At 48.1% G+C, this 57,671-nt stretch carries 54 protein-coding genes and 2 pseudogenes (1 of these 56 running past the window's edge); 33 read left to right on the top strand and 23 right to left on the bottom strand.

Features of this window, described 5'->3' with window-relative positions; genetic code table 11:
• The 5 genes and pseudogenes from JIG40_RS01270 to JIG40_RS01290 form a co-directional block, all read right to left on the bottom strand.
• Nucleotides 1-573: pseudogene (locus JIG40_RS01270) on the bottom strand (phage tail protein); the annotation flags it as partial.
• Entirely contained in the window at nucleotides 570-1,760 is a 1,191-nt protein-coding gene (locus tag JIG40_RS01275; protein WP_199464642.1) for a DNA circularization N-terminal domain-containing protein, read from the bottom strand. The gene JIG40_RS01275 and the pseudogene JIG40_RS01270, both read right to left, overlap by 4 nt.
• A 339-nt stretch (nucleotides 1,761-2,099) precedes the next feature.
• Nucleotides 2,100-2,849, bottom strand: a complete 750-nt coding sequence (locus tag JIG40_RS01280) for a hypothetical protein (protein WP_158151134.1) — start codon at nucleotides 2,847-2,849, stop codon at nucleotides 2,100-2,102.
• A gap of 154 nt (nucleotides 2,850-3,003) precedes the next feature.
• A complete protein-coding gene (locus JIG40_RS01285; protein ID WP_158130340.1) occupies nucleotides 3,004-3,240 on the bottom strand; it encodes an ogr/Delta-like zinc finger family protein in 237 nt (78 codons plus the stop codon).
• A 9-nt stretch (nucleotides 3,241-3,249) separates the two neighbouring features.
• Nucleotides 3,250-3,741: pseudogene (locus JIG40_RS01290) on the bottom strand (replication endonuclease); the annotation flags it as partial.
• Nucleotides 3,742-3,831: 90 nt separating this feature from the next.
• On the opposite strand from JIG40_RS01290, the gene JIG40_RS01295 reads away from it, so the two are divergent.
• The 11 genes from JIG40_RS01295 to JIG40_RS01350 all read left to right on the top strand — a co-directional run bounded on the left by JIG40_RS01295 (nucleotide 3,832) and on the right by JIG40_RS01350 (nucleotide 14,030).
• A protein-coding gene (locus JIG40_RS01295) for an IS3 family transposase (protein ID WP_199464643.1) occupies nucleotides 3,832-4,985 on the top strand; the annotation gives its coding sequence in 2 pieces (ribosomal slippage) (nucleotides 3,832-4,081 and nucleotides 4,081-4,985; 1,155 coding nt in all).
• 36 nt (nucleotides 4,986-5,021) lie between these two features.
• Entirely contained in the window at nucleotides 5,022-5,300 is a 279-nt protein-coding gene (locus JIG40_RS01300; protein WP_199464644.1) for a hypothetical protein, read from the top strand.
• Between the two features lie 91 nt (nucleotides 5,301-5,391).
• Nucleotides 5,392-5,751: a VOC family protein gene (locus JIG40_RS01305; RefSeq protein WP_158142939.1), complete on the top strand. Its 360-nt coding sequence runs from the start codon at nucleotides 5,392-5,394 to the stop codon at nucleotides 5,749-5,751.
• A complete protein-coding gene (locus JIG40_RS01310; protein WP_244662616.1) occupies nucleotides 5,748-6,107 on the top strand; it encodes a cupin domain-containing protein in 360 nt (119 codons plus the stop codon). The genes JIG40_RS01305 and JIG40_RS01310 overlap by 4 nt, the downstream gene beginning before the upstream one ends.
• 1,085 nt (nucleotides 6,108-7,192) lie before the next feature.
• On the top strand, nucleotides 7,193-7,405 hold the full coding sequence (locus JIG40_RS01315) for a cold-shock protein (protein WP_020327470.1): 213 nt from the start codon (nucleotides 7,193-7,195) through the stop codon (nucleotides 7,403-7,405).
• Between the two features lie 290 nt (nucleotides 7,406-7,695).
• A complete protein-coding gene (locus JIG40_RS01320; protein ID WP_020432512.1) occupies nucleotides 7,696-7,902 on the top strand; it encodes a hypothetical protein in 207 nt (68 codons plus the stop codon).
• 1,259 nt (nucleotides 7,903-9,161) lie between these two features.
• On the top strand, nucleotides 9,162-10,478 hold the full coding sequence (locus JIG40_RS01330; RefSeq protein WP_047462671.1) for a methyl-accepting chemotaxis protein: 1,317 nt from the start codon (nucleotides 9,162-9,164) through the stop codon (nucleotides 10,476-10,478).
• 154 nt (nucleotides 10,479-10,632) lie between these two features.
• Nucleotides 10,633-11,049, top strand: coding sequence for an SRPBCC domain-containing protein (locus JIG40_RS01335; RefSeq protein WP_020327466.1), 417 nt, complete (start codon nucleotides 10,633-10,635; stop codon nucleotides 11,047-11,049).
• 127 nt (nucleotides 11,050-11,176) lie between these two features.
• Complete coding sequence (locus JIG40_RS01340; protein WP_020327465.1) at nucleotides 11,177-11,536, top strand: EF-hand domain-containing protein; 360 nt, start codon at nucleotides 11,177-11,179, stop codon at nucleotides 11,534-11,536.
• 631 nt (nucleotides 11,537-12,167) lie between these two features.
• Complete coding sequence (locus JIG40_RS01345) at nucleotides 12,168-13,139, top strand: calcium/sodium antiporter (RefSeq protein ID WP_020327464.1); 972 nt, start codon at nucleotides 12,168-12,170, stop codon at nucleotides 13,137-13,139.
• A gap of 54 nt (nucleotides 13,140-13,193) precedes the next feature.
• The gene (locus JIG40_RS01350) at nucleotides 13,194-14,030 is read left to right on the top strand and encodes a mechanosensitive ion channel family protein (protein ID WP_199464646.1); all 837 of its coding nucleotides are present in this window, start codon (nucleotides 13,194-13,196) and stop codon (nucleotides 14,028-14,030) included.
• Nucleotides 14,031-14,093: 63 nt separating this feature from the next.
• On the opposite strand, the gene JIG40_RS01355 is transcribed toward JIG40_RS01350, so the two are convergent.
• Nucleotides 14,094-14,417 carry a DUF1840 domain-containing protein gene (locus tag JIG40_RS01355; RefSeq protein WP_024373896.1) on the bottom strand — a complete coding sequence of 108 codons (324 nt, stop codon included), beginning with the start codon at nucleotides 14,415-14,417 and terminating at the stop codon, nucleotides 14,094-14,096.
• A 411-nt stretch (nucleotides 14,418-14,828) separates the two neighbouring features.
• Here JIG40_RS01355 and JIG40_RS01360 point away from each other — a divergent pair, with 411 nt between their 5' ends.
• The 6 genes from JIG40_RS01360 (at nucleotide 14,829) to JIG40_RS01385 (ending at nucleotide 22,926) form a co-directional block, all read left to right on the top strand.
• Nucleotides 14,829-16,028: a type III PLP-dependent enzyme gene (locus JIG40_RS01360; RefSeq protein WP_020327461.1), complete on the top strand. Its 1,200-nt coding sequence runs from the start codon at nucleotides 14,829-14,831 to the stop codon at nucleotides 16,026-16,028.
• Between the two features lie 145 nt (nucleotides 16,029-16,173).
• On the top strand, nucleotides 16,174-16,851 hold the full coding sequence (locus tag JIG40_RS01365) for a response regulator transcription factor (RefSeq protein WP_020327460.1): 678 nt from the start codon (nucleotides 16,174-16,176) through the stop codon (nucleotides 16,849-16,851).
• A gap of 14 nt (nucleotides 16,852-16,865) precedes the next feature.
• On the top strand, nucleotides 16,866-18,338 hold the full coding sequence (locus JIG40_RS01370; protein ID WP_199464647.1) for a HAMP domain-containing sensor histidine kinase: 1,473 nt from the start codon (nucleotides 16,866-16,868) through the stop codon (nucleotides 18,336-18,338).
• Nucleotides 18,339-19,122: 784 nt separating this feature from the next.
• Nucleotides 19,123-21,297, top strand: coding sequence for a catalase/peroxidase HPI (gene katG / locus JIG40_RS01375; protein WP_020327458.1), 2,175 nt, complete (start codon nucleotides 19,123-19,125; stop codon nucleotides 21,295-21,297).
• A 145-nt stretch (nucleotides 21,298-21,442) separates the two neighbouring features.
• Nucleotides 21,443-21,940 carry a GNAT family N-acetyltransferase gene (locus JIG40_RS01380; RefSeq protein WP_199464648.1) on the top strand — a complete coding sequence of 166 codons (498 nt, stop codon included), beginning with the start codon at nucleotides 21,443-21,445 and terminating at the stop codon, nucleotides 21,938-21,940.
• Entirely contained in the window at nucleotides 21,937-22,926 is a 990-nt protein-coding gene (locus tag JIG40_RS01385) for a phosphotransferase (protein WP_199464649.1), read from the top strand. Before JIG40_RS01380 ends, JIG40_RS01385 begins: the two co-directional genes overlap by 4 nt.
• Nucleotides 22,927-22,957: 31 nt before the next feature.
• Here JIG40_RS01385 and JIG40_RS22805 read toward each other — a convergent pair whose 3' ends face one another.
• The 7 genes from JIG40_RS22805 to JIG40_RS01420 all read right to left on the bottom strand — a co-directional run bounded on the left by JIG40_RS22805 (nucleotide 22,958) and on the right by JIG40_RS01420 (nucleotide 28,212).
• A complete protein-coding gene (locus JIG40_RS22805) occupies nucleotides 22,958-23,413 on the bottom strand; it encodes a hypothetical protein (protein WP_238781147.1) in 456 nt (151 codons plus the stop codon).
• 3 nt (nucleotides 23,414-23,416) lie between these two features.
• Entirely contained in the window at nucleotides 23,417-23,860 is a 444-nt protein-coding gene (locus JIG40_RS01395; protein ID WP_206769319.1) for a cytochrome c, read from the bottom strand.
• The gene (locus tag JIG40_RS01400; protein ID WP_020327453.1) at nucleotides 23,853-24,392 is read right to left on the bottom strand and encodes a methylamine dehydrogenase light chain; all 540 of its coding nucleotides are present in this window, start codon (nucleotides 24,390-24,392) and stop codon (nucleotides 23,853-23,855) included. The genes JIG40_RS01395 and JIG40_RS01400 overlap by 8 nt, the downstream gene beginning before the upstream one ends.
• Nucleotides 24,393-24,408: 16 nt before the next feature.
• Nucleotides 24,409-25,014 carry a redoxin domain-containing protein gene (locus JIG40_RS01405; RefSeq protein WP_044363536.1) on the bottom strand — a complete coding sequence of 202 codons (606 nt, stop codon included), beginning with the start codon at nucleotides 25,012-25,014 and terminating at the stop codon, nucleotides 24,409-24,411.
• Entirely contained in the window at nucleotides 25,014-25,568 is a 555-nt protein-coding gene (locus JIG40_RS01410; protein WP_238856624.1) for a MauE/DoxX family redox-associated membrane protein, read from the bottom strand. The genes JIG40_RS01405 and JIG40_RS01410 overlap by 1 nt, the downstream gene beginning before the upstream one ends.
• Before the next feature lies 1 nt (nucleotide 25,569).
• A complete protein-coding gene (locus JIG40_RS01415; protein WP_020327449.1) occupies nucleotides 25,570-26,712 on the bottom strand; it encodes an amine dehydrogenase large subunit in 1,143 nt (380 codons plus the stop codon).
• Between the two features lie 306 nt (nucleotides 26,713-27,018).
• Nucleotides 27,019-28,212 (bottom strand): class I SAM-dependent methyltransferase, encoded by a 1,194-nt coding sequence (locus JIG40_RS01420; RefSeq protein ID WP_020327448.1) that lies wholly within the window; start codon nucleotides 28,210-28,212, stop codon nucleotides 27,019-27,021.
• A gap of 229 nt (nucleotides 28,213-28,441) precedes the next feature.
• Here JIG40_RS01420 and yccX point away from each other — a divergent pair, with 229 nt between their 5' ends.
• Nucleotides 28,442-28,717 carry an acylphosphatase gene (gene yccX / locus JIG40_RS01425; RefSeq protein ID WP_024373907.1) on the top strand — a complete coding sequence of 92 codons (276 nt, stop codon included), beginning with the start codon at nucleotides 28,442-28,444 and terminating at the stop codon, nucleotides 28,715-28,717.
• A gap of 35 nt (nucleotides 28,718-28,752) precedes the next feature.
• Here yccX and JIG40_RS01430 read toward each other — a convergent pair whose 3' ends face one another.
• The 6 genes from JIG40_RS01430 to JIG40_RS01455 all read right to left on the bottom strand — a co-directional run bounded on the left by JIG40_RS01430 (nucleotide 28,753) and on the right by JIG40_RS01455 (nucleotide 34,403).
• A complete protein-coding gene (locus JIG40_RS01430; RefSeq protein WP_020432936.1) occupies nucleotides 28,753-29,082 on the bottom strand; it encodes a TusE/DsrC/DsvC family sulfur relay protein in 330 nt (109 codons plus the stop codon).
• Between the two features lie 140 nt (nucleotides 29,083-29,222).
• On the bottom strand, nucleotides 29,223-29,885 hold the full coding sequence (locus tag JIG40_RS01435) for a Bax inhibitor-1/YccA family protein (protein WP_020327445.1): 663 nt from the start codon (nucleotides 29,883-29,885) through the stop codon (nucleotides 29,223-29,225).
• 336 nt (nucleotides 29,886-30,221) lie between these two features.
• Nucleotides 30,222-30,977 carry an amino acid ABC transporter ATP-binding protein gene (locus JIG40_RS01440; protein ID WP_020327444.1) on the bottom strand — a complete coding sequence of 252 codons (756 nt, stop codon included), beginning with the start codon at nucleotides 30,975-30,977 and terminating at the stop codon, nucleotides 30,222-30,224.
• A 22-nt stretch (nucleotides 30,978-30,999) separates the two neighbouring features.
• On the bottom strand, nucleotides 31,000-32,097 hold the full coding sequence (locus JIG40_RS01445; RefSeq protein ID WP_020327443.1) for an amino acid ABC transporter permease: 1,098 nt from the start codon (nucleotides 32,095-32,097) through the stop codon (nucleotides 31,000-31,002).
• Between the two features lies 1 nt (nucleotide 32,098).
• Nucleotides 32,099-33,307: an amino acid ABC transporter permease gene (locus tag JIG40_RS01450; protein ID WP_024373908.1), complete on the bottom strand. Its 1,209-nt coding sequence runs from the start codon at nucleotides 33,305-33,307 to the stop codon at nucleotides 32,099-32,101.
• Between the two features lie 67 nt (nucleotides 33,308-33,374).
• Nucleotides 33,375-34,403, bottom strand: coding sequence for an amino acid ABC transporter substrate-binding protein (locus JIG40_RS01455; RefSeq protein ID WP_020432941.1), 1,029 nt, complete (start codon nucleotides 34,401-34,403; stop codon nucleotides 33,375-33,377).
• Nucleotides 34,404-34,864: 461 nt separating this feature from the next.
• On the opposite strand from JIG40_RS01455, the gene JIG40_RS01460 reads away from it, so the two are divergent.
• Nucleotides 34,865-35,803: an NAD(P)-dependent oxidoreductase gene (locus JIG40_RS01460; RefSeq protein WP_032081536.1), complete on the top strand. Its 939-nt coding sequence runs from the start codon at nucleotides 34,865-34,867 to the stop codon at nucleotides 35,801-35,803.
• Between the two features lie 55 nt (nucleotides 35,804-35,858).
• Here the strand turns inward: JIG40_RS01460 and yidA are convergent, their stop codons facing one another.
• Nucleotides 35,859-36,683, bottom strand: coding sequence for a sugar-phosphatase (gene yidA, locus JIG40_RS01465; protein WP_075988609.1), 825 nt, complete (start codon nucleotides 36,681-36,683; stop codon nucleotides 35,859-35,861).
• A 257-nt stretch (nucleotides 36,684-36,940) separates the two neighbouring features.
• On the opposite strand from yidA, the gene queE reads away from it, so the two are divergent.
• From queE to JIG40_RS01530, 13 genes are all read left to right on the top strand, one after another.
• Nucleotides 36,941-37,609, top strand: coding sequence for a 7-carboxy-7-deazaguanine synthase QueE (gene queE / locus JIG40_RS01470; protein ID WP_199464650.1), 669 nt, complete (start codon nucleotides 36,941-36,943; stop codon nucleotides 37,607-37,609).
• Nucleotides 37,610-37,621: 12 nt separating this feature from the next.
• Entirely contained in the window at nucleotides 37,622-38,311 is a 690-nt protein-coding gene (queC, locus tag JIG40_RS01475; protein WP_020327436.1) for a 7-cyano-7-deazaguanine synthase QueC, read from the top strand.
• Nucleotides 38,312-38,654: 343 nt separating this feature from the next.
• On the top strand, nucleotides 38,655-39,746 hold the full coding sequence (locus JIG40_RS01480) for a NapC/NirT family cytochrome c (protein WP_061056560.1): 1,092 nt from the start codon (nucleotides 38,655-38,657) through the stop codon (nucleotides 39,744-39,746).
• 19 nt (nucleotides 39,747-39,765) lie between these two features.
• Entirely contained in the window at nucleotides 39,766-42,213 is a 2,448-nt protein-coding gene (locus JIG40_RS01485) for a molybdopterin guanine dinucleotide-containing S/N-oxide reductase (RefSeq protein WP_020327433.1), read from the top strand.
• A gap of 129 nt (nucleotides 42,214-42,342) precedes the next feature.
• Nucleotides 42,343-42,951: an HAD family phosphatase gene (locus JIG40_RS01490; RefSeq protein WP_061056559.1), complete on the top strand. Its 609-nt coding sequence runs from the start codon at nucleotides 42,343-42,345 to the stop codon at nucleotides 42,949-42,951.
• Nucleotides 42,952-43,094: 143 nt separating this feature from the next.
• The gene (locus JIG40_RS01495) at nucleotides 43,095-45,032 is read left to right on the top strand and encodes a sensor domain-containing diguanylate cyclase (RefSeq protein WP_199464651.1); all 1,938 of its coding nucleotides are present in this window, start codon (nucleotides 43,095-43,097) and stop codon (nucleotides 45,030-45,032) included.
• A 129-nt stretch (nucleotides 45,033-45,161) separates the two neighbouring features.
• A complete protein-coding gene (locus JIG40_RS01500; RefSeq protein ID WP_061056557.1) occupies nucleotides 45,162-46,559 on the top strand; it encodes an esterase-like activity of phytase family protein in 1,398 nt (465 codons plus the stop codon).
• 164 nt (nucleotides 46,560-46,723) lie between these two features.
• A complete protein-coding gene (locus tag JIG40_RS01505; RefSeq protein WP_199464652.1) occupies nucleotides 46,724-47,665 on the top strand; it encodes an alpha/beta hydrolase in 942 nt (313 codons plus the stop codon).
• 11 nt (nucleotides 47,666-47,676) lie between these two features.
• Entirely contained in the window at nucleotides 47,677-48,438 is a 762-nt protein-coding gene (locus tag JIG40_RS01510; protein WP_061056555.1) for a GNAT family N-acetyltransferase, read from the top strand.
• 91 nt (nucleotides 48,439-48,529) lie between these two features.
• Entirely contained in the window at nucleotides 48,530-49,180 is a 651-nt protein-coding gene (gene grxB / locus JIG40_RS01515; protein WP_061056554.1) for a glutaredoxin 2, read from the top strand.
• Nucleotides 49,181-49,350: 170 nt separating this feature from the next.
• Nucleotides 49,351-49,575 (top strand): hypothetical protein, encoded by a 225-nt coding sequence (locus tag JIG40_RS01520; RefSeq protein ID WP_020327425.1) that lies wholly within the window; start codon nucleotides 49,351-49,353, stop codon nucleotides 49,573-49,575.
• 186 nt (nucleotides 49,576-49,761) lie between these two features.
• On the top strand, nucleotides 49,762-50,781 hold the full coding sequence (locus JIG40_RS01525) for an ABC transporter substrate-binding protein (RefSeq protein ID WP_024373600.1): 1,020 nt from the start codon (nucleotides 49,762-49,764) through the stop codon (nucleotides 50,779-50,781).
• Nucleotides 50,778-52,115, top strand: a complete 1,338-nt coding sequence (locus JIG40_RS01530) for a diguanylate cyclase (protein ID WP_020327423.1) — start codon at nucleotides 50,778-50,780, stop codon at nucleotides 52,113-52,115. Before JIG40_RS01525 ends, JIG40_RS01530 begins: the two co-directional genes overlap by 4 nt.
• Here the strand turns inward: JIG40_RS01530 and JIG40_RS01535 are convergent, their stop codons facing one another.
• Entirely contained in the window at nucleotides 52,116-52,664 is a 549-nt protein-coding gene (locus JIG40_RS01535) for a hypothetical protein (RefSeq protein WP_199464653.1), read from the bottom strand. It lies immediately after the preceding gene.
• Between the two features lie 577 nt (nucleotides 52,665-53,241).
• Between JIG40_RS01535 and JIG40_RS01540 the strand changes: the two genes are divergently transcribed.
• Nucleotides 53,242-54,219, top strand: a complete 978-nt coding sequence (locus tag JIG40_RS01540; RefSeq protein ID WP_233275366.1) for a GGDEF domain-containing protein — start codon at nucleotides 53,242-53,244, stop codon at nucleotides 54,217-54,219.
• Between the two features lie 71 nt (nucleotides 54,220-54,290).
• Here the strand turns inward: JIG40_RS01540 and JIG40_RS01545 are convergent, their stop codons facing one another.
• A complete protein-coding gene (locus JIG40_RS01545; RefSeq protein WP_199464654.1) occupies nucleotides 54,291-57,113 on the bottom strand; it encodes an Hsp70 family protein in 2,823 nt (940 codons plus the stop codon).
• Nucleotides 57,114-57,168: 55 nt separating this feature from the next.
• Nucleotides 57,169-57,671: the end of an Hsp70 family protein gene (locus tag JIG40_RS01550; protein WP_199464655.1), read on the bottom strand. 1,414 nt of this gene lie beyond the right edge of the window; the window shows 503 of its 1,917 coding nt (coding positions 1,415-1,917); the start codon falls outside the window, past its right edge — the gene reads right to left on this strand; the stop codon is at nucleotides 57,169-57,171.

Consider the following 57,671-nt stretch of genomic DNA (forward strand, 5'->3'; position numbering starts at 1 on the left):
AAAACGGGTATGGAACTGACGGGCAATCTCAAGGCGTTCGATGTTGTTGCCGACTTCAAGCCCGATACCCTGAATGATGCTGTGCGCGGTGTTCTCAATCGTCAGTACGCCATTGCGTTCAATCAGCGCCAAGCCTTGCTCCCGAATCAGCTGCGCGATGTTTTCCACCGGCGACTCTGCGTTGATCTGAAACTCCGGTACGGCCTTCAATGCGGAGACCAGACTCTCTACCCGCAGACCAAACGGCGCGGCCAGGCGGCGCAGTAATTTGTCCGTCGGCTGGTCGTAAAGCGCATCCATGGTGATGCGCGAGTCAATCATGTTGGCACTGACGGAGCGGCCAGTGATGGTGACTGAGCGGCTGCCTGAATCGGTGGCGGACTCAACCTGGTCAATTTGTCCTTTCAGGATAAGCTGACCGCCGAGGTAGAAGCTCACCGGCAGAGGCTGGTCAATGGCCATCACCGGTACTTTGCAGCGAAAGGTGTGCGCGAGCTGCTCGAGAGAGTAGCTGAGTTCGGCTGAGTAAAACGCAGTCTGCGCACTATTGATGTGCATCGTAAGCTGGCTCATTGCGGATTCCTCACGGCAATGTCACCACGCAGAAACAGAGGGTGTTGCAGTGCATTCATCGCGGTAACAATAGGCTCTGCCGTGTATTGGTCGTGCGCGATGGTCAGGGCGGGTTTGCTGCGCGGCTGCTCAATCACACGGTGCGCCGCGGTGCCTTTGATGACTTTGTCATGCTGCGTCTGAATGCCGCCTTCCAGCGCCACCAATGCATCGAAGATGTCTAAGCTCTCAACCGTTGAGACGCTTGTCGTTTCACGCACGCGCGCATCAATGCCGTCAAGCAGTGCTGCGAGGTCGCTTTGAATAATGGCTGGCTGTTTGCTCACGGCGGTGATATCAAACTGGTCCTGCTTCTCCAGACGGGTGACATCTTTGCTGACCTTCACGGCTCCGGTCACCATCTGGATGTTGTGATGAGGGGTGGCAGCGTCCTCTTTGACCTGACTCAACATCAGTTGCTGCGCGGTGCGGGCGTTGTCGACGGCCTCACTGTCGGAGTCAGGCTCAAGCTGAACGCCCTCGGCGACGCGATCAACGGCGGTGCTCAGCAGCGTGGCGAACTTATCCGGCGCACTGCTGATGCTACTGATGGCACCAAACGCTTCGTTGATGGCTGAGTTGATGTTTTGCAGCTTGTCATCGGCGAGGCTCAGACGATGGGTGATGTCCACCAAGACGTTGAGTGACTGAGTGAAATCGTTCTGTGTCTGGTTGATGTCGGCCACGCTGAGGTTTTTCACATCACGGGCGAACGACTGCGCTGAGACACTTTCTACCGTGCTGGCCTGTTGCTTCACCCGGACGGTCGCTGATGTGTTGATGGTCGGCTGCGTGCCGGCTCGCACAAAGCTCAGGCTGAGTGTAACCACACCGCGCTTGGTGCTGATGCTTTGCGAAAAGGTTTCGAATACCAGCGTCAGCTCGCCCAGCCACGGGTGCTCCAGCTCTCCTGCCGGGGATGATTCAAGGTTAGCAATGAATGCGTTGGCATCGGCCAGCGAGTCGGCGCCGACAAAGACGACATCGAGTTTGATGATGCGGGATTTACTGCCCATCACACGGATGTTGGGCAGCTCGGCGTAGGGAATTTCACTAACATGCAGGCGCTGGCCACCATCAATGGCGGTCGCCAGGATGTTGAGCTGATGCCCGTTCCATCGCCCGCGCTCGTACTGTCGTTCCCACATGAAAGCTCTCACTTCATCTCAAATAAATCAAAGAAGGCAGCAGACTGGAAAAATGATGGCGGGGACAGGCGCTCAGACCTGATTCGGACTCACCCCTCCCTCCGCACCAAAATTCAGCACTGCAACTTTGCGCAATCAAAGACGCAAAATAATTAGGTAGGGTTATTGCACCACAGCCCTGATGGGAACTGAACTCAGGGCTGTTTTAGATTGGGGATTTAGAGAAGTGCCGAGATCGCAAACGTGCGTTTTTGATCGTTTTTGGATCCTTTAATAGCTCTACCAATTAAAATAGAGTGTCATAAATAGGCAGTTTCTAAGGAAAGTTGTTTTTACGGTTTAGCCTCTATCGCATGCGTACCAATTGTCGGGCCAGTCCCAAATAGTGTTAGAGCCAACTACAACTTTAATTTTCTTATCAGTCGAGTCTTCTGTGTAAGCGACAATTTTGTTGTCTAAAGATACGCTACAAATTCTCGTACCCTTAGTTAAAACTTGCGATCTGGTATCTAAACTTTTTTGTTTTAACTCTGCGATTTCTTTCTGTTGTCTTGACAATTCGTACTCTTTCTCTTGACGCTGTTGTTCTTTCTTCTCAGCCAGTTTAGCTTCTCTGGTCGTAAATTTAGGGAAGTGATTTTGGGGAAGAGTTGATGAGTTCTTGAGTTCATAGTATCTGAGCACCCATCCTTTGAACGACTCTTTTTGGATCGGTTCGTACAGGGTGCCGTACCCAAAAATCTGATGGTCTCTATCTACTTTCGATTCGCATGCCGCAAATCTTTGGTTAGGGTCTATACCCTCGTATATGTACACATCACCACCTGAAGAAGAGCATCTTTCTTGCATTATCCTGTCTATGTAACCTGTTTTTTCTTTGACCAAACGAACTCTATAAATATTGGAGTCTTCGCGTGTTTCAAAGGAATCAATGTAATCTCCAGACATCAACAAAATTCCAGAGCTACCCAAATCAACGTTATACGTCGCTATATCTCTAAAAAATTCATCTAGTTCTTCATTTGAAATCATCTGCGTTGATTGGCATCCACTGAGAATTAATACTGTCATTATTAATAAACGATTCATGATTCCTCTTTGATTATCTTTGGTGATAATAATTATACTTTCACTCGAGATACTATCATTTATAACAGTAATCGATATTAAATTCATATGGTTATATGACCAGAGTCAACTAATAGAAAATGACGTTTGTTGCCAATTCGATTTCAATTGTTTCTTAGCACCCAAACATCTCCATCTGATCCACATCTCCCTTGCACAGCTCCGGTTGCAGTTCTGGGTCTGGCTTGGCGCCAGTCGGTTCAATAATGCGGTTGACCGTGGTCAGCGTGGTAAACGCACGGCCGCAGTTTAGGTTCAGGCATTGGCAATAGGCTTCGCGCGTTTCGTTACTCATCGCTTTGGACGTTGCAATACGTGCTTTGCTTCCGCAAATAGGGCAGGTGATTAACATGGGATCTCCTCACGCTAACGGCCAGTCGTCTTCCAGTTCTGGGAAGAACGACAGGTCCGGTTGTTGATACTCTTCGGTTTCTGGTTGGGCTAACACTTCATCCCAACCTTCAAAATTCATCCACGACAAATCATCGGCAGGCGCTCGGCTGACTTCGACCAGCTGGGCCGGGCGTTTTTCGCCGTACTCGTCTACCTCCGCAGGGCGGAATTGGATACTTCGTTCATTATCGATGCGAATTGAGCTGCCTTTTTTGAGTGCGGCCAGTGCCGCTTCATCAATATTTGGCGGTTTATTCGCCTTTCTTCGCTCTGGTGCTAACAACTTGGTGAGCTGATCGCTGACCTGATCCTCGCGGGGCTCCGTACAGTTATTGACAGAACTCCGAGAGGCGGCGGTGCCGCCAATGACGGTCGCTGCGCTCCCTTGGGCGATCGCTTCCGCATCATCGCTAACCTTGGATTTCTGCTTAATCGTCCAGACTCTGAGGCGTGTTTTGATGAACACGCCTGATGCGTCAAACTGGTAAGGCCTGAGACTCATAGACACTTTTTATGGTAAAAATGTAATCAAACTATAAAGGGTAAAACTATGGCAAAGGGAAGTCGCTACACCGACGAATTTAAGCAAGAAGCCGTCAATCAAGTTATTCAACATGGTTACTCAGTGAACGATGTTGCGGCTCGTTTAGGCATCTCAGGCAAAACGTTATACAACTGGGTATCGAAGTTTTCCAAACCACCTACTGCTCGCAAGCAAGACAATGATCTTCAGGCCGAAATTGCTCGTTTAAAGAAGCAACTTAAACGAGCCGAGCAAGAAAGAGACATATTAAAGGAAGCCGCAAGGTTCTTTGCCAACGAGTCAAAGAACGATACGCATTCATAAAATCTCGCATTGATCGTTACCCCGTTAGAGTCCTCTGTCGCAGTCTGGAGCTTCATCCAAGTGGCTATTACGCTTGGCTCAAGGTTCCGCATAGCCATCGGCAGATTGAAGACCAACAATTACTTACCAAGATAAAGCAACTTTGGTTGGAAAGCGGCGGCTTACACGGTTACCGCAACCTTCATCTTGATTTGCAAGAAGAGCAGATTGAATGTGGTCGAGATCGCGTGTTGAGATTGATGCAAAGTGCGAAGATCCAGGCTTTACGGGGGTATAAGCGCCCTAAAGTGGATTATTCAGGACACGAACTCATTTCGACACCTAATGTGCTTAACCGTCAATTTGAGGTGTCGGCACCCAATCAATGGTGGGTCAGCGACATTACGTATATCCACCCCCATGAAGGCTTCTTGTTTTTGGCCGTTGTGATGGATTTGTATGCACGTAACATTGTGGGCTGGTCAATGTCGGAAAGAATGACAGAAGACCTTGTTCTCTCGGCGATTACCATGGCTTATTGGAAAAGAAAGCCAGAATCTATCGTTCATCTGCACTCCGATCAGGGTAGCCAATATTCGAGTCGAAAATGCAGAAAGTTACTGGAGTCATTTAATATCCAGCAAAGCATGAGTCGACGCGGAAACTGTCACGATAACGCCGTAGCAGAGAGCTTTTTTAGTAATCTGAAGAAGGAGAAAGTGCGTGGCAGGCAATATAAAACAAGGGCGGAAGCTCGGCTGGATATTTTTAACTATATCGAGATGTTTTATAACCCCAAAAGGCGTCATACTAGCAACGGGCGATTATCGCCAACAGACTATGAAAACCATTATTTTAGTAGCCTGAAAGGTGTCTAGAAATTTCAGGCCTTACCAAAAGGTAGGCTCAAACCTATGAAAGGACCGGAAGCAAAAATAGAGTTTACGGAAGTAACTATAAATAAGTCCTTTACAACAATTAGTCGCTTGCCACTTTGCCAAATTAGTTTTGAACATGAACTGCGGGGAAAAGGTAAGCAAACGGAAGTGATTCACGCTGTGAAATTTTCGGGCTTCCTGGCTTCACTGTTCGGCAGGTTAATAGGTAAACAGATGAAAAGAGCCTTACCTGCGACGATGAAAGGGCTTAAACAAGCAGTAGAAAATGGAGGCATACAAAGCATTCAAGAGTGATTCGTAACGTTTGGCAGTTTAGGTGGAAGTGTAGATCGCGACTTAATTAACGTTGCGTCGTGCGCCAATGAAAAAAAGACAGGAGTTAACAATGAATCAGCATGAAAAGATCAATTATGTAGAGTTTGCAGCTAAAGACTTGGAGTCAACGAAAGCGTTTTTTTCAAAGGTTTTTGGCTGGAGCTTTGTTGACTATGGATCTGACTATACCGCATTTTCAAATGAAGGCTTAGACGGTGGCTTTTTTAAGGCTGAGCTTTCTAGTCGGACTGAAAATGGTGGTGCACTTTTAATATTCTACAGTGCGGACATTGAATCTACTTTGGATAAAGTCGCGAACAATGGCGGCCATATTATCCGTCCCATCTTTGAATTTCCCGGTGGTTGTCGTTTCCATTTTGTAGAGCCAAGTGGCAATGAGTTTGCAGTTTGGTCGGAAGCACGTGCATGACAAACGCCTCACGTGGCGTTATTCCCTTAAAAAGGATGATAATTTTGGAAATTATAAGAAGCAGGGAGTTTAAAGCATCGCGAGCTTGGGGAGCTAAAGACATAGCGAACATGAATGGCATCACTACGCGCTTACATTGGACAGATCAACCCTATAAATGGCATATCAACGATGGTGAAGAAGTTTTTGTTGTACTAGATGGTGTTGTTGAAATGCTATATCGCATTGATGGACAAGAAAAAACGACAACCTTGCAGGCAGGCGATATTTTCTATGCGTCAATGGGTACTGAGCATGTAGCTCATCCACAAGGTGAAGCAAGAGTTTTAGTCGTTGAAACTGCAGGCAGCGTATAACAGCGTGGCACATTCCCAACGCTCACACCAGTTTTCGTCACAATGAAGCGCTATAGCTCGTCAGTTCCTTTATAAACCGACATCATTGATTTGCCTTCTCACGTTTCATTTAGAGCTGGTGAGCAATGAATCAGTTTTTGCAATGCAAACGAAAAAGCTATCTATTTAGTTTGTTGCGTGTATAGTGTGCCTTGCTCATAAAATATGAGCTATTCATGTAACATCAAGTTCAAGTCTCTTCCCTGTATCTTTTCGAATTCTTTCGTCACATACCTGCGATTACTTCCTCTTTATATTCCATCAAATAGCTTAAGTATCCCTATACATTTTTTATCGAAGTATTTTTAGGTTCGCACGGCTGAAACTCTCTCATGCCATGCTTGCCTTTCCGTAAACTAAACAGAAGTTAAATTTATTATGGCTAGACGAACCAGCCGACAAATCTATTGGTATCACACCAATCGTGACCAAGAATCCGTACAAGGAAAGAAACAAGAATGTTCAAAATAGAATTTTACCTAAACCACAATGAACTGAGTTGGTCAGAATTTATTCACCAACTGAATAGCGATATTTTGAGACGACACGTTTTTCAAAAGCTGCCTGTTTTCGATAGGAACGTGAGTTTTTTGTACTGCGAGCAATCGAGCTGCGGAGAAATTTTGAACGGCCAAGGTGAAAGCCTGGGTAAGTTCTCCATTCAATAGTGTTCAATGTTTCATCGTTGCCTCGCTCCATCCCTTAGTTAGCATCCCAAAAACTAGATCTGCCATTTCTCAAAACGTCCTGCTGACTACTAACGCTTAGGCACTGGTATCATTAGATTCACGAACGAAATCATGGAAATATTTTTGATACAAAAATTGGTTGTTAGAGAAAATAAATCAAAATATTCCTATCTATTTGAGTACATCCGTGTATAGTACCCGAAGCTCTTAAACGAGAGCTATTTATGAAATGTTTAGTTCAAGTCTCTTCTTAGTTTTCTTTCGAGTTATTTCGTTATATTACTCCTGCAGTAACTTATGCTTCATCTTCCATCAAATAGTCTCGCTTTCGAATCTTTAATTAATAACGAGGTATTTATGTCTAATAAGACTACAGGTTCAGTAAAATGGTTTAACGAAACTAAAGGTTTCGGTTTCATTACTCCAGACAACGGTGGCGCGGACGTGTTCGTACACTTCAATGCTATCGCTTCAGAAGGTTTCAGAACCTTGACTGAAGGCCAAAAAGTAACGTTCAACGTAGAGCAGGGCGCGAAAGGTCCTCAAGCTGCAAACGTTCAAACTGCATAATCTAGCTCCGGAAACACACTGTCTATTCCTTCCTGGATGATAATGTGTGTTTTTGTTGAAGCCATTGGCAGCAATAAGAATTAATTATTATAAAGGTGCGATGTGAATTACACTCTAATTTAAGTGAGTGTAACTGAATATCGTATCTTTATTTTTTTGTGCTTAATAAACACTAACAGAGATAATATTAATTTAGCTCGGAAATGTATTAGTTATTGTAATTAATTATTTATTTGAGGTGATATATTTAATGTTATTGACGTTTTGCACTTAGCAATAAGGAACAGTTAATGAGAAAAAGTCGACACGAAAAAGCGCAAAAGAAAGCGTGGAAAGGCGGTTATGAAGCAAAATTCGAGCAAATGGTTGGTGAGTACCATAAAGCTAAGGCTGAGCTCGAAACGATGGAAAAAGGGACACCAGAATACTTGCAACATGAAAAACACTGTAACTCTCTGTTCGCTAGCGCTGAGCGTTTTTTCAAGCAACATCAGTAGCCTAAAAGCAATACCCCCATTATATTTTTCTAAGTGTCACTTGTGTGTAGCACTCGTACACTGAATTATCACTTCCTTTTAGGAACGACTATGGTGGTGCCATGGTACTGGTTCTCAATGTCTCCAGCTACACCACCAAAGCCTCCGGGTAACGTTATAGCTGCGTCGTCAACTGAGATGTGTGACTTCATGCATGATCAGAGGACCGAATGGGTACCCGTTTAGGCCAGCAAAACATTCGAGTACCTTTGTCCCGTTTCTACAAGGCAATCACTGAATGTGATAACGACTTGTAAATTGCACCTATCAACTTAAGTTTATCAGTATTGCCTTTTAATGGATGATTCAGTGCCTGATTGAACCTGAGATAAAATATTGCAGATTTTATCAAATGTAGGTCGAGCCATAATGTCGCGATGTTGACAGCCAAAAGCTAGTGCCTCCAACTCTACTCGAACTTGATCATTTAAATCATCACTACGTTCTGTCAGTTCTTCCAACAAACACCCAAACGCTCTAACTTCCAAACGTTGCAATTTCGCTGATTGATTAGGATCTGTAACATCAAAAAATGATGCAGCACCAGTCAGTTAGTAGAGCATCTCCTGATGATGTAATCAGTATATTGTGTGCGTACAAATCACCATGCATCACCCCCTGTTGGTGAAGATGACGTACGGCATCCGCTATTGTGCCGGCAATCCGGAATAGTACTGATGTAGAAAACTTCCTATCGCTAACCAAAGTAATCTAGGCAAAGGTAATAACCATTCGGATAGAGCTTTGAGCTGGTTCGCTGCGATACGGGCGAGTTCTAAGCGGTGATATCGGGCCAGTGAATCAGGCAAGTTAGTAAGCTGATTTCCGGCTAATATCAGTTTTTGCAAGTCAGAGCATTGCCCAATGCTTTCAGGTAAAGCCTGAATACAATTATCTGCAAAAAAGCTCTCGCAACTTTGCTGGTAATGACTCCGCTGGCACATCTACTATCTGGTTGGATTTAAACCCCATCATGGTCCGCAGTCTCGGAGAGGGGCGGCTGTCCATTCAACAGTTAGATCTTCGTTCATAAATTCACATCGGCAAATGGTGCTGAATTCGACAATAATAAATAGACAAACTTTTGGTTTAGAACGAAAGTTTAAATACTATTCAAACAAACGCCGTTTCGGCAGATAACCTACTAAGTCAGTTTATAAAAGCAACCTGGATGCTTTTTGCATTCGAGTTCAAACACCTTATTACCAGACAGGGCCACTATGTTTTTCAATAAGTCACTTCAAAAGGAAAATCAGCAGCTTAAAGAAGATCTTCACTCTTGGGTTCAAATACGTGAAAGTCTTGATGAAGATATGCTGCGCATTACGTTGGATCCCAAAGGTGTTGTTGTTTCGGTCAATGCGCGTTTTGAGGACGAGCTGGGCCTGAAGCAAACGGCAGTATCCGGTAAACACATGACGGAACTCGTGCCGGAGAAAGCGCGGGATACTGAGCATTTTCACCGGATGAAAGAAGCGTTGGTGCGTGCGGAGCATTGGAACGGTGCAGTGCAGTTGAAGAAGGGGACCAGCGAAGAGGCTTGGCTGCGTACCATTATTCAGCCGATAAAAAACAGCAAAAATCAGGTGCTGCGCATCGCTGTCTATGCGGCAGAGCTGACTCGAACCATCAAAACGTCGCGTGAGCACGAAGATATGCTCAAAGCGCTCAATCGCTCCACAGCGGTGATTGAATTTACATTGGACGGCACTATCATCCGCGCTAACGACAATTTTCTGCGAACCATGGGGTATTCCAACAATGATCAGATTGCGGGAAAACATCATCGCATCTTTTGCGAAGCAGAAGAGGTTAACTCGCCCGCTTATAAAGAATTCTGGAGAAAACTGGCCAGTGGTCAGTTCGTTTCCGAACGCTTTAAGCGCGTGGACAGTCATGGGCAAATTGTTTGGCTGGAAGCGTCTTATAACCCCATTCATAACGATTTAGGTGAACTGTATAAGGTCGTAAAGTTTGCCACGGTGATCACCGACCAGGTGAATCAGGAACTGGCGGTGGCCGAAGCGGCGAAAATCGCCTTTGATGTTTCTGAAGTGACAGGGCAACAAACCTCTCAAGGTCAGCAGGTCGTAAGTACCACGATTGACAAAATGGAAGCGCTGGCGCAACAAATGCAGCAGGCGAGTCAGGGGATTGAAGCGTTAAGTGAGCACTCGAAAAAGATCAGTGAACTGGTCAGCAGCATCAGCGGCATTGCTGATCAAACCAACTTGCTGGCGCTGAATGCAGCGATTGAGGCTGCGCGAGCGGGGGAACAGGGGCGCGGGTTTGCCGTGGTGGCTGATGAAGTGCGCCAGTTAGCCTCTCGCACCAATAAAACCACCGAAGAAATTGTGGCGGTGGTGAGTGAAAACCTCAAACGAACCAAAGATGCTGTTGAGTTGATCGCGCGTTGCCAGAATCAGGCTGGTGAAGCATTGGAGCTATCGACGGAGGCAGGTCAGGTCATGGGTGATATTCAGCGCGGAGCGCAGAAAGTGGTTGATGCTGTCAGTCAGTTTAATCAGCAACTGTAATGCTTCCTGTCAGGCAATGTATATGAGCCATAAATGCGCTTCACACTCATAGCGATGCTTATTTATCCTGAATGCCGCTGATTGGTAACTTCGTTAATTTTAACTATGGTTTATAGGCGATTCGCTCACACAGTCAGTGGCAAAAGGATAAAAGATGAAAATCACCGTGGAACAGAAAGTCGCCGCCCCGCTTGCTCGGGTGTGGCATGCCTATACAACACCGGAAGATATTGTGCATTGGAATGCGGCGTCTGATGATTGGCACACCACCAAGGCGACCGTGGATTTACAAGTCGGTGGAGAATTCTGCTCTCGAATGGAAGCGAAAGATGGCAGCATGGGATTTGATTTTGCTGGTGTCTATACCCATGTCGAACCGGAATCTCTTCTTGTCTATGAATTCGGAGATAGGAAAGCAGAAGTCACCTTTACTGTCCATATTGATGGCGTGCTGGTGCGTGTCACCTTTGATGCGGAGACGACGCATTCAATCGAGCAACAACGAGAGGGTTGGCAAACCATTCTGGCTAGCTTTGCGCGTTATGTGGAACACGGAGGTGGAGAGAGCTGAGGTGCAATCAATTCTGCCTGTCTCATGAGTGAAAAAGTCGTCATTACTCTATCTGTAAACAACCTCACAAAATTTATGGCTATCGAGGTCTACACTCTGAGTTGTGTTTACAGGGAAGGAGGGATGTATGATTCGTAAAGCTTCATGGCTATTGATCGGATGTTTTGTCGTGTCTCTGCCCGCTTATGCTGCAGGAAACGCCACTGGGAATGGTATGGGGAAAGGCAATGGCGGAATGGGGCCCACGCAGATGCCGACCTTTACTGAGATCGATGTCGATCACGACGGTGCAATTACTCAGCAAGAGTTTGTGGCATTTCAACAAGCCAGACAAGCGGAGCGTGCCGCGGATGGTCGCATGATGAAAAATGCCGCAAATAGCGATGGCATGTTTGAGCAGATCGATGCTGATGGCAATGGCTTAATCGATGAACAAGAATTTCTCGCTCATCGTGGCAGCATGAGATACGCCAAACCGCAACAATGATTGTTACAATTTACAAGAGGCCGTATCTGCGGCCTCTGTTTATTTCTGGACCCTATATTCGCAGAGTCTGAATGGCGCGAAGCAGCAGTTCCGGAAATGAATTCCAGCAAATATCAGCGTTGTTTTTGGTGTCAGAGAAATATTCATTCTGGTGCTTATTTACTCCGATGAATCATTGACCAATAAACAATCGCTTGCATTGTCAGGAATGACGTAGTTAAATGCGCGCGTTTAAGGGAGTAGCCTTCTTCAATTGATTGAAGAGTGAATATCAACAGTCTCCAAGCCTCATGCTTGTGGTATTCACGTTCCTGATGTTCTGGCAAGACTTAAGCAAGGTAGGGGTAACGACAGGTCCCGCTGCTTTGCTTACGTAAATTTGCCTGTCGATATTCGGAGTTTTATGATCAGCTATTCCATCACTTGCTGAAAGTCTCAGCGCAAACGTTCTGATGTAATCCATGTTGAGTAAAATATTACCTTTCACAACCAATGTGAGAATTGAACGTTATACTGAATGCACCAACACATCTTTGTTTCTGGCAACACTGACCAACAGACACAACAGCTTTTTGTAGCGCCGCCAGGTTGCGACTCCTTTTTAAGCGTGTTTGAAAGTGGGAAACGAGCTATGTTGTTAGCGATTGTGGCAATTATTGCCGGATTTGGCCTTTTGGTCTGGAGTGCAGATAAATTTGTTGAAGGGGCTGCGGCGAGTGCAAACTACGCAGGCATGCCGCCTTTACTGATTGGTATGCTGGTGGTGGGTTTTGGCACTTCGGCGCCTGAAATGGTCGTCTCTGCAATGGCCGCGCTGGATGGTAACCCTGCGTTGGCGCTGGGTAATGCGCTGGGCTCCAACATCGTTAATATCAGCCTGATCCTGGGTGTCACCGCACTCATTGCTCCGATTGCCGTTCACTCCAATATTATCCGTAAAGAACTGCCGATTTTGCTGATCATCACCTTGGTGCTTGGTGGCATGCTTTGGAATCACGATATCAGTTCGGCAGAAGCATGGGTGCTGCTGGTGGGTTTTCTGACGATCATCGGTTGGTCCATCTGGAGTGCTCTTAAAGCCAAACGTGATTCTCTGCAGACTGAATTTGAACAAGAAATGCAGCGTCCTGAGCTCTCAAAAGGTAAGGCTATGTTCTGGCTGGCAGCCGGTTTGCTGCTGCTGGTTGTCAGTTCCCGCATTCTGGTTTGGGGCGCGGTCACGATAGCCCAGCAACTGGGTGTCAGTGATCTGCTGATCGGTCTGACCATCGTTGCACTTGGTACGTCTTTACCGGAACTTGCGGCATCCATTACGGCAGCGCGCAAAGGGGAACATGACATTGCGGTTGGCAACGTGGTCGGCTCAAACATGTTTAACTCATTGGCGGTGGTAGGTATTGCCGGAGTCATCGAGCCCATCAACAACATCGGCGCTGAAATTTTCTGGCGCGACTGGACCGCAATGCTGTTTATCACTGCATTGCTGCTCATCATGGCACTGAAATTTGGCAAGGCCAAAACCATAACCCGTGTTGAAGGTGCGGTTTTTGTTTTGTGTTATCTGAGTTATAACCTGTATTTGATTCAGGGAAGTGTGGGTTAGTCACCCACCTTCTTAGCCTTTAAACCCATCCATATAACCATTGCGGAGATATTCATGGATTCATTAGTCGACTTCTATAACACGCATCAGGCATTCCTGTTGGACGTAGCGAAAAATACGCTACTGACCATTCTTATTCTCGTGGCTGCGTCAATTATCTCGAAACTTGTTCGCAAAGCCGTTTTTAAAGGCGTGATGAAAGTCGGTAGCAGTGATGAAATCGTGGCGCGTTTGCTATCGAAAATTGCTTCTTATTCTGTTTACTTGCTGGCGCTGGTGATCATTCTTGATCTGTTTGGCGTGAATACAGCGAGCTTAGTTGCTCTGGTCGGTGCCGCTGGTCTGGCTATTGGTCTGGCATTGAAAGATACGCTGAGCAACATTGCCGCAGGTATCATGATCCTGTTCTTAAAACCGATTAAAAAAGGTGAGTTTGTCGAGTTTGCGGGTTATACCGGCAGCGTGAGAGACATTGGCTTGTTCACTTCGGTGTTTGAAACATCAGATGGTCTGTATATTTCCAGCCCAAACCGCACCGTTTGGGGCGCGACCATCAAAAATTTCAGCCGCAACAATCGTCGTCGTATGGAAGTCACGGTGGGTATTTCATACAAAGATTCGGTTGATGTGGGGTTAGAGGTTCTGAAAGAGTTGGCTCTGAGTCATGAAGCAATCATGCGCGATCCGCAGCCTCAGGTGATGGTACAGATGCTGGCAGACAGCTCGGTGAATCTGCAACTGCGCGCCTGGTGTCCGACAGACAAATACTGGGAAACATACTGGAGCATTCAACGCCAGCTTAAAGGCAAAATTGAAGAGGCGGGTTTGTCGATTCCATTCCCGCAGCGCGACCTGCACATTACGATGGCGCCGCAAGATCTCATCAAATAAAACTAAGCCCCGCTATTGCGGGGCTTTTTGATCTTAGTGATTGTGACAAGTTGAGGAAGAAAATCAGTATCCTTCTTCCCACATCACATCGCACTCTTCCTGCGATGCTGCCTTAAGCAGCGCAATCAGTGGTAAAGCGCGATTTGCAATGCTGACCGGCAGCTCAATCGCGGACTCATTGTCTTCATCATCATCCGTTTCAGGCTGGGCCTTCTTCTTTTCGAGCTCTATCGCAGCTTGCAACAAACGAAGTGCCTCTGGCACATCCTTGGCGAGAATGGCTCCTGGGACGGTTTCACTGTGACCCATCATCGTCAACATTTGCAGGCCGATGCTGCCAAACATGGTGACGTTTGCCGACGCCTTGCAGCGAAAAGTCATTAACATAGAATGCCTCTTTGTGATTATTGAGTGTGAGTGCAATGTTCACTTTACTCCGTTGAAAAATGATCGTCTATCTTGGTTGAAAAACTCATCGAAATCGGGCCAGATTTTCCTTTGCCGACAAGGAGATCAACCGTGTTTCGGGACCCAGAAAAACCATTACATAATGCAATCTTTACCACAAAAAAGTTTTAGTTTTAAACACCGCATTTTTTATTGCGCTGACCAACTTATGACCTTACTATCGCCTCGCTTCTTGATGATAGCCAATCCGAGTACATCACAGCTGGTTTTGTGGCAAGGCGATAGAGCAACTATCCAAGAGTGACTTTGACAGCGCAACCGCGCTTTTATTGACGCTCCACTTTTCATCACAACGCATATGAAAAGTGCTCACTATTTTGGAGGTTTGCCATGGCGACTGCTCGTTCAGTTCTGAATTTTCAATCTTTCACTTCTCAAGCGCTTTCTGCTGACGAAATTCATTTGATCGAATCATCGGTCGAACAGTTTGGTGCGCCATTACTGATGCTTGACTGTGACATCATCCGTCAGCAATACCGTGCACTGAGCGCGGCACTGCCAAACGTCACTTTGCACTTTGCACTGAAACCACTGCCACATCCAGTGGTGGTAAGAACGTTGCTGCAAGAAGGCGCAAGCTTTGACTTGGCGACAACCGGCGAAGTTGAACTGGTTGCTCAGGAAGGTGTACCTGCAGAACGTACGATTCATACTCACCCAATCAAACGTGATGCCGACATCCGTGACGCTCTTGCTTACGGTTGTAACGTGTTTGTGGTCGACAACCTGAACGAACTGGCGAAGTTCAAAGCTTATCGCGATGATGTAGAGCTTCTGGTTCGCCTGAGCTTTCGAAACTCTGAAGCGTTTGCTGACTTGTCGAAAAAATTCGGCTGCTCGGCAGAACAAGCACTGACCATTATTGAAATGGCAAAAGAGTGGAACATTCGTATCAAAGGCTTGTCATTCCACGTTGGTTCTCAGACCACCAATCCACAAAAATACGTGGAAGCGATCCACACGTGTAAAGAAGTGATGGAACAAGTGGTAGAGCGTGGTTTGCCTGCCCTGAGCACGCTGGACATCGGTGGTGGTTTCCCTGTGAACTACACCAAACAAGTGATGCCGATTGATCAGTTCTGCGTGCCGATCAACGAAGCACTGGCAGAGCTGCCTGAAACCGTTCAGGTGATTGCTGAACCTGGTCGTTTTATTGTCGCGCAATCTATGATGAGCGTGGCGTCGGTAATGGGTCAAGCTGAGCGCGATGGTCAGACTTGGTACTACTTGGATGACGGTGTTTACGGTTCGTTCAGCGGTTTGATTTTTGACGACGCACAATACCCATTGGTGACGCTGAAGCAAGAAGGCGAGTACGCACCAAGTGTGCTGGCTGGCCCGACTTGTGACAGTATTGACGTGATTGCAGAAAACATTCTGCTGCCAAAACTGGATAACGGTGATTTGATTATCGGCCGCATGATGGGGGCTTACACCAGTGCGACGGCAACCGATTTCAACTTCTTCAAACGTGCGCAAACGGTCGTTTTCAATGAAATGGCCGAAAACAGTGAACGCATGATTGGCTAATGAATTGCTGAAAACTCCCACCTCGGTGGGAGTTTTTTTATGTTTGTGAGTAGGGCTTTCTGCCAGTTCTGCATAGCGTTTGGGTCCACATTGTCGGCGTTTTCACGTATGCTTGAGCTATTCCTCCGCGATAACAGAACCTGCCGTGAAACTATTAATTATCGAAGACTCCGAAACGCTCCGCCGCAGTTTGATTGTGGGTCTTAACCATCTTGGGTTTGCCACTGATGACACGGGTGATGGTCAGGAAGCGCTGAGTATGGCGCTTAACAACCAGTACGATGTCATCATTCTCGATTTAATGCTGCCCGGCTTAAGTGGCCTGGAAATACTCAAAGCACTGCGCAAACAGAAGAAACAGACTCGCGTGTTGATTCTTTCCGCCAAAACCGACACTCAGGATCGGGTGGAAGGCTTGCTGCAAGGCGCTGATGATTACCTGACCAAACCCTTTTCATTTGAAGAGCTGCATGCCCGTATTCTGACGATCATGCGTCGAGGTAGTCTTGAGCAGGTGGACCAGACACTGTCCATCGACGAATTCTGTGTCAATTTAGCGGATAAAACCTTTCTTTATCAGGGACAGGTCATTGATCTTACCCCGAACGAATTCAAAATCGTACAGTGCTTGTTCAGTGCACCAAACCGGGTGATGAGCGTGGAACAGATCAGTGAATCCGTGGTGGGGCATTTTGATTATGTCGCCAAAAACACGATTGAAGCGCACCTTTCCTCCATTCGTAAAAAGGTGCGTGATGCTGGTGGCAATCTGCCAGTGAAGAACAAACGTGGCTTTGGCTATGTAGCGCAAAAGTGCAGTTAAGGTAGAAAGTGGCAATGAAATCTTTGTTCGGCTCACTGTCAAAAGCGAATCAGTTTGCTTCCATTGAACGCAACCTGATTAACTCCGTCACCCTGATTTTCGGGGCTTTCTTGTTTATGGTGTTTTTGTCCGTGGACTTGGGGCTGGACGATTGGGTTGAAGACCAATTTGATCAGGCGATGCTCAACAAAGCCAACTATCTGAAATCTCAGATTCGAGTGGCTGACCATCATGTTGAGTTTTTGGCTGATGAACGTTTTATGCCTGAGTATGCTGAAAGCGACGATCCGCATTTCTTCCAGCTGTGGCGCGATGAAACCACAATCAAACGTTCAGAGTCATTGGCTCAGTATCCACATGTTGATCTGCTTAAACCGGATGTGCAGCTGGGTCGTGATCGCATCGTAGATATCGTTATGCCCAATGGTGACATGGGCCGCGCGACGCTGTCCTATTTTGTCCCTGAAAGCAGTGATGACGAAATTCTCCCGGTTGCACTGACGATATACGAATCCTCGACTGGCTTGGAAAGGCTGGTTTGGGTGGTTGACGGGCTGCTGATCGGCAGCTTCATTCTGGCGATGATGCTGATGCGTTATGTTACCAAGAATGTGATTCGCCGTGGCCTGGAGCCACTTGAAAAACTCAATCAGGATTTGAAAACACTGCACAGCAGCGATCAGCCAGCGGCCGGAGAGCTGGAGTTGCCTGAGCAAGTGGTGGAAGAGATTGAGCCAATCCGTAAGGAACTTAATCGTTACATTCGCAGCAACCGAACGCTGATCAACAATGAAAAACGTATTACGGCAGATATTGCTCATGAGCTAAAAACGCCTCTGGCAGAAATGATCACGCTGAGTGAGGTCTACATTCGCTATCCGCAGGATGAACGCATCAGTAAAACCTACCAGCATGACATGCTGGCGATCGCTAAACGTATGAAAGCGATTGTGGAGAACCTGTTGTTGTTGCAAAAAACGTCTTCGATTGCGATGAACACCGAATGGCAACTGCTGTCGATCAAAAACGTATTTGGCCAAGTGAAGCATGATTTGATGTTCAAATATCCGGATATCGATCAGAGGCTGGTAGTCAGCAGTTGTGCGGACGAATTTTTCTCTGCCGACCGCTTCAGCATTGAAACCATCTTAAAAAACCTGATCGATAATGCCTTGTATTACAGCCCGCATGAAAGCCTCGTGACGCTGGGCTGGAGTGAAGTGGATGATGACTATCAATTATCCATCACTAACGCGTTGGTGCAGTCGATTACCGACGAGCAGCTTGCAAAGCTGACGCTACCCCTGTTTCAGATAGATACGGCGCGAACCAGCAATGAGCGTTTTGGTCTGGGGTTATCGATCATCAGCAATATCTGTCGTCAACAAGGATATACATTGAGCTTTACTCAACCAGATACCATGACTTTGACGGTCAGTATCGCTATTCCCAAAGAGGTTCCGTTGCTTCAGCATCACGATGTGTGAGAAGTCAGTATAATGTCGCGATGATGGTTGTGGGAGAATGAACAAGTAACATCAAACATGACCATCGTCGTTATTATAAATATGATCTAGGTTCCAGTATCTCTTTCTTTGGGGATTGGCTTTAACGAAAAAGTTTAAACAATATGACGTTTAAATTGATGGGTGTTTAAACTTTTATTCTTTCTATCCACATTTTTATCATGCCAAAGTTATATATTTTTCAATTTGTGATTTAGATCGTTAATATTCACAATCTATTCTTTGTTAGTCCAATCTGTTTCTTTGCGAAGATTTAATAATAGCGTTAGATCGACATGTTTAGCATGTTGCCATTCGTCGCGTTGTTATATGTTGTGCCTATTGGTTCCTTTGCTTATCTTTGTTTTTTTTCATGTTTTGTAAGGATTTTCTTAACTTCTCTGTTTCCAGTTTTATCGTTGACTTCATTTCATTGATTCATTTGATGCAATTGGTTTTGTATATAAGTGAGTTTCATTTTTGTTTATATTTTCTAAAGCGAGTTTCTACTATTGGTAAGAATAAAAAATCTGAATCGATGGATGGGTTATTATTTTCTGTTAAAAATGTTTACATATTCTATTGGTGAAAAATTCTTTGATAGGTTTTCTCTATTGAAATAATTGCCATAAATAATGTGAATATTTGAAACATCGGGACTAGACTCACTTTCGTAGACAATAATTCTGACTAATTTTAATTAACTGACTCAGCGCTTTTGAATCTGAATCAACGAACTTGAACCAAACAGGTAAAGGGACATCTTATGGCAAATCATGAAAGTAGTTCTTCCGGTAAATGCCCGGTCATGCATGGCGGCATGACATCCACGGGTACGTCAAACATGGATTGGTGGCCTAAGGCACTAAATCTCGACATCCTTCATCAACATGACACCAAGACAAATCCTTATGGCGTCGATTTCAATTATCGTGAAGAGCTGAAAAAGCTCGACGTTGATGCACTCAAGAAAGATTTGAAAGCGCTCATGACCGATAGCCAGGAATGGTGGCCAGCGGACTGGGGGCACTACGGCGGTCTGATGATTCGTATGGCTTGGCACGCAGCAGGCAGCTACCGTACAGCGGATGGTCGCGGGGGTGGTGCAACTGGCAACCAACGTTTCGCTCCACTCAACTCGTGGCCTGATAACGCCAACCTGGACAAAGCTCGTCGTCTGCTTTGGCCTCTGAAGAAAAAATATGGCAACAAAATCAGCTGGGCGGACTTGATCCTGCTGGCGGGTAACATGGCTTACGAATCAATGGGTCTGAAAACCTTTGGTTTCGGTTTCGGTCGCGAAGATATCTGGCATCCGGAGAAGGACATTTACTGGGGTTCAGAGAAAGAATGGCTGGCACCAAGTGGCGGTGAAGGTACCCGTTACTCTGGTGAACGCGATCTGGAAAACCCACTGGCAGCCGTAATGATGGGTTTGATTTACGTAAACCCAGAAGGTGTCGATGGTAACCCGGATCCACTGAAAACGGCGCAAGATATGCGCGTCACGTTCGCCCGTATGGCCATGAATGATGAAGAGACCGTGGCGTTAACCGCTGGTGGCCACACTGTTGGTAAAACGCACGGCAACGGAAATGCAGCAGAACTTGGTCCGGATCCAGAAGGCGCGGATCTTGAAGAACAAGGCTTGGGCTGGATGAACCACAAATCACGTGGTATCGGCAGAAACACGGTAACGAGCGGTCTGGAAGGCGCGTGGACAACACATCCGACGCAATGGGATAACGGCTTCTTCAAAATGCTGCTGGAACATGAGTGGCAGTTAGCGAAGAGCCCGGCAGGCGCTTGGCAATGGGAGCCTGTGGACATCGCAGAAGAAGACAAACCGGTGGATGTTGAAGATGGCAAAGCCCGATACAATCCAATGATGACCGATGCGGACATGGCGCTGAAAGTCGACCCTGAATACCGCAAAATTTCGGAGCGCTTCTACAAAGATCAAGCGTACTTCGAAGAAGTGTTTGCCCGTGCATGGTTCAAACTGACCCACCGTGATTTGGGGCCGAAATCGCGCTACCTGGGCCCGGATGTGCCAGCTGAAGATTTGATTTGGCAAGATCCGGTACCAGCAGGTCGCACCGATTATGATGTCAACGCGGTGAAAGCAAAGATTGCTGCGAGCGGTCTGAGCACAGGGGAAATGGTGTCTACCGCTTGGGACAGTGCTCGTACGTTCCGAGGTTCAGATAACCGTGGCGGCGCAAACGGCGCGCGTATTCGTCTGGCTCCGCAAAAGGATTGGGAAGGCAACGAACCTGCCAAATTGGCGAAAGTACTGGCAGTGTTGGAAAACATCGCAGCTGAAGCGGGTATCAGCGTTGCTGATACGATCGTTCTGGCTGGTAACGTGGGTATTGAACAGGCGATTAAAGCGGCTGGTTTCAATGTCGCTGTTCCATTCAGTCCAGGCCGTGGTGACGCAGCGGCAGACATGACCGATGTAGAATCATTCGATGTGCTGGAGCCACTTGCAGACGGTTTCCGTAACTGGCAGAAGAAAGACTACGTGGTGAATCCAGAAGAGATGTTGCTAGACCGCGCACAACTGCTCGGCCTGACTGCACCAGAAATGACGGTTCTAGTTGGTGGTCTGCGTGTCCTTGGCACCAACTACGGTGGCAGTGCGCACGGTGTCTTCACTGATCGAGTGGGTGCGCTGACGAACGATTTCTTCGTCAACCTGACCGACATGGCGTATACCTGGAAACCAACGGGTCGCAACAAATACGATATCGTTGACCGTAAGTCAGGTGCCACGAAGTGGACGGCAACCCGTGCTGACCTCGTGTTTGGTTCGAACTCTATCCTGCGCTCTTACGCGGAAGTGTACGCTCAGGACGACAACCAAGAGAAGTTCGTGAAAGACTTCGTAGCCGCTTGGACCAAGGTGATGAACGCGGACCGTTTTGACCTCGTCTAACCCAGGTAGCATTGCAATTGAATCCCTCGGCATCGCCGGGGGATTTTTTATCAGTTCAACGCTGTATCGTTTACTCTTTGCGCACGGTTACGTTAGATTGGCAAAAGTAGTCAATAGATTGCATTGATAAAGCAAAGGAAAGGCGATGGAAATACGCGACATTCAGGACTTTGATATCGTAACAATTACCGAGATTTATAATCGTTACATCGAACAGACGACAATTACCTTTGAAGAAGTGCCGATCAGCGTGAGTGAGATGGGCGAAAGGGTGAACAAAATTCGCGCGGCCGGATTGCCATGGTTGGTCGTCGCACACGAAGGTACGGTAGTTGGCTACGCTTATGTCGGACAATGGAACGCCCGCAGCGCTTATCGCTTTACCGTCGAACCTTCCATCTATCTTTCACCACAAGCCAAGGGGCAAGGGTGGGGACGAGCGGTTTATCAGGTGTTGCTCAGCAAGCTCAAAGACCTTGGGATCCGCAATGTGTTGGGCGTTATCGCTTTACCCAATGAGGCGAGTATCGGTCTGCATGAAAGCCTTGGCTTTCGCAAAGTGGGCGAGTTCAGTCAGGTCGGATATAAATTTGACCGTTGGCTTTCCGTCGGTTATTGGCAATTGGAGATTCCATTACAGTGACGAATAAAGAATGCATACTTAGCTGTGTGCTTAAGCACTGGCCTAGGGTTAACTTTCCAGTTGAAATTACACCAGTCTTAGTCGGGGCAACCAATCAGGTTTATCGTATTGACGATGGTAAGAAGTGTTACTACCTCAAATCTTATCGTCGCAACCTGCAATCCGCTCTCAATCGAGAACATCATTTACTAAATACGTTGAGTACTGAGCTTCCACAAGTTCTTAAGCCGATTAAAACTCACCTGAATGGTGATCTTGTATGCTGGGAAGGGCACTTTTATGCGTTGTTCCCTGAAGCTAAGGGAGAGATGTTAGAAAGCTTCCAGCTCTCTTGTACTCATGCGCGTGAAGCGGGGATCTATTTGGCTCGCTTACATCACGCATTACGAGCTATCAATGTTACTGACTTCCCCAAAACGAAATTGTGTTGGAATGGAAAAGAATGGTGTAAAAGGCTTCAACGTATTTTGGCGTCGGTTCTGGAAGTGGAATCACCTGATAATGTTGATCGCTGGGCGATTGAACGCATTAGGGAGCAGTATGACTATTTAAATCGACCAGATAGTTGGCACCACTATGTTTGTACGACACAAGAGCAAGTGATTCACGGTGATTTTCATCATTACAACCTGTTTTTTGGCAAAGATGGGCAGGTCAGCGAAGTCATCGACTGGGATTTGGCGCAGAGAATGCCTGTAGGTTATGAGATTGCTAGAGCATGTTGGTACATGTTTCGTCTGGACTTAGCAAAAACAAAAGCGTTTATAGAGGGCTATCTATCCATTTCAGTGCTGAGTCTAGAGCGGTTACGAGATGGGGCAAATGCTTGGGCAATTTTCGCTGATCATCACATATGGGCTCTAGAGGCTGTCTATCTCCATGGTAATCAGGCGGCTAAGAAATTTATTCCCGAACAGCCGTTCGAACCATTTTTGTCTTCTTGGAACAAGGTTATTGAACATGTTTCCTACTTGTTTGAAGGCTAAATGAAAGCCCGCATAATGCGGGCTTTGTGTTTTATGGCCAAGGATACGACCCTGTGGCGATGCCTTGTTCGTTGAAGCGTTTAACGATTTCTCGGCGATATTTCACTACATCTTCCAATGGCGCGGAGCGAATCTGCGCGATCTCTTCAGGCGAATAGGGTTTGGCATTGGCTTTATCGCCCCATTTGTCATTGAGATAATTCATCAGTACGGCGAGCTCGTGGTTGTTGAGTCCGGAGGCAATCACGCCAGGCACGTTCATCAGATAGACCCGTCCCTGTTCATCGTCCATAAATGCGCCCAGATAGCCGGGAAGGGGCGGGATACCTCCGGCGACTGAGCCGGACCCATCCATGTCATGGCAGCCGGAACATTTGAGGATGTAGTTCTGCTGGGGCGTGTTGGAAGCGGCATAAGCCGCTCCGTTACACAGTGCGAAGGTAATCAAGACGCTTCGTACCCAACGACGGTAAAGCGTTGTTTTCATACCTTAGTCTCCGTCACGCAGTTGATGCAGTTCCTGATGAGAGAGTGGGTTCTCCTTGTATTTGTCGATCAGATTGGCATCAGGCCCACCAGTAAGGTGGTTAATCTCACTCAGGATGTAGTGAGTAATTTCCACCAGATCCGCGGTCTCAAGAAAACTTTGTGGAGGCATAGCAAATCCTTGATAGCTGTTGCCCAAAGACTCGATCTTACCGCTCATCCCCCCTGTTACCACACCCGCAATGTACTGATCGCGCTTGTCGCCAAGGCGGTTCCAGAGCTCCGGGTTTTCCAGCGAGGGAGCCAGACCGATAATGCCTTTGGCGTCCATTCCATGGCAGCCAGAACAGTTGGTGACGAACTTATCCTGGCCGGATTCAGCACTCACTGGGTAGTGAGTGCCAAGCGCCACTAAAGCAAACAATAGGGAAACGGCGCGTTTATTCATTCGCCAGCCCCACCAGTGCTGCTACGGTGCAGTGGTAGCCTTTGTTGGTGTTCGCCATACACCAGTTGATGTCGTTGTGCAGCCCCATGCGGTATCCCGGACGCTCACGTTCACTGTTGAGACACGCAACTGAGCTGTTCACGATCGCTTTACCACAGCAGTCGTTATACGACACCAGATAGTTCTTATTGTCGTTCGGGTTGAGACATGTGCCCACCCAAGCCACTTTGGACGCTTCAGAACCCGGAGGGCAGGTGGTTTCGCTGCCACCGGATGTGGAACACAAGTTTCCGTCGAGCGCGCAATAGCGCCAGTAGTCACAGCTGTTGATATCATCCCCCGGGCCTTCGGCTGCAAACACTTTGCCTGCTGAGCGGTCAAATGGCAGCAGCGGCATCATGCCCGTACCGACGATAAACACACCCGCTTTGGCGAGAAAGTTGCGGCGGCCTATCTGGCGTGCGGAATGACGGACGGTTTTCTCTGAGAGCCTGTCCATGGCATTCAATAACATTTCGCTGAATTTTTTCATTGTCACTGTCTCCTGCTTAGTGATTAACCGTCACGGTCTGTTTGTGTGAGAAATCTTGTAGTGATTCAAAGCCGCTCTCTTTCGCGTTGAACAAGCTTTCGAGCTGTTCGCGGCTATTGATCAGACCTTTTGACACGATCTGTCCCTGCTCATCCATGAGGACAGAGAACGGCAGTTTTGCCACGCGGTAGGCCATGCCCAGCTCCTGAGACAGCACATACGGAGTGTTTTCCAGTTTATGCTGAGCAATCAACGCGCGTTGAGCGGGTTCGTCACCGTCACTCGCCAGCACCACATTCAGCCAGCTCGATTCGGCTTTTTGCAAACTATTGATGAGAGGAAGCAGCACCTTACAGATAGGGCATGATGGTGCAACAAACAGCACCAAGGTACTTTTTGCTTGCGCGCCACCCAGCGTGATTTCCCCCTGATTGAGAGACATCAACGTCATCGGTTTGGGCGTCTCACCCAACTGAGGTCCATTGTTGTTGATCATGGCTCCCACCGGAGAGATGCGTTCAAACAGAATCCCGACCTGACGGGAAAGCGCAATAAAAGCGATAAACAGCAGTGCGACGAGTACAGCTAAAAAGCCGACTGCAAACAGTAATACAGTATTCATTAGATGTCCTTCTCCTGATCGTGTTGAGCGAGCTTCAGAATCAAATCGTGGTTGTGCATCAGTTGCTCCAGTAGGTAATACCCAAACCAGAGAATCACTCCGCCTGCGATAGCCATCAGCAGACTCAAACTGGTGACGGGCTGATTGGCAGTCATCAGCATCGACCCTGCCAGCGTTATCAGAATGGCATTGCGTAACAGCGTGCGGCGCGATACCACGATCGGTGTTCCACCACATCCACAGTCAATTTCTCGGTTGCCACTTTTCAGTTGCATGCTCATGGCGAGCGTATAGCCGATGAGCAGCAGTAGCATCAGCAATTCCCCGGCCACATTGGTTGCCGGCGTTATGCTCAGAACCACTGCCGCAATTTCGCCAACCAATAACAACACCGCAAGCGGGTAGGCATGTTGTTCAAAGTGGCGTGAGTAGTGACTGATGTAGCCTGAAAAACGACGTAGATCCGCTCCTTTATGCAGCGCGGCCTGAATAAACACCAACACGAAAAAAGTCATGATGGTCAGGTGATATTGGGTTATCCAGGATGTGCTCATATCAGTAATCCACCATCAACATTTGAGTGAAACTGCCCATTTCTTCCGCTTCATGTACTTTGGTGCCTTCAAACTTGCCGCCATTAAAGGTGTATTTCACCACGGTGCCGAAGTCGGTCAGGGTGTACACATCCGGCGCTTTGGTTTGAGACACGGCCAGAGAAATCGGTTCTTCTGCTTCAATGCGCGTCACAACCTTATGCGAATCCATGCTCACGCCCCAGATCTCTTGCGCACCGTCTTTGTGGCTACCTTCCTTGCCATCCGGATGCATGGTGACGAACATCAGTTTGTTAGGCTGGTTGTAGCCAATGACTTCGTAACCACCAGGTAGCCAGTTGCCTTCGATGTCTTTGGTGTAGTTGAACTTGTCTGCCAACGTCACGGTTTCGCCAGTGTCATTCAGGACATACATGTTGCCTTTGAACGAAGTGAACATCAGTTTGCTGCCGTCGCGCTGTGCGGTGATGAATAGCGCATCGTCGTCAGTGTCGAAAATCTTTTCACTTTTATGCGCGGTATAGTTCTTCGCATCTTTAGTTATGACGTAGGTTGAGAAGGTGCCGTCGCCGCAAGCGGAGCTGAACTTGTTGTCATCCTGTGATGCGTAAATACCCCAGCAGCCCGGTGTCGGGATTTCTAACAGCGCTTTGCCGCTGGCAATATCCACCACAGATACCGATGCAGCGGGTGTGGCGTTTTGTACGAACGCGTATTTGTCGGTTGCGGAAGTTTGGAAAGTGTTCACGTAAGCTGCGGCTTGCGCCATTTTGGGAGAAGATTCGATCTCTTTATCCAAGCTAAGAGAATTGACCGCGAACTTTTGCACCACAGCGTCGATGTCACCCCAAACAATGCGTTTTGGGTATACCGAGGCGGTGTAGAGCGATTTTTTGTCTTTCGATAAACCAAACTGTGCGATCAAACCCGTGGAGATGTTGCCTTTTGCTTCGAGGTTGTCCGCGCCGATCACGGTGATCATGCTTGAACCTGCCCAGCTTTGATCGATGATGAAGACGTTCGGTCCGGGTTTAATTTCTTTCTCTACAGAGACGTGTTCAGGTTTGAACTGAGTGGCTGCATATGTGGTTGGAAGGAAGATTAAGCCGCTGATAAATAAAGCGCCTAGTACTGTTTTTCTCATTGAATGATCCTTTTCGTTTTAAGAAATCATCATTCAAATCGCAATGTTTATGCCATGTTTATCAGTGGTTTCTAATTTGTTAATAACGAGTGGGGAAACACCTTGTTACATCTGGTCTGGCATGAGATTTGGGTTGTAATAAAAGTGTCACTTTACGATGTCGCGGGCCTAGTCATGCACAAAAATGTCTGTTTTCAACGCACTACTTTGGAGTATATGCACTAAAAGTGCGCTTAATTGCACATGACTCTGGAGAGATTGAAGGTAAGAAAAAGGCTTCCGGATGGGAAGCCTTGAGAACACAGATTACAACACCTTACAGGCAAAACCTTTAAGGTAGAACCCTTCCGGATAAGCGGTATCCGTTGGGTGATCCGCCGCCTGTTCAAAGCGTTCAATGAATTTCACGTCGCGGCCGGCATCCAGTGCAGCATCGGCGATGATTTTTTGGAACAGCACCTGATCCATCAATCCTGAGCACGAATAGGTCAGCAGGGTGCCGCCCGGATTAAGGATTTGCATCGCCAGCATGTTGATGTCTTTGTAACCACGACATGCACCATTAAGCTGCGCTTTGGATTCCGCAAACTTTGGCGGATCCATGATGACAACATCAAATTTGGTGCCTTGGTCGCGGTATTCGCGCAGCAGTTTGAACACGTCTGCATTGAGGAAAACCGCACGTTTTTTCGAAATATCAAACTCATTCAGTTCAGCATTGAACTTCGCGGTATCCAGCGCTGGTTGAGATACATCAGCGTTGATCACGCGCTTTGCTCCGCCTTTCAGCGCGTACAGGCCAAAACCGCCAGTGTAAGAGAAACAGTTAAGGACATCTTTGTTCTTCACATATTTCATCGACTGGAAACGGCTGTCACGTTGGTCCAGGTAGAAACCGGTTTTGTGGCCACCGACGATGTCGACGCTGATTTTCACGCCATTTTCTTCAATTACAACTGATTTTGGCGGCAGTTCGCCATGCAGAACGCCGACACGTTCTTCCAAACCTTCTTTCTTGCGTACCGCGACATCAGAGCGTTCGTAGATGCTGCATGTCGGGAAACACTGTTTCAGCGCTTCAACCAGCGCGTCTTTCTGGCTCTCTGCACCTGCACTGAGCAGCTGGCACACCAGAAAATCCTGATATTTGTCGATGGTGATGCCTGGCAAGCCATCAGACTCTGCGGCGATCAGGCGGTAACCGGTGAGACCATCACGCTCAATCAGATCATCGCGCAACAACTGTGCCTGCTGGATACGTTTAACAAAAAACGCGGTATCAATGGCTTCTTTTTCAAAGCTCCAAACGCGAGCACGAATTTGAGAATGCGGTGAGTATGCCGCTTTCGCAAGCCATTGGCCTTCGTGGGTATACACATCAACGGTGTCACCTAAACCCGGTTCACCTTCGATTTTGCTGATACCACGAGAAAACACCCAAGGGTGTTTGCGGCGTAAAGATTTCTCACGACCTTTGACCAGATAGATTGCAGGAGTCATTGCGTTACTCAAATGATTAATAGAAATGGGCGGGTATTTTCATGGAACTCAGCCAGAAAAGCAAACGCCGTAGGAAAATAGTCTTTTCGATGACCTCACAGTGGCCCGAGTGAAAATTGTCTATCCTTGGGAAAGGCGATAAAGAGGTGCGCGCATGTTTACGAAACTAAGGAAATGGTTGTTGTCCAATAAGGAAGAGGACTCAACCACTGAACAAGAAGGGAATCAGATGTCGATAAAGTGCGATAAGTTTATTGTGTCGGGTGTAGTGCAGGGAGTCGGCTTTCGATATCACACCGCTCATCAGGGGCTAACACTGGGTTTAACCGGGTATGCCAAAAACTTATTCAGCGGAGATGTTGAAGTGATTGCCTGTGGTGATCCGCAACAAGTGGACGCATTACATGAATGGTTGAAAGAAGGGCCAAGAACGGCGTCGGTTGAGTGCGTTGAGCGGTCAGAATGTATTACCAACAAGCACTATAGAGGATTTGAAATCCTGTAAGAGGATCGCTCACAGGATTTCGTTACTCATTGGCGTTATAAGCATTTGGCTGGTTTTGGCAAGCCTGCCAGTTTGGTTGCTTGTTTAGCCGGGCCTTTCGGAAACAGTTTGAATAGGTATTTGCTGTTGCCTTTTTCCGGACCGTGCTCTTTTTCCATCGCCTTAACCAGCATACGAATGGCTGGCGAGGTTTTAAATTCTTCATAGAAATTACGCACGAAGTGCACCACTTCCAAGTGAGCATCCGTCAAAGTCAGGCCTTCATCCTTGGCAAGAATGTCAATCATTCCTTCTTCCCACAAGGTGTAGTCCAGCAGATAACCTTGTGCGTCGGTTTCAATCGATTTGCCGTTGTATTCAAACATCTTTATTGTCCAATCGTCAGTTTGCGCTAAGGGTAGCGAAGCCCGTGCATTTGCTCAAGGGGTATTGGTGATTGTTCCCAAAAGTAAAAAGCCCGAAAGCAAAGCTTTCGGGCTTAGAATCTTTACCTTAAGCGAGCGAATTAATCGTCGCGCATCACGCCAAGAATGCTTAGCAGGCTGATGAACAGGTTGTAGATAGACACATACAGAGTAATGGTCGCTGAGATGTAGTTGGTTTCACCACCGCGAACAATTTGCTGTGTTGTCAGCAGAATTGCACCCGTTGAGAACAGAACAAACATGCCGCTCATCGCCAAGTAAAGCATTGGCATTTGCAGGAAGATGTTCGCTACCATACCAATTAGCAGTACCACGAAGCCTGCCATCAACAGACCACCCAGGAAAGACAGGTCACGTTTTGTGGTCAGTGCGTATGCTGAAGCACCCATGAACGCCAGAGCTGTGCCGCCCAGCGCGGTCAGCACGACGTCGCCCATACCTGCACCCACATACATGTTCAGGATTGGACCGATGGTGTAGCCCAGGAATCCGGTAAACAGGAACGTAAATACAAGACCCATGCTGTTGTTACGGTTCTTTTCAGTCAGGAACAGCAGGCCGTAGAAACCAACCAGCATGATGATCAGACCCGGGCGAGGAAGGTTCATCGCCATCGAGATACCAGCCACAACCGCAGACCAAAGCAGTGTCATTGAAAGCAGTGCATACGTGTTACGCAGCACTTTATTTGTTTGTAGAGCACTGTCATAAGACGAGGTGCGTGAATACATAGGACTGTTCATACTCTTCCTCATAGAAAGGTGTTGATATTTATATGGACATTTATGAGGCCAAAAGTTCCATATTTCAAGCCTCTGCCACTAACAATTACTGGAAATAATAATCAAAAAATGGGCGGATAGGTGTGAACAAGTTGTAACACAATATTTCCAATCAACGAAAGATTTTTGAAGTATTTATTTGAATACTATGTGTTTTTTATGGTTTGGCTGAAATGTTTTGTGGTGATCGAGTCCGATGAGCCGTGTTGTTGATGTTCAATCTCACCAAGCGGATAGCATAAATGCCAAAAGAAAAGAGGCGATAATTCGCCTCTTTGGATTGTGAGTTTGGGCCTGTTAGTGGTGCAGAATCTGCGCCAGGAAAGCCTGAGTACGGTCGGATTGTGGATTTTCGAAGAAATCTTTCGGGTTGTTTTCCTCGATAATTTCACCTGCATCCATAAAGATCACGCGGTCAGCCACTTCTTTGGCAAAGCCCATTTCGTGCGTTACACACAACATGGTCATTCCTTCTTCTGCCAACTCAACCATAACGTCGAGTACTTCGCGCACCATCTCTGGGTCGAGTGCCGAGGTCGGCTCATCAAACAGCATTACCTGAGGATTCATGCACAGTGAACGCGCAATCGCCACACGTTGCTGCTGACCACCGGACAACTGGCCAGGGTACTTATCTGCCTGATCCGGAATCTTAACGCGCTTGAGATATTTCATCGCAATCGCTTCAGCTTCCTCTTTCGGCATCTTTTTCACCCAAATAGGTGCCAGCGTACAGTTTTCCAAAACCGTCAGGTGAGGGAAGAGGTTAAAGTGTTGGAAACACATGCCCACTTCACGTCGAACGGCTTCAATGTTTTTCAGATCTTCAGTCAGTTCATTGCCAGACACGACAATCTGTCCTTTCTGATGCTCTTCCAGGCGGTTGATGCAGCGAATCATGGTGGATTTACCGGAGCCGGAAGGTCCACAGATAACAATACGCTCGCCTTTTTTTACGTCCAGGTTGATGTTTTTCAGTACGTGAAACTCACCGTACCACTTATTCATGTCCTTAATCTGAATCATGAGATCGCCAGAATTTTGTTGCGTCATAATACGTTCCTTGAAAGATTGCTTATCGTTTGTGGCCGGTATGGAGTTTACGTTCGAGCCAAATCGAGTATCTCGACATGCCGAAACAGAACACCCAGAACACTAACGCGACAAATACATAACTCTCAGTTGCAAAACCCAACCATTCCGGGTCGGTGTTTGCAGCCTGACCGATGCCCAGTACGTCAAACATACCGATGATAAGTACCAAGCTGGTGTCTTTAAACAGACCAATAAAGGTGTTTACGATCGATGGAATGGTGATTTTCAGTGCCTGAGGCAGAATAATCAGTCCCATCTTTTTCCAGTAGCTCAGACCCAGAGCGTCCGCGGCTTCGTACTGACCTTTAGGAATCGCCTGTAAACCACCGCGAATAACCTCAGCCATATACGCGGCACTGAACATCACCACACCAATCAGGGCGCGCAGCAGTTTATCCGTCTCTGAACCTTGGGATAGGAACAGTGGCAACATAACTGACGCCATGAACAGAACCGTGATCAGTGGAACACCACGCCACACTTCGATGTACACCGTACACAGACTGCGGATAACAGGCATGTCAGAGCGGCGACCTAGGGCCAGTGCGACACCGATAGGTAGTGACACAACAATACCGACCAACGCAATGATCAACGTTACCAACAAACCACCCCACTTATGGGTGGAAACTACGTCCAGCCCGAACACACCGCCATACAGCAGGCCTGCCATCAGGAATGGGTAGATGTTGACAAAGAACAGCCAAATCCAGGTACGTTTAGGTGTCTTTTCATACGCCAGAAGAGCGATGAAAATCGCCAGCGTTGCAAAGAAAAGGCGAGGGCGCCACAGCTCTGCTTGCGGGTAGAAGCCATACATGAACTGTTCCCAGCGCACGCTGATGAAAACCCAGCAGGCGCCATCACGAGTACAGGCATCGCGGGTCGTGCCGACCCAGTCTGCTTTGATAATGGCCCAGTCCAGAACATGCCAGATTGCTGAGAAGGCAATATACGCCAACACAATAGTGACAACGGAATTCAGCGGACTGTTAAACAGGTTTTTACGCAGCCAGCCGACAACGCCAGTGGTGTTGGATGGTGGCGGCAGACTAGGTTGAAACTGATGTGTCTTCATCTTATCTCTCCACCAAAGCAACTTTACGGTTATACAAGTTCATCAACGCTGACGTAATCAGACTTAGTGTCAGGTAGACACCCATGGTCATTGCAATGATTTCAATTGCCTGACCGGTCTGGTTCAGCGTTGTGCCCGCAAATACCGACACCAAGTCCGGGTAACCAATTGCCATCGCAAGGGATGAGTTTTTGGTCAGGTTCAGATATTGGCTGGTGAGTGGCGGGATGATGATGCGTAGAGCCTGAGGAATAATGACCAGTTTCAGAGTCTTAGAGCGTGGCAGACCCAGCGACATTGCCGCTTCTGTCTGACCATGGCTTACGGCATTAATACCAGAACGGACGATCTCGGCAATGAACGCGGCGGTGTAAACACTCAGCGCGACAAGCAAAGCTGCCAATTCCGGAATGATGCTGATACCACCACGGAAGTTAAACCCTTTCAGTTCCGGATATTGCGCAGAAATTGGCATACCCATAATGAAATACACCAGCAGAGGCAGACCGACACACAGTGTCAGGATGATGCGCCCCATCGGTGTTTGCTGACCAGTTAAACGTTGCTTGTTGTTCGCCCAGATATTGATCACGGCGGAGGCGATAATGCCTGCTACCAGAGTGATCAACACCACGCTGGAGCCTTTCTCAAACACAGGTGCAGGGAAGAACAAGCCACGAACGTTCAGAAACACCGCTTCTCCCAGGCTCATACTCTCACGTGGAGATGGCAGAGCTTGCAGTACCGCGAAGTACCAGAAGAAGATCTGTAACAGAAGAGGGATGTTACGGAACGTTTCGATATACACCGCGGCCAAACGACTCACCAGCCAGTTGGACGACAGGCGTGCAATACCGAGCACAAAACCGATCAGAGTTGCGAAAATAATACCCAAAACTGACACCAGTGCGGTGTTCAGCAGACCCACCACGAAGGTACGTCCATAGGAGTACGTCTCGTTGTAGTCGATCAAAGTCAGGCCAATCCCGAAGCCAGCAGGTTGATCAAGGAATTTAAAACCAGTCGCGATACCACGCGATTCCAGGTTCGTCAGGGCATTATTAATGATGGTGTAAAAGAAGAAAACCAGAGCGGCAATAGCGATCAGCTGAAAAACAACTGAACGAAAAGTGGGATTGTAAAATAAATTTGTGCTTTTAGCGGGAGCCGAGCTCGCTGCTTTTTGCACAGCAGTATTCGTAGGTTTCATACAGCGATAACCTCTTATCCATTTTTGACAAAGGGCGGCCGAAACCGCCCATTTTTATCAATCTTTATTAACGGATAGGTGGAGCGTACATAAAGCCGCCCGCATTCCACAGCGCGTTCACGCCACGAGAAATTTGTAGAGGCGAACCTTTACCTACTGTGCGCTCGAAGCTTTCACCGTAGTTACCCACTTGTTTCACGATTTGGTAACCCCAGTCGTCACGGATGCCCAGACCTGAACCTTTAGGACCGTCTACGCCCAGAATGCGTTTCACTTCTGGGTTGTCAGACTTCAGCATTTCGTCTGCGTTCTTAGAAGTGATGCCGTATTCTTCCGCATTAACCATCGCGAACAGAGTCCATTTCGCTACGTTGAACCACTTGTCGTCGTCCTGACGAACAACTGGACCCAGAGGCTCTTTAGAAATGATTTCAGGTAGTACAACAGCTGAATCTGGTTTTTCCAGGTTCAGGCGCAGAGCGTACAGACCAGATTGGTCAGTAGTCAGTACGTCACAACGACCAGCATCGAAACCTTTTGAAGTTTGCGCTGCTGTATCGAATACGACTGGCTTGTAGCTCATACCGTTATTACGGAAGTAGTCTGCAAGGTTTAGCTCGGTAGTTGTACCTGACTGAACACAGACAGATGCGCCATCCAGCTCTTTAGCACTTGAAATGCCAAGATCTTTCTTAACCATGAAGCCCTGACCGTCGTAGTAGTTCACACCAACAAAGTTCAGACCCAGCGCTGAATCGCGGTGTAGAGTCCAAGTGGTGTTACGAGACAGAACGTCGATTTCGCCAGACTGCAGGGCAGTGAAGCGTTCTTTTGCGGTCAGAGGTACGTATTTGACCTTAGTTTTGTCACCAAGAACTGCAGCTGCAAGCGCTTGACAATATTCCACATCGATCCCTTCCCATTCGCCTTTTGCGTTAGGGTTCGAGAAGCCCGGAAGACCAGTACTCACGCCACAAGTCAGAAAACCTTGAGACAATACTTTGTCTAGGGTGCTGTCCGCAGCTGAGGCTGAGTTAGCCATCAGGGCAGTAGATGCCGCTACAACGGAAGCAAGAACTGTTAGTTTATTTGCCATTTGTATCCTTCCTGTATGATCCATCGTTGACCAGGTGACACCTGATACAAGGTTAAGAAAATGTTGTGTTTTATTATTAGTTTCGGCTGTATTTGGGCTCAATCGCACATTTACAAATCAACCGTTTATAAGCGTAGGTAAGGAATAAAGGATTCTCAAATATATAATTTAAAAAGATTTTCGTTTGAGATCACAAACCTAAGCTGTAGTTAGAATGGCGAAATGTTACGCGGTTGTAAATAGTGCAACTGGGCACACGATTAGTGCAACAGAATGGTAGAAGGACAATTAACTGTTAACTTAATATTAACACTTATAGTTTGTGTGAGATTTCAATATAAAATGCTGATCCCCGGCTCAAATTCGGTGATTAATTATTTCATCCACCTTAGCTAGTGATTTCCTTGCACCTTTTTTGGTAGCATGAAACGCATAGTTATTTAGATTGTGACCAAAATAAAATGCGATATTTTCCTCTGTTCCTGGATTTAACTAACAAACCGGTGCTCGTCGTAGGCGGAGGGGAGGTTGCGTGCCGCAAAATAGATGCGCTCCTTCGCGCCGGAGCCAAAGTGACTATTGTTTCTCCACAAATTGCCTCAACTCTGCAATCCTTAGTGGATGACGGTAAGTGTCAGTGGATTCAAAATTTCTACACGTCTCAGATTCTCACCAAAGAATATCTGCAGGTTTGGGCGACAACCGATAACCCGGATTTAAATCATCAAGTGCATAAAGATGCAAAAAACATGGGCATTCTAGTCAATGTGGTTGATGATCAACCTTACTGCGATTTTATTACCCCTTCGATGATCGAACGTGGCCGTGTACAGCTTGCTATCTCTAGCGGTGGCGCGTCGCCGGTGCTGATTCGCAACGTACGGGAAACCCTCGAAGCCGTTTTGCCTCAGAACCTTGGACTACTGGCGGATTTTGGTGCGTCGAAACGAAACTCCATCAAAGAATTTTTGCCAACAGTTGATCTCCGTCGCAAATTCTGGGAGATGTTTTTTGCGGATACCGAAGTAAAAAATGCCAAAGATCGCGAAAGCCTGGAAAAAATGTACATCAAGGCACTCGATAAACCGCTGGATGATGATGGTGAAGTGACCTGGGTAGAATTTGGTAAAGATGTGGAGTTACTGCCTCTCAAAGCACTGCGTTACATGCAACAGGCTGAGTTGGTGCTCTTTGCCAAGTCATGCCCGTTTGATTTTATCGATTTGTGTCGTCGCGATGCCGAACGTGAACGCTTTACCAGTGCAGCAGAACTAAGTGAACGCCTCAAGAAAGCTAAAGCGGAGCAATTGAGAGTGTGTGTTCTGATCCCACACGGCATGCAGGAATACACTTTGTTGCAAGCACATCAGCGAGTGCTGGGTCAGGGCTTTGAAAAATAGAATCGGGCAAAATAAAAAGGCGGCTGTTGGCCGCCTTTTTGTTTCCTGGGAGCACTTACGCGTCGCAACGCTCTTTGTTGAGGGCAAACTTTTCAATCGCCGCAGCCACACCATCTTCATCATTGCTTAGCGTGATGTAATCGGCGATGCGTTTGGTTTCTTCCATCGCGTTAGCCATGGCAATGCCCATCCCTGCGTATTGCAGCATGTGATGATCGTTTTCGGCATCCCCCATACAGATGACCTGGCTGGCCGGAATATTCAGGTGGTCGGCAATCGCTTTGACACCCACGCCTTTGTTGCTTTGAGTATTAAGGAATTCAAGGAAGAATGGCGCGCTTTGTACGATCGTATATTGCTGATGCAGATCCGCTGGCAGACTGGCGATGGTGCGGGTGAGCAGCTCAGGTTCGGCCACAATCATGGCTTTGATGATTGGGTGATCATCTTCCAGTTGCTCAAAGTCCATCTCGGTAATAGAAAGGCCATTAATTTGCGCTTCAACTTCGGTGTACTTGCTGGTTTTCGGAGTAATCAAACCATGAATTTGGCTAAATGCATGGGTATTAACGCCCATTTCGTTGGCCAGACGGGCCACCATTTTCGCGCTGCGGCCATCAAGAATCTGCTGGTAGATGATCTCGCCAGTACCGACGTTGGCAACCATCGAGCCGTTGTAGTAGAGCACGTAATCGTCTTTCGATTGAATGTTCAGTTCTTCGAGCTTGCTGCGCATGCCGTCAATCGGACGACCGGACGCCAAAACCACTTTAATCCCTTGTTCGCGAGCCTCAGCAATCGCCAGTTTGGTGCGTGGTGAAATTTGCTTTTGGCTGTTTAACAGGGTGCCATCCATATCGAGAGCGATCAGTTTGTACATGTCTTACCTAAAAAGTCTGCGCGAAACGAAAGGTCAGATTATACCTAAAATATGACAGGATGCGCGTTTTTGATGAAAATGGTATCGAATATTTATGCGTAGATTTGATCTGAGTGTGCGAATTCTGATTATGCAATTGGTGGAGTTAAGTTGCGGCTTTTTGTATGCGGAACGGCGGTTTTAAATTGACCTTCACCAACGCATCCTTTAAGGTCAGCGACCTGCAATTTTTAGATAACAAGTTAGGCAATTTTACCTTGTATAAAGTAAACGAAATGTTTGAGACGATTCAAGGCGAGGGCGTGTTTACCGGCGTGCCTGCGGTGTTTGTTCGTCTGCAAGAATGTCCTGTTGGCTGTGCCTGGTGTGATACGAAACAGACCTGGGATGCCGAGCCTGCTGATGAGCGCTCATTTGATGAAATTCTGGTGAAAACGGAAGACAATCCGAACTGGTGCTCTGCATCAGCGCAACAGATCATCGAGCGATATCGTGTTCAGGGCTACAGTGCCAAACATATCGTGATTACAGGTGGCGAACCTTGTATCTATAATTTAGTGCCTCTGACGCAGGCATTTGAAGCGATTGGCTGCCGCTGTCAAATAGAGACCAGCGGTACCTTTGACGTTCAGGCGACTGAAAACACTTGGGTGACAGTGTCACCAAAAGTGGCGATGAAAGGCAAATTGCCAGTAATCGATTCTGCGCTGCGCAGAGCAAACGAAATTAAGCACCCGGTTGCGACTGATAAAGACATCGACAATCTGGATCAGCTACTTGCTCGCGCCAAGGTGCCGGAAAAGACTGTGATCGCGCTACAGCCGATCAGCCAGAAACCACGTGCAACCCAGCTGTGCATTGAGACTTGTATTGCGCGAAACTGGCGCTTGTCGATTCAGACTCACAAATATCTCAGCATTGCTTAAAGGAGTAGCGGAATGAAAAAAGCAGTTGTCGTGTTCAGCGGCGGTCAGGATTCAACGACCTGTTTGGTTCAGGCTTTGAAAGAGTTTGATGAAGTGCATGCCATTACGTTCGACTATGGTCAGCGTCACAAGTTGGAGATTGAAGTAGCACAGACGCTGGCGAAAAAACTAGGTGTGAAAGCGCACAAAGTGATGGATGTCGGTCTGTTGAATGAGTTGGCAATCAGCTCACTGACTCGAGACGACATTCCGGTGTCGCACGAACTCCAAGAAAATGGCCTGCCAAACTCATTTGTTCCGGGGCGCAATATTCTGTTTCTGACTCTGGCGGGCATTTATGCTTACCAAATTGGCGCGCAGACCGTCATTACCGGCGTGTGTGAGACAGATTTTTCCGGCTATCCGGATTGTCGCAACGACTTCGTTAAAGCGATGAACAGCGCATTGGTTCAAGGAATGGATCGCGAGCTGGAAATTCGTACGCCGCTGATGTGGCTGAACAAAGCGGAAACCTGGGCAATGGCGGATCAAAATGACGCGCTGGAGTTAGTTCGTAATGAAACACTGACTTGTTACAACGGTATCATCGGCGATGGTTGTGGAGACTGCCCATCGTGTCACCTGCGTAAAGCGGGTTTGAACGATTATCTGGAAAACCGTGAAGCTGTCATGGCCGCTCTGGTTGCCAAACAAGCCCAATAATACTGCATACCTTCCAAAGAAGCTGCGTCATTGAAGCTTATTAGAGTGTTCAATTTCGCGGCTTTTTTTGTTTTTCATTCTGCCTACCTGCCGTTTCCCCCTGCATTACACTAAGCTCAAAATCACAATATCCATACAAATTGTGAGAATTTGTGGTGAATCGCAATATCAGAATTTGATTCCGGTACAAAAAGTGATCTGTCTCACGCCCAATTTGGGATTCCGTTGACTATTGTCAAATAGTCTTAGCCCTTTAGGGGTAGGATTGCATACGTAATTAACTTCAGTTCACCCAGTTGAGCTGCGACATTTCGTTATCAAACCCACAGATTTGTGAGGACAAATGAGTATTAAAAAAAGCGCGATCGTGCTGCTTCTCGTCATTGGTGTAGTCATAGGTTGGCTGACACTCGGCGGAACGCATGCCATTTTGGAAAAGACCTCGAGCACCGAGTTCTGCGTCTCTTGCCACACCATGGAAACCCCTTACAAGGAGTATCAGGGTTCCGTGCACTTTACGAATGCAAAAGGCATTCGTGCTGAATGTGCGGACTGTCATATCCCCACCGATACCATCGATTACCTGATCACTAAGATTCGTGCGTCTAAAGACATCTACCACGAGTTCATTACCAAAAAGATCAGCACGGATGAGAAGTACGAAGCGCATCGTGCCGAAATGGCCGAAACGGTCTGGGCGCAGTTGAAGGCGAATGATTCGGTGACCTGTCGCTCTTGTCACTCAGAAGATGCGATGGAAACCTACGACCAGACTCCTGAAGCGCAAAAGATGCACCAGTACGGTATCGAGAACAACCAAACTTGTATCGACTGCCACAAAGGCGTCGCGCATATCCTGCCTGAAGTGAAAATGGATAGTCAGGCGCTGGCTCATCTGGTGGATGAAGCCAAACTGACCCCGGCAACGGCAAAAGAAGTGTTCACCATGCAAGCGACTCCAATCGGTGAGTTGGGCACCATTAATCCGGCAACCAAACTGGCAGTGATGAGCGATAAAGATGGCAAGCGCACGGTTTCTCTGACGGCTTACCAGATGCAAGGCGCGGAGCAAGTGCTTTACATGGGGCAAGGCAAGCGTGCGGTGGTGGCCATCCTGACTGAAGCGGGCCAGAACGCGCTGACTACGGGCGAATACACTGAAGACGATTACGGTAATAAATGGCGCAGTGTTGAGCTACAGGGTGACATCGAAACGCCTGTGCTGGCGAAAATCGATTCGTTGTGGTCTTACGCCGAGCAGTTGGACAACGTTTACTGTTCAACCTGTCACGCCAAGATTCCAAGCGAGCACTTTACGGTCAACGCATGGCCTGCGGTGGCAAAAAGCATGGGTGATCGTACATCCATCAGCAAAGAAGATTTAGAGATTCTGACTAAGTTCTTCCAATACAACGCAAAAGATGCCGCTCAATAACCAGTATAAGGATTCAGTGATGACCACTCTCACACGTCGAAGTTTTCTGAAAGGTGCAGGTATGACAGCGGGCGCGTTTGCCATTTCATCTGTTGCACCTATGCCTGTATTTGCCAACGAACGCAGTGGCTCAGCAGTGTTGACTGCTGGCCGCTGGGGCGCGATGTTGGTTGAAGTGAAAGATGGCAAAATCGTGTCATCGACCAATGCGCTGCCACAAACCGTGGAAAACAGCCTGCAAAGTTCTGCGCCGGATCAGGCGCATACTCAAGCACGCGTTAAATATCCGATGGTACGCAAAGGCTATCTGGCCAACCCATCTAAACCTCAGGGCACACGCGGAGACGATGAGTTCGTCCGTGTTAGTTGGGACCAAGCGTACAAGCTCATTCATGAACAGCATATGCGTATTCGTAAGCAGTACGGTGCCGAGTCCGTCTTTGCTGGCTCATATGGTTGGCGATCCAGTGGTATCCTGCACAAAGCGCAGACATTGCTGCAACGTTACATGAGCATGGCGGGCGGTTATTCCGGCCACCTTGGCGACTACTCAACCGGTGCAGCGCAAGTGATCATGCCACACGTGGTAGGGTCAATCGAAGTGTATGAACAGCAAACGACATACCCGATGATTATGGAGAATTCGGACGTCGTCGTACTGTGGGGTTTAAACCCACTGAACACGCTGAAAATTGCCTGGTCGAGTACCGATGGCGCGGGTCTGGAGTTCTTCCATCAACTGCAAAAGTCCAACAAAACCATCATTGCTGTCGACCCAATGCGCTCCGAAACCATCGAGTTTTTTGGTGACAAAGCACAGTGGATTGCACCGCATCCGGGAACGGACGTGGCGATGCTGCTGGGGGTCGCGCACTCGCTGGTAACAAAGAAACAGCACGATGTGGAATTTCTGAATAAGTACACATCAGGTTACGACAAATTTGAAGACTACCTGTTAGGTAAGTCGGACGGTGTCGAGAAAACTCCGCAATGGGCGGAAGGCATCTGTGGCGTACCCGCTAAACAGTTGGAACTGCTGGGGGATATTTTCAGTCAGAACCGCACGATGATCATGTCGGGCTGGGGAATTCAGCGTCAGCAGTATGGCGAACAGAAACACTGGATGCTGGTTACACTGGCCGCTATGTTGGGCCAGATTGGTTTACCGGGTGGCGGTTTTGGTTTCTCTTACCACTATTCCAACGGTGGTAACCCAACGCGCAATGCTGGCGTTTTACCGGCAATTTCTGCGGAGATTGCGGGAGCTTCTTCTGCGGGTAACGACTGGGCGGTCTCGGGCGCTGTTAATGCGTTCCCAGTGGCTCGTATTGTCGAAGCACTAGAAAATCCTGGTGGTAAATACCAACACAACGGTCATGAACGAGTCTTCCCTGATGTCAAAATGATCTGGTGGGCGGGCGGTGCAAACTTTACTCACCATCAGGACACCAACCGTCTGATCAAAGCGTGGCAAAAACCAGAACTGATTGTGATCTCTGAACCATACTGGACCGCCGCGGCAAAACACGCGGATGTGGTTCTGCCAATCACGACCTCGTTTGAACGCAACGACATGACCATGACCGGGGACTACAGTAACCAGCACTTGGTGCCGATGAAGCAGGTGATCGAACCACAGTTTGAAGCGCGCAACGACCTGGATGTGTTTGCGGATATGGCTGAGCTACTCAAACCAGGCGGTCGTGACGTCTATATGGATGGCAAAACCGAAATGGAATGGCTGGCGGGTTTCTACAAAGACGCTCAGAAAATTGGCCGAGCTAACCGCATTGCGATGCCAAACTTCAGCTACTTCTGGAAACAGAATCAACTGATTGAGATGAAGTGGAATGAAGAGAACGCGAAATTCGTGCGCTATAAAGATTTCCGTGAAGATCCGATTCTGAATCCATTGGGTACGCCAAGTGGCAAGATCGAAATTTACTCTAAAACCATTGAGAGTTTTGGTTATAAAGATTGTCCTCCGCATCCGACCTGGCTGCCGCCAACGGAGTGGGTGGGCAATGCCAAAGATGGTGAGTTGCAACTGATGACGTCGCACGCGGCCCATCGTCTGCACAGCCAGTTGAACTACGCCAAACTGCGTGAGCTGTATGCGATTGCCAACCGAGAGCCTATCTGGATTCATCCGGAAGATGCAAAAGCGCGTGGTATTGCCGATGGAGACTTGGTGCGAGCGTTTAACGATCGCGGCCAGGTTCTGGTGGGAGCCCTTATTACGGATGGCATCAAACAAGGTTCGGTGTGTATTCATGAAGGAGCGTGGCCAGATTTCGACAAACCACATGGCATCTGTAAAAACGGCGGCTGTAACGTATTGACCGCGGACATTCCGTCATCACGCTTGGCTAACGGTTGCGCGGGTAACTCGTCACTGGTCAAGATTGAAAAATGGCAGGGTGAAGCGCTTCCACTGACGGCGTTTACGCCACCAAAAGGCGCTTAGGCGTAAATATTGACGACTAAACCGCTCTTCGGAGCGGTTTTTTATCGTTGAATTAGTATCAATGCGAGTCAGCTTTCAACACCTTGTCGTAAACCTGAGCTAGACTCGAACCATAATCAGGAGGCGTTTATGGCGATAAAAAATGTGGTGTTTGATATTGGTAATGTGATCGTTAAGTGGGCACCTGCGGAAATTTCCGCGCTCACTTTTGGGGAAACCGAGCAGGCAAAACAGCGCGCGAAGCTGCTGTTCCAAAGTGAGATTTGGCGTGATCTCAATAAAGGACACTACACAGAACAACAGGCACAGTTGCAGTTTCATACTACGCTGGGTATTGAACCCGCAGAACTGGAGACACTGTTTCACTACATCAAAGCCACTCAGCAACTGATCGACGGTACGCAAACGTTGATGGATGACTTGCTGAACGCGGGTTACACCCTTTATGCATTGACGGACAACGTCAATGAAATCGTCGCCCATCTGAAAGCAACCTATGATTTCTGGCCAAAGTTTTCTGGTGCCGTCGTGTCAAGTGAGTGTGGGTTACTCAAACCGGATCCGCGCATTTATCAACATCTGGCTCACAGCCAAAACATCTTGCCACATGAATCGGTATTTATGGATGACATGCCAGCCAATGTTCAGGGTGCGATCAATCAGGGGTTTCATTCGTTCCAGTTTGTGACGGCTCAGGAAGCACGTAATACCTTGGTTTCATTGGGTTTGAACTTCTGAGCTGGAATTTGTGATCGCTGGCAAAACTGAGCAACGGAGCGCTAATATTTTGTGATAAACATACACATATTGTGTGGTAATTGCCGGTTGCTCAACTACTATGAATAAAAATAACAATAAATTAGTGCGTTAGGGATCTTGTAGTGAAAGGAACGATCACTTTGTTGTTTGCATCGACGGGAGAGCTGTTATCTCATTCGGCGCAAACATTTCAGCACGTTACCCACTTAAATCAGCTGCTCCTGACCTCAACTGATGGAGAGGGGGAGCTGTCTTTCGCCGACATTCAGCACCATTTCCCATCCTCCGATGCTTTGCACATTACTACTGTGGTTAGCGGCACGCTCTACTACGGGCAAATCTCCAGTATTCAGGATAAAACGGTTCAGCTTCAGTATCTTGTGCAGATTGAAGATGCGTCGCATCCGTCGATTCTGCATATCCAGCGTATGAAACAGATTCTCGATTGCGCTCAAATTGCGACTTGGGAATGGAATGTTCAAACCGGTGAAACCAAATTCAATGAGCGCTGGGCAGGTATTGTTGGTTACAACTTACAGGAGTTGGCGCCAACCGACATTAATACCTGGTTAAATTTGGCTCATCCCGACGATCTGGCGCTGTCTGAAGTGGCTCTTAACGCCCATTTTAATGGTGAGAAGCCGTACTACGAGTGCGAAGCTCGTATGCGACATAAAGATGGCCACTGGGTCTGGGTGCGCGATTACGGTCGCATTGTGTCCTGGGATCAAAGCGGCAATCCTGAATGGATGCTGGGCACGCACATCGACATTTCCGCTTATAAACATATTCAGGCACAGAACGAGTTACTCAGTAAAGATCTCAATATGATCATGGATTTATGCCCGACGGTGATCTACAAGATTTCGACTGACAAAGACCAACGTGTTCAGTTTATTACCCGCGGCGTTGAAGCGTTGCTGATGTACAAAGATGGGGACGTGATCAACCAGGTCAATTGGTGGCGTCGGCATATTCATCCTCAGGATTTGAGTGAATACGATGAGCGGGTGGCCAAATGGCGCGCGCAGGGTGAAAACGCCATTCTGGATTGCGAATACCGTTTTCGCCGCGCAGACGGTCAATATATCTGGCTGGCAGACCGGGCCAGAACGGTCACCTCTGAAGACGGGCGAAGTCAGTACTATGTCGGCTCGATTATCGACATCAGCGAACTGGTCTCGCTCAATAATCATCTTCAGTCATTAGCCAAAGTTTCACCGGCTGTTCTTTATCAGTTCGAGTATCTCGACGATGGTTCGTGCCGTTTCCCTTACGCCAGTCAGAAACTGAAGGATATTTTCGGCGTGTCACCGGAAGATGCGGCTCGGGATGCAGCGCCCGTGTTTGATGCCATTTATCCTGAAGACGTCAGCAAAGTGCGTCAGAGCATTGAACAAGCGGCTCAGACACTCGAAGAGTGGAAGTGTGAGTTTCGGGTCAAAGCTGGGGGGAAATTACGCTGGTTGTATGGTCACTCTATTCCGTCGCTGTCTAATGAAGGAAAGATGATTTGGTCAGGGCAATTGATCGATATCTCTGAGAAGAAAGAGCTGGAGCTGCGGTTGCAAAAAGAATCGACAACCGACCCACTGACGGGAGCCTACAACCGCCGCTATTTCTTACAGGAGTTGCATGAAGAACTGCTGCGCAGCAGCAGAGACAAGCAGGAGCTTTCAATTCTTGCTATCGATTTCGACTTCTTTAAGCAGATCAATGATCGCTTCGGCCATGATGCCGGTGACTACGTGCTGCAACAAATCAGCCAGAGCTTGCAGTCTCACTTGCGGGAATACGACACGCTCGCCCGCATGGGCGGAGAGGAGTTTACGGTGCTGTTGCCTCACACTGACTACCAGACGGCGTTTGCGATCGCGGATAAATTGCGTCGCCTGGTGGAAGTCCACAAAATGCACTATCAGCAACAAGATATCATGTTGACTGTCACAATTGGCGTTGCCTCCACTCAGAAGGGAAGGTGTAATCCGTTTGCACTGCTTAAACAGGCTGACCGCGCTCTCTATCAAGGCAAAGAAAACGGCAGAAACTGCGTTTGCTGAGCGTATTCACTCCATTCTTTTCCGCTTTTGTTTGTCATATCAAATTACCCAAAACGTCATAATCACGGCGTAGATTAGTTTCCCATCTCGGCATTGTTCTATTAAACAACCACTTGTATGGGGAATTTTATGAGTAAGGGAAAATACTTGCCCGCTGCATTACTGTTAAGCGTGTTGGTCGGTTCAGCGCAGGCTGCGCAAACAAGTTCGATAGGTAGCATTGATAAGCAGCAAGGGGCCAGCCTGCCTTATCAAGTGCTGCGTTCGGATCTGAAGGGCACCTCAGGTCACGCTATCGAGATTCGTAATGGCGGATACGGGTCGGATATGTGTGCACATCCGAGCAATCCGAATCAGTTTTATGCCATCACTGACCGTGGTCCGAATGCCGACTATCCTCATGGCAGTCTCGGTAAAGGCAAAATGTTCCCTGTGCCTGATTACACTCCGCGTATCGGCTTGTTTGAAGTGACCTCAAAGGGCACAGTGAAACAGTTGAAAACGATTCTGCTTAAACGTCCGGATGGCACTCCCATTACTGGTCTGCCTAACACCTCGGCGCTAGGCGGTACTGGTGAAACACCTTACGATGCCAGCGGCGATCCGATTGTGGTCAACAGCCAGCAGCCGTTTGAACAATCCAAGAACCCACTTAAACTCGACGATTATGGTCTGGACCCTGAAGGGTTGGTGGCGCTGCGCAATGGTACGTTTTGGGTCAGTGATGAATATGGCCCACACCTAGTGCATTTTGATCAGAATGGTGTCGAAATTGGCCGTATCAATGCCTTTACGCAAGACAGTCGTGATACCTGGCACTTGCCACAAGAATTTGCTCATCGCCGCGCGAACCGCGGTATGGAAGGCTTAGCGATTACGCCAGACGAAACCACGCTGGTGGGGATAATGCAGTCAACCATGATGAACCCGAACAAATCGACTAAAGATGGCGACGTGGTTCGCATCGTGACGGTGGATCTGAACGATGGCAACGTGCATCAGTATCTCTATCGTCAGGAGAAAAAGCAGAACTCAAACTCCGGGATCTCCGCTTTGTCTGCAAATGAGTTTGTGGTGATTGAACGTGACGGCGCATTTTTACGCGACAAACCGAAAGCGATGAAACACCTTTACCGTATTGATTTGCGTGGGGCGACGGACCTGGAAACGCTGCCATCGGCTGGCGATGTGCAGCAGGACGAAAAGCTAGGCCTGATGCTTGGCGGAAAGACCATTGAGCAAGTGGTGGTGGAACAGGGCTGGGATGCGCTTGACGCTTACGGTATTAAGCCCGTGCAGAAAACTCTGCTGGTGGATGTGGCCAAGCAGCTTCACTATCCTCATGACAAACTGGAAGGCTTGTGGGTGGTGAGTCCAACGCAAATCGCCGTGATCAATGACGATGATTTTGCAACCTGGTCCAGCGATGGCAAACTTGAGCAAAAATATCTCGATGCGGATCGCCGCCGTGTGGATGGTAATACCCTGTATGTGATCGATAATCTGGATCTGCGAGCGAAGCCATAAGGCCACGCCACTATTTTTGCGTAATCGACGGGCTATTCTGAATGGGGGCCCGTTTTTTACATCCAGCCTGAATTTCTCTGCAAAAAGTGTGATCTGTATATTTATACAGTTGTTCTCTATCTCATACAATGACCACCAAATTGAGACACAGAACAAGAGTTATCATGCCAACCTCACAACACAGCTCACCGTTTGAACCCACACTTGAAGCCGGCATAGCGGCTTTGGTGGATGAATTTGTTGCTCAGAAAGCGGAAGACTTGCCACTACCTTCGATTGCTCAGCGTCGCGAAGGCTATGAAGCAAGTGTGGCCCTTGCCGGAGAATCTCCTCAATCGGTCACGTTTGAGGAGCGGGCAATCGGTCATATTCGCTTGCGTATTTATCGTCGTGATCAGCGTTCAAACCAACCGATGGCGGTGTATTTTCATGGTGGATGTTTTGTGAGCGGAAGCTTTACAACGCATCATCAACAATTGGCCACGTTAGCCCAACTGAGCAATGCCATGGTGGTGGCGGTCAGTTATCGATTGGCACCGGAATTCCTCTATCCGACAGCTCACAATGATGCGTTCGATGCCACTCAGTGGATTTATGAAAACGCTCACGTATTGGGTGGTGACGCGTCGAACATTACCCTTATCGGTGACAGCGCAGGTGGCCATTTGGCTCTGGCGACCTGCTTGAGACTCAAACAGCAAGCAGAATGGCTTCCGAAACAGCAGATACTGATTTATCCAATGCTGGACCCGTTTGGCTGCTCTGAGAGCTATCAAACCTTTGGTGACGACTACGTGATCACGCGGCAAATGCTGCTCTCTGGTTTTGAACTCTACTCATCAGGAAAATTGCATCTACCCGAACTCAATCTGTTGCAAAGAGGTGATTTAGCAGGCCTACCTGTGACTCATATCCTGACTGCTGAGTGCGATCCTTTGCGCGACGAGGGGGAAAAGCTCTATGCTTTGCTGACCAAGCAGGGCGTTGAAGCGCATTGCCAGCGCTATCTGGGCGTCATCCACGGATTTTTCCAGCTAGCGGGTGTCAGCCAGGCAGCGAGACAATCTTTGCGCCACGTCGCGCTGCTTATCAAATCAACGGAATAAAGGGACTTTTCGTGAAAACACAGGAAGTGATGGCGCTATACAACCAATATGAGCGCAAAGAGTATGAAATCCCGGGGTGGGAGAAGTTTGCCACGACTCAGGTAGTGAAAGTGGTGTCGCCGGATATGGATGGCAGTTTTATTGCGTACTTTGAGCTGAGTGAAGAGCAGGCAAACATAGCTATTGATAAAGAAGTGGCATTTTTCACCCGGCTTGGCAAAAGCTTCGAGTGGAAAACTTACGATAGCGATCAGCCTGAGAATATCGGAGTGATGCTACTGCAGAAAGGGTTTGTTGCTGAAGAACCAGAGTCTTTCATGGCGCTCGATCTGGCAGGTTGTGAATTGCCGGAGCCCCAAATGTTGTGCGAGGAAGTAACCGATGAAGAGGGCATTCGTGATGCGATGCGGGTCAAACAGGAACTGCGCGGAGAAGCGTGCCAGGCTCAGTTGCTGCACCTGATTGAAACCAAACGACAAGATCCGGCTTCCATCAGAATTTATGTTGTGTATCAGGATGGTAAACCGGTCTCTTCTGCGTGGATCACGTTTAATGCTGACAGCCCGTTTGCCGGAATTTGGGGTGGAAGCACGTTGCCGGAGTATCGGGGGCGCGGCTGTTATCAGGCACTGCTCAAACAACGGATTCGGGACGCCAAGCTGGCTGGGAAACAATACTTGATTATTGATGCTTCAGCGATGAGCCGACCGATTGTCGAAAAATATGGATTTGAGCTGATCGCAACAACAACGCCTTATCTATTTCAAGTCTAATTATTGATTCTAATTATAAATCATAAGGTTAATTTGAGTTTTACCATTGACTTGCTAGACTGGAAACCATTCAACTGGCTAAGGATAGGTTATGAAACTGTTTGTTTTTCAACATTGCCCATACTGCATTAAGGCGATGATGGTTGCCGCATATAAAAAGATCGATGTGGAATGGGTCTACCTGCAAAATCACGATGTCGACGCACGTATTGCAAAGGTGGGAGCCAATATGGTCCCGATTTTACAAAAGCCGGATGGCAGTTACATGGCTGAGAGTCTTGATATCGCTGCATACTTCGATGCGTTGGACGGACAACCAGGCTTAACCGTTGCCGAGTTTGGCGATGAGATCTCGGACTGGCAGCGTCAAATCGCCCCTTTTAACGGACCGTTAGTGCATCCCCGTTGGATGATGATCGACTTACCTGAGTTTCAATTGCCAGAGGCGAAAGCGTGGTACACCAAGAATAAATCGGCCATGATTGGAATGAGTTTTGAACAAGCTTACGCCAATACGACTGATTTTCTCGAACCGATGAATGTTTTGCTGAGCAAGCTAAATTGGTTGCGATTGCCTTCAGAGCGAAGCAACCAGCTCAGCTACGATGACGTGAATCTGTACCCGACGCTACGCAACCTGACGGTGGTGAAAGGTATTCAGTTTCCTGAACGAGTAAGGCAGTATCTGGATGAAATCACTGCGTTAACGACTATTCCACTGTATGACGAAGTCGCGGTATAGTGATCTAAGTAATTGTAGCAGCAGATATTTTATTTCGCCGCTTCTTTTTCCTCTGTCGTTGATCCTTCTCAAGATCCTTTAAAATACTGTTTGAGTATACAGTGTTTTTCTTGACTTCCTTTATCAGACAACTATGCTGTATGCATGAACAGTGGTAAAGGAGGTCTTCTATGTTGTGGGATACACTAGAACGCGTTAACCGCCTGCGCCAAGAGGCGATGTCTAACCCTGAGTTCGTTCAATCAGCAAGAGAGCATGAAGAGACGTTAAAGCATGTCGAACAAGAGTTCGAACCCAAACGCTATCGTAAATCTCATTCATCCAAACCCAAATCGCTGGCCGATATCTATAAACAGGCCGATTTCGGACACAATCCGTCAGATACTCAACACTAAAATTATGGAGCCCCATTCGGTATATGGGGCTTTTTTCGTTTTTAATTCAACAAGATGAATAATTTTCACCGCTTTAAGATCAATGATTTTAAGCACTTAGATGAATAGTTGGTTATTGTTGCATCCAGAGCACAAATAACCAACTAAACTGCTATTTAGACAGATAACAACAACGGCAGGGTGTGGATGGGAAGCCAACAGAGAGGCTTTACTCGATTGGCAGTGGTGGGCGCGGTATTGATGCTCGCTGTTTTGGCGTCTGCGCTTTTTATCTGGCGCGGAAACGAAGCCCAGCCTGTCATCGGAGCCAAACCGATTCGCATTGCCGTATCACAAACTCCGCTTTCGTCTCCGTTCTTTATTGCATCAAAACTTAAATTCTTCCAGCAGCAGGGACTCGATGTGACTCTGGTGCCTTGCAGCGGCGGTGTCGCGTGCGCTGATTCATTATTTAATGGTTCAGTGGACTTCGCTACCGCGTCTGAATCTGTTGTGATGTTCAAGAGCTTTGAACGGCATGATTTCGTTCTGTTGGCCAGTTTTGTCAGTTCAGACAACGATCTGAAATTACTGACTTTGGATAATCGCAATATCAAAAGCATTGAAGACTTGGGTGGCAAGCGGGTCGGTGTGGTCAAAGCGAGTTCAAGCGAGTTCTATCTCGATTCCGTTTTGCTGGCGCATAACCTGAAAAATCTGAATCTGGAGAAAGTGTACCTTAGTCCTGATCAGCTTAATCAAGCCCTGTATGGCTTTAGTGTCGATGCTATCTCTGTTTGGGAACCTTGGGGATACCGCACAGAGATGACCTCTGCGTCAAAAGTCAAAAATCTCGGCATTCATGGCATCTACAATTTGTCGTTTAACCTGATGGCAATGAAAGAGCGTATTGATTCGAATGAAGAGGAGTCTATAAGAGTTCTGGAAGCGCTCAAGCAAGCCATTGCGTGGATGAATGCGAATCCGGAACAAGCCCGCCATTGGGTCGCCACTTCTCTGAATATTCGTGAACACCAGTTGGAATGGTCGTGGCAGGATTATGTGTTCAGGCTGTCTCTGGGTAATGCGTTGCTGTCCAATATTCAGCTTCAGGCACGTTGGGCGCTCGAAAATAAACTAGTAAAAGGTGAATTGCCTGACTATCGGCGCTACTTTGCCTCAGAGCCTCTGGAGCAGGTATTGCAAACGGAGGTCTCATTCAAGTGATTCACTCTGTTTCTCGTAAGCTCACATTACTGTTTGTCGCCACTTCAATGTTGGTGATTTTGATTGCCTATTCGTTGTGGAACTTGTCTCAGGAGCAGAAAAGTACCCAACGTGAATTAACGCAGATCATGCAGATTCAGCGTAGTGTAGACATGTTGCGCAGCCAGCTTTGGATTTTCCTCCAGTATGATGACGCAAATAGTCTGGAGCAGGTTTATATCGCGCAGCAAAACTTGTCGGCCAAACTGTCCAGTAAACCAGAATTTAAACCCATTATTCAGAACCTTGCCAGAATGAACGGTAGCCTGGCCGCGTTGCTGCGGCAAGAACGTATGCTGGGGTTGAACGATCACCGCAAGGTGTCCAGCGACTTTGTCGGAGCCAACGAGTTGCTGCACTCACGCTACAACATGTTGGTGCAAAATATGACGGAAGAGCTGCTGTACCTGCAGAAAATGGTGTTGGAAAAAAGTGCTGAGAGTCAGCGTTTGTCCCTGATGACCAGCGCTCTGCATCTGCTGTTTTTCTCGATTATTGTGGCGGCAATTGCGTTTATGATCCTGAAACGGGTGCGCTCAGGGTTCGCAACCATGAAACAAGGAATTGCCGAGTTGGCGCAAGGCGACCTCAATAGCCGCTTGTCCCTCCATCAGCAAGATTCGGAGTTCGTCGCATTGGCTCAATTTTTCAATCAGATGAAAGAGTCATTGCAAAGTTCCATCGTGACGAGAGAACAGCTGCAACAGGAAGTCTCACGACAAACAGCGAAGCTTGAGCAGCAAAAAGAACAATTGCGCTTTTTGTCAGAGAAAGATCCATTAACGGGAATGTTGAATCGACGTGCTTTTAAAGAACATCTGCATGATGCGATTGTTCACGCCAACCGTACAGAGGTGAAACTGGCGGTACTGTTTATCGACTTGGATAAATTCAAAGAGATCAACGATACCAAAGGCCACGATGCCGGGGATGAAGTGTTAATGAACTTTGCTGCTCGGTTGGAGCAGAATATTCGTGAATCCGATTTTTGTGGTCGCCTTGGCGGTGATGAGTTCGTCGTCTGTCTTAATCTGATTAAGGATTTTGAAGGTATCGGTGCAAAAGCCGATCGGCTCATCGAGCGATTGAGTCAGCCAATATCCATTAATGGAGAACCGATAGCGGTTGGCGTGAGTATCGGTATCAGCCTCTATCCTGACCAGAGCCAGGATATGGCGACGTTACTAAGCTTGGCCGACGAAGCGATGTACAAGGCCAAGCTCGAGGGGGGCAATCGTTTTTTTTGTCCACTTCTTCCGGCGAGCTGCAATAACGACAGCTCGCTGCTGGGCTAGTTAAAAGTCCGCTCTGCTGACGAAATAAGGATTGTTGAACTTTTTCTCTGGCCCCAGCTCTGTCACAACTAAGCGATTCCACAGCACCTTATCAAATTCGCCCTTAGGAATAGACGGGTAGAGCGTTTCTTCTTCTTCGCGAGCCAGGCGCAGAAACTCTTTCTTTTTGATCTGATTGTATTTCTTTACAACACGATTGTACTTGCGCATCCATTCTACTTTGAATGCGTGTAGGGCAGGTTCTGCTTTTTCCTGCGCTAAGCGCGAAAGATAGACACGTTTATACGCCACTTTACGATCCAGCATGGTCAATATAGTGGTCTGAATATAACTTCCATGATGGGTAATCGAAATCTCATCTTCCGAGAAGGGCGTTAAACACCATCCACGAGGCAAAAAGTCGGGCGTCTGATACTGTTTATTACGCACTAATAGCGCGTTGTGCAGAACGAGATCCGACGTTCCTCGAAATGTCGCCTGCCATTTGGCAATACGAATCTGAATGGAACCCGGCAAACGATAGATGTGCATGAATTTGTCTTGATTCATTGACTGCAATAACCCAACACGTGAATCTAAAATCTAGTTAAAAATTAAAACGTTTTTAGCCCAAGTATTTTGAGCTAAGACAAAGCCGTTGTTTATTTTTCCCAGCACAGACGTTGCAGTCGTTATTTATATACTTTCGCTCTGTTGATGTTGCTGTCATCATTGTTATTAATAATTGAGCGAGGGCGCGTATTCTACACTTCCTTTATGGTTCAATGCGAGTCAGAATTGGATGATTTTTAATCCTAATGATTAACGTGTTGATAAGTAAAAGTTACGCACTTTGAGCAAGCCCTGAGTAGGGTGGAACTTAGTTGTCAACTCGCAGATGGATGCGGTATAACAACCAATAAAATGTAACAAAACAGATAAACGGGAGTGCACATCCCGTCATGAGTGGAATTTAAAGACCTTGCTGGATATTGATGTTCTAAAGTTTGCAACCATACTCAACAACATTATTTGTAGTTTGGTTGCCTGTATTTTCCTCTGGCTATTGAGAGGTAAACTGACTCACCACAAGGTTTCTGCAGCTGGTTGGTTTGCCGCTTATTTCTTGTTGTTTTCATTGGCATTTGTGACTACCACCATGCGAGGCTGGGTACCGATCGAAATTGTGGTATTGAGCAATAATTTCCTTTATCAAACCGTCACTTATATGCTGCTGTTTGGCGTCATCAGTTGGTTTCGACGTCCCATCACCAATAAATTAATGGCTTTCGCCGCTACGCATATTATTGCTTACACCTGCATTCAGCTTTGGTTATTACGTCAGTACCCAGAGCACTTTGATTGGCGGATTAATCTGGCGGCAGTCAGCTATTCTGCGGTGCATCTGACCAGTGCCTGGTATGCATTCAGCCATATGAAAAAGTCCAGCAGTGGTGAAAAGCTGCTGACCACCAGTTTATTACTGTCCAGCGTTTGTGTTTTCTTACCGATGTTTTTGTTCCACCAGTTCCAATCAGCGGTTTATTTCCTCAGTGGGGTGGTCGTGGGGCAAAACTTGCTGACGGTTGTGAGCTTGGGTGCGATGTTGTCATTGTTCTTTTACGATGAAATTGAATGGCATTACCACCGTTCGATACATGACGAACTAACCGGCATTTTCAACCGCCGCCATTTTATGGAGCAGGCCGCGAACCGGCTCAACAATGCTAAAGAAGCCTACACGGTTGCGATCATCGACGTTGACCATTTTAAGCAGGTGAATGACACCTTTGGTCATGACGTAGGGGATCGCGCATTGACGGCGATAGCACAGTTGATGTTTCGTCATTTCAGGCGTGATCTCGTTGCCCGTTATGGTGGTGAAGAATTTGTCGTTCTGTTGGCCGGAAGTGTTGAAGAGACGCGCTTTAAGTTGGAGCGCTTTAATCACGAAGTGGCGAATCACGCTATGGAGATCAGTGGGCAACATGTCGACCTGACGGTCAGTATCGGCATGGCGTCAGTACAATCTGACCAACATCTTCAGCAGGCGCTCAAGCAGGCAGACGTTGCTTTGTATGACGCGAAAGGCAAAGGGCGGAATCGTCTGGTTTCGTTGGTGTGAATGACTCAGCTCGTGGCATATCGTGTCGACAGCAGAAAGAATAAGAGCCAGCATCGCTGGCTCTTTCGCGTTTAGTGCGGCAGAAGAGTCAGGCCGCTTGGCAGTGCGTCCCCAAACACGCGCTTAGATTCACTCTCGGTCAGCTCGGACACTTCGGCCACCAGAGTCATCCAAGATTCCGGCACTTTGCTCTGCTTGAGTTTGTCGAGAACTTGATCGCGCCAATCGTCGGAGATATCCAACGCGCGGTCACCGGTTTTACGGCAGATCATCACTGCGGCAAAAGCGATCATCGGTTCCTTCGCCCAGTTCTCCGCCAGCAGTTTCGGCAGCCACTGTTGAGCTTGTTCACGAGCAATCACATTATGCGCGCTACCGTAGAGTGGTGTGCGAGCCGCAAGACGACCCACGGCCCACCAGTGGGCCTGCTCAAACTGGTTGTGGTTAATGGCTTTACTGATGAACCAACTGGTCAACAGTACTTTATCTTCCACTTCCAGATGTTCCAGCGAAGCGGCCAAACGCACCATGGCTTCGTAACCTTTGTCTTGGGCCTCTTTCGCCGATTTCGGGTTGCGTGACGCGCCCGGATGCAGATACTTGGCGATGTCCGCCAGAATCGCTTCTTGCTGTTCTTGGTTTAATCCTCCCGCCACACGGCGCCAGAATACCCACCAGTCAGTCCAGCCTTGATGATTCTGAAACTGGATCCCTTGTTGATAGAGGCTCCAGATCTGTTCAATGCGCCAAGAGTCTGTGGCATCACCGAAGCCCGGACGTAGCGTATAGCCTGCTATGCGCAACCAGTTTTTCTCGTGTTGTTCAGAGCGGCGGCGGCGTTTACGTCCCTGCGCGAAGCAATCAAACAGGTTACGCAGCGTGAAGAAATCCCACTCATCACGTTTGCCTAACAGTTTGTCGAGATCTTTACTCAGGGTTTTGACAGCGCCAGACTCGGCACTGGCTTTGTTGCCGCTGTAGGTTTTTATGATCAGCTCTTTCGCCTGTTCTAAGCGTGGATCCGCTTTGCTTTCAGTCGAATCAGCGCTGCCTTGCGAGCGTGCATCGTGGCGGACTTCAAACTCCATCAACCAGCGTTTGTTTTCATCTTCCACCGACACGCATTCTATTTTCAGTGTACCGACTTCCGTTAACTGGCAAGCGAGCAGGACTTCAACGCGCTGCTTTTGGTTGGCGTGCAACTGCACCGTGTCATCGCCTTGCAGTGTGGTGATGTATGGCGGCAGAGGCTGAAACTTATCGGCATCAATGGCAACCAACACACCATTTTGTACCGCGATATTGTCGGCGAGCGAATCGTGCGTCGAAGTGAGCAGATTGAAGCGAACCGGCTCACCCAAGGTGAGGGAGAAACGGCGACTGGTGAGGCGAATTTCCTGGCCTTCTTCTGTTCCTTTCGCCAGCAGACACAGTGCTTTGCCTATGCGATTTTTCTCCTGCAGATGCAGGAAATAGGAGCGGGCAGCGCCACCGCCAATTTTGAGCTGAGCCCCACGGCGTGCTTTGCCAAAGGCAACCGCGCCCAACGCCACCGACCAGTCCGGATGTGGGTTATCCAGTTGAGTGACCGCGTCACCGCGCCAGTGCCCTAACAAAGACAACATACGATCTGTGATGAGATCACTGTTGAATACACCGCCGTTCAACAAAATGCCGACAGGAATCGCAGGCTGGGTTGCATCTTCCGAGTGCAGTGCGGCGTGCGAGACTTGCTGGTGCTGAGTCAAAAACTCGGCCACGTGTTTACTCACGGCAGGGTCAGCGACATAAGGCAGGCCAAATTCAACTACGGCGCTTCGGCGTTTATCGGGTAATTGGTCGAAATCGGAAATCGGGAAAAAACCATCCAAGGCGATTTGGTGGACTTCTTCTTTGCTGAGGCTGATACTTTTGGTGCCACCCAGTAGCTTAGAGCCACTGCCCAGCATGGTGATCTTCACCGTCTCCGGGGCCTCGCCGGATAGCATGCTTTCTTTTGCCTGACGAGTTTGCTGGATCAATTTGGTCAGGCCAGAAGCGGTCAGTTTTTTGCCCTGATTAAAGCGCGATTCCGCCAAGTGAGCCAATGCGAGGTCAAGGTTATCACCACCGAGCATCAAATGTTCGCCAACTCCGATGCGGTTCAGCGCCAGTTGATCGTTTTCGAACTTAGCCTCAATCAAGCTCAGGTCAGTGGTCCCGCCGCCGACATCACACACCAGAATCAACGGCAAGCTGGCCAGTTGTTCGGATGCGCTCTCTTTGTGACGGGCGTACCAGTCATAGCAGACTGCCTGTGGTTCTTCGAGTAACACAATCCGGTTCAAGCCTGCAAGACGTGCCGCTTCCAGTGTGAGTTTTCGAGCCGTTTCGTCAAACGATGCCGGTACCGTCACGACCACGTCCTGATCTTCCAATCGGTTGCCAGGATGGCGGTGGTTCCATGCCTGACGGATGTGATTGAGATAACTGGCGCTGGCAATGACTGGCGAGACTTTCTCTACGTCAGCCGCACCTGCCCAAGGCAGAATCGGTTGTTCGCGATCGACGCCTTGGTGCGAGAGCCAGCTTTTGGCACTCGATACTTGACGGCCTTCCACTTTCGCGCCCAAATCACGCGCCCACTGTCCGATGATCACCTGTGGCAGGTCGCCTTCGACTGGTTGGTGTTCCCACGGTAAGGTCAGGTCGCTGTCGGCGATCTGTTCCGCCGCAGGATGGTAACGGAAAGAGGGCAGCAGCGGCTTACGAACCACTTCACCAGGACCAATCAGTTGGTCAATAGGAAACAGCTCAACCGGAGCGTTTTCGAGATCATCGTTAAGTTCACAGAATGCGACGACGGTGTTGGTCGTCCCTAAATCGATCCCGACCAGAAAGCGCGGTGTTGTCATAATAAACCTCGACTTCGCGGATAGAGGAACGGCACCCCGAAAGGTGCCGTTTTAATTAGTGATGGTGTTCCTGAGCAGGCTGCTCGTTGCTGCCTTCGCGCACATCGAATTCTACGTGCCATTTCTGACCGTTGTCCGCGGCTATCGCTTCAAGATACAACGTGCCTAGTTCGGTAACACGTGACGCCAGAGTGACCGGCACCACTTCGCCTTCACGGCGACCTTCTGAGACTGGTAGCGTAACCTGAATTTCTGGCAGTTCTTCCAGCTCTTCTGGAGCCCAGTAATCAAGGTGTGTTCCGGCAACATCGTCACGACGAACCGTTGAACCAAAGAACTGGAAGTGCACTGGCTGGCCGATGATCAGGCCAAACTCCTGACTTGGGACATTGACGCTTGAGCCTTCTTCCATACCAAACGGTGCCACACACAGGGCTTCCATTGGAGGAGCCATACCCGGAATCGCTGGCATTGCGCTTTCGATACCCACGTAGTAAGCCGACGCGATACCGCCGCGGATACGCACGCCTTGCCCACGACGAACGGATCCGTAGTAAG

Origin of the sequence: Vibrio sp. bablab_jr001 (assembly GCF_016464285.1) — a bacterium.
GTDB lineage: Bacteria > Pseudomonadota > Gammaproteobacteria > Enterobacterales > Vibrionaceae > Vibrio > Vibrio fluvialis.

Bases quoted from the DNA above. Each gene is read 5' to 3' on its own strand.
- JIG40_RS01310 (WP_244662616.1), top strand. From the start codon at position 5,748: ATGACAAACGCCTCACGTGGCGTTATTCCCTTAAAAAGGATGATAATT.
- JIG40_RS01440 (WP_020327444.1), bottom strand. From the start codon at position 30,977: ATGACGCAACAAAATTCTGGCGATCTCATGATTCAGATTAAGGACATG.
- JIG40_RS01525 (WP_024373600.1), top strand. From the start codon at position 49,762: ATGGGAAGCCAACAGAGAGGCTTTACTCGATTGGCAGTGGTGGGCGCG.
- JIG40_RS01350 (WP_199464646.1), top strand. From the start codon at position 13,194: ATGGATTCATTAGTCGACTTCTATAACACGCATCAGGCATTCCTGTTG.
- JIG40_RS01480 (WP_061056560.1), top strand. From the start codon at position 38,655: ATGAGTATTAAAAAAAGCGCGATCGTGCTGCTTCTCGTCATTGGTGTA.
- JIG40_RS01420 (WP_020327448.1), bottom strand. From the start codon at position 28,212: ATGACTCCTGCAATCTATCTGGTCAAAGGTCGTGAGAAATCTTTACGC.
- JIG40_RS01520 (WP_020327425.1), top strand. From the start codon at position 49,351: ATGTTGTGGGATACACTAGAACGCGTTAACCGCCTGCGCCAAGAGGCG.
- JIG40_RS01305 (WP_158142939.1), top strand. From the start codon at position 5,392: ATGAATCAGCATGAAAAGATCAATTATGTAGAGTTTGCAGCTAAAGAC.
- JIG40_RS01430 (WP_020432936.1), bottom strand. From the start codon at position 29,082: ATGTTTGAATACAACGGCAAATCGATTGAAACCGACGCACAAGGTTAT.
- JIG40_RS01330 (WP_047462671.1), top strand. From the start codon at position 9,162: ATGTTTTTCAATAAGTCACTTCAAAAGGAAAATCAGCAGCTTAAAGAA.
- JIG40_RS01455 (WP_020432941.1), bottom strand. From the start codon at position 34,403: ATGGCAAATAAACTAACAGTTCTTGCTTCCGTTGTAGCGGCATCTACT.
- JIG40_RS01500 (WP_061056557.1), top strand. From the start codon at position 45,162: ATGAGTAAGGGAAAATACTTGCCCGCTGCATTACTGTTAAGCGTGTTG.
- JIG40_RS22805 (WP_238781147.1), bottom strand. From the start codon at position 23,413: ATGAAAACAACGCTTTACCGTCGTTGGGTACGAAGCGTCTTGATTACC.
- JIG40_RS01275 (WP_199464642.1), bottom strand. From the start codon at position 1,760: ATGTGGGAACGACAGTACGAGCGCGGGCGATGGAACGGGCATCAGCTC.
- JIG40_RS01545 (WP_199464654.1), bottom strand. From the start codon at position 57,113: ATGACAACACCGCGCTTTCTGGTCGGGATCGATTTAGGGACGACCAAC.
- JIG40_RS01410 (WP_238856624.1), bottom strand. From the start codon at position 25,568: ATGAGCACATCCTGGATAACCCAATATCACCTGACCATCATGACTTTT.
- JIG40_RS01450 (WP_024373908.1), bottom strand. From the start codon at position 33,307: ATGAAACCTACGAATACTGCTGTGCAAAAAGCAGCGAGCTCGGCTCCC.
- yidA (WP_075988609.1), bottom strand. From the start codon at position 36,683: ATGTACAAACTGATCGCTCTCGATATGGATGGCACCCTGTTAAACAGC.
- JIG40_RS01320 (WP_020432512.1), top strand. From the start codon at position 7,696: ATGAGAAAAAGTCGACACGAAAAAGCGCAAAAGAAAGCGTGGAAAGGC.
- JIG40_RS01460 (WP_032081536.1), top strand. From the start codon at position 34,865: ATGCGATATTTTCCTCTGTTCCTGGATTTAACTAACAAACCGGTGCTC.
- JIG40_RS01395 (WP_206769319.1), bottom strand. From the start codon at position 23,860: ATGAATAAACGCGCCGTTTCCCTATTGTTTGCTTTAGTGGCGCTTGGC.
- JIG40_RS01280 (WP_158151134.1), bottom strand. From the start codon at position 2,849: ATGAATCGTTTATTAATAATGACAGTATTAATTCTCAGTGGATGCCAA.
- JIG40_RS01355 (WP_024373896.1), bottom strand. From the start codon at position 14,417: ATGTTAATGACTTTTCGCTGCAAGGCGTCGGCAAACGTCACCATGTTT.
- JIG40_RS01315 (WP_020327470.1), top strand. From the start codon at position 7,193: ATGTCTAATAAGACTACAGGTTCAGTAAAATGGTTTAACGAAACTAAA.
- JIG40_RS01400 (WP_020327453.1), bottom strand. From the start codon at position 24,392: ATGAAAAAATTCAGCGAAATGTTATTGAATGCCATGGACAGGCTCTCA.
- JIG40_RS01535 (WP_199464653.1), bottom strand. From the start codon at position 52,664: ATGAATCAAGACAAATTCATGCACATCTATCGTTTGCCGGGTTCCATT.
- katG (WP_020327458.1), top strand. From the start codon at position 19,123: ATGGCAAATCATGAAAGTAGTTCTTCCGGTAAATGCCCGGTCATGCAT.
- JIG40_RS01505 (WP_199464652.1), top strand. From the start codon at position 46,724: ATGCCAACCTCACAACACAGCTCACCGTTTGAACCCACACTTGAAGCC.
- JIG40_RS01340 (WP_020327465.1), top strand. From the start codon at position 11,177: ATGATTCGTAAAGCTTCATGGCTATTGATCGGATGTTTTGTCGTGTCT.
- JIG40_RS01370 (WP_199464647.1), top strand. From the start codon at position 16,866: ATGAAATCTTTGTTCGGCTCACTGTCAAAAGCGAATCAGTTTGCTTCC.
- grxB (WP_061056554.1), top strand. From the start codon at position 48,530: ATGAAACTGTTTGTTTTTCAACATTGCCCATACTGCATTAAGGCGATG.
- JIG40_RS01300 (WP_199464644.1), top strand. From the start codon at position 5,022: ATGAAAGGACCGGAAGCAAAAATAGAGTTTACGGAAGTAACTATAAAT.
- JIG40_RS01415 (WP_020327449.1), bottom strand. From the start codon at position 26,712: ATGAGAAAAACAGTACTAGGCGCTTTATTTATCAGCGGCTTAATCTTC.
- JIG40_RS01485 (WP_020327433.1), top strand. From the start codon at position 39,766: ATGACCACTCTCACACGTCGAAGTTTTCTGAAAGGTGCAGGTATGACA.
- JIG40_RS01445 (WP_020327443.1), bottom strand. From the start codon at position 32,097: ATGAAGACACATCAGTTTCAACCTAGTCTGCCGCCACCATCCAACACC.
- JIG40_RS01380 (WP_199464648.1), top strand. From the start codon at position 21,443: ATGGAAATACGCGACATTCAGGACTTTGATATCGTAACAATTACCGAG.
- JIG40_RS01360 (WP_020327461.1), top strand. From the start codon at position 14,829: ATGGCGACTGCTCGTTCAGTTCTGAATTTTCAATCTTTCACTTCTCAA.
- JIG40_RS01335 (WP_020327466.1), top strand. From the start codon at position 10,633: ATGAAAATCACCGTGGAACAGAAAGTCGCCGCCCCGCTTGCTCGGGTG.
- JIG40_RS01490 (WP_061056559.1), top strand. From the start codon at position 42,343: ATGGCGATAAAAAATGTGGTGTTTGATATTGGTAATGTGATCGTTAAG.
- JIG40_RS01345 (WP_020327464.1), top strand. From the start codon at position 12,168: ATGTTGTTAGCGATTGTGGCAATTATTGCCGGATTTGGCCTTTTGGTC.
- JIG40_RS01435 (WP_020327445.1), bottom strand. From the start codon at position 29,885: ATGAACAGTCCTATGTATTCACGCACCTCGTCTTATGACAGTGCTCTA.
- queC (WP_020327436.1), top strand. From the start codon at position 37,622: ATGAAAAAAGCAGTTGTCGTGTTCAGCGGCGGTCAGGATTCAACGACC.
- yccX (WP_024373907.1), top strand. From the start codon at position 28,442: ATGTCGATAAAGTGCGATAAGTTTATTGTGTCGGGTGTAGTGCAGGGA.
- JIG40_RS01405 (WP_044363536.1), bottom strand. From the start codon at position 25,014: ATGAATACTGTATTACTGTTTGCAGTCGGCTTTTTAGCTGTACTCGTC.
- JIG40_RS01285 (WP_158130340.1), bottom strand. From the start codon at position 3,240: ATGTTAATCACCTGCCCTATTTGCGGAAGCAAAGCACGTATTGCAACG.